Annotated in this window: 53 protein-coding genes and 1 pseudogene (2 of these 54 running past the window's edge); 20 read left to right on the top strand and 34 right to left on the bottom strand. The window is 68.4% G+C overall.

The annotated features are described in order from the left end of the window. Positions 1-734: the 5' portion of a glutamate synthase large subunit gene (gltB, locus tag TPAU_RS00550; RefSeq protein ID WP_013124816.1), read on the bottom strand. The gene continues 3,874 nt to the left of window position 1, outside the view; only the first 734 of its 4,608 coding nucleotides appear in the window; the start codon lies at positions 732-734; its stop codon lies beyond the left edge, outside the window. Between the two features lie 397 nt (positions 735-1,131). On the opposite strand from gltB, the gene TPAU_RS00545 reads away from it, so the two are divergent. The 3 genes from TPAU_RS00545 (at position 1,132) to TPAU_RS00535 (ending at position 3,604) form a co-directional block, all read left to right on the top strand. Then, entirely contained in the window at positions 1,132-1,725 is a 594-nt protein-coding gene (locus tag TPAU_RS00545) for a mycothiol-dependent nitroreductase Rv2466c family protein (protein WP_013124815.1), read from the top strand. A gap of 26 nt (positions 1,726-1,751) precedes the next feature. Beyond that, complete coding sequence (locus tag TPAU_RS00540) at positions 1,752-2,912, top strand: NAD(P)/FAD-dependent oxidoreductase (protein ID WP_013124814.1); 1,161 nt, start codon at positions 1,752-1,754, stop codon at positions 2,910-2,912. A gap of 101 nt (positions 2,913-3,013) precedes the next feature. Continuing rightward, positions 3,014-3,604: a M15 family metallopeptidase gene (locus TPAU_RS00535; RefSeq protein WP_013124813.1), complete on the top strand. Its 591-nt coding sequence runs from the start codon at positions 3,014-3,016 to the stop codon at positions 3,602-3,604. A gap of 64 nt (positions 3,605-3,668) precedes the next feature. On the opposite strand, the gene TPAU_RS00530 is transcribed toward TPAU_RS00535, so the two are convergent. Both TPAU_RS00530 and TPAU_RS00525 read right to left on the bottom strand, forming a co-directional pair. After that, on the bottom strand, positions 3,669-4,283 hold the full coding sequence (locus TPAU_RS00530; protein ID WP_013124812.1) for a hypothetical protein: 615 nt from the start codon (positions 4,281-4,283) through the stop codon (positions 3,669-3,671). A 196-nt stretch (positions 4,284-4,479) separates the two neighbouring features. Continuing rightward, positions 4,480-4,941: a GbsR/MarR family transcriptional regulator gene (locus TPAU_RS00525; RefSeq protein ID WP_218022121.1), complete on the bottom strand. Its 462-nt coding sequence runs from the start codon at positions 4,939-4,941 to the stop codon at positions 4,480-4,482. A 64-nt stretch (positions 4,942-5,005) separates the two neighbouring features. On the opposite strand from TPAU_RS00525, the gene TPAU_RS00520 reads away from it, so the two are divergent. Further along, the gene (locus TPAU_RS00520) at positions 5,006-5,905 is read left to right on the top strand and encodes an ABC transporter ATP-binding protein (protein WP_013124810.1); all 900 of its coding nucleotides are present in this window, start codon (positions 5,006-5,008) and stop codon (positions 5,903-5,905) included. After that, complete coding sequence (locus TPAU_RS00515; RefSeq protein ID WP_013124809.1) at positions 5,902-7,482, top strand: ABC transporter permease; 1,581 nt, start codon at positions 5,902-5,904, stop codon at positions 7,480-7,482. The genes TPAU_RS00520 and TPAU_RS00515 overlap by 4 nt, the downstream gene beginning before the upstream one ends. A 201-nt stretch (positions 7,483-7,683) precedes the next feature. Here the strand turns inward: TPAU_RS00515 and TPAU_RS00510 are convergent, their stop codons facing one another. The 7 genes from TPAU_RS00510 to TPAU_RS00480 all read right to left on the bottom strand — a co-directional run bounded on the left by TPAU_RS00510 (position 7,684) and on the right by TPAU_RS00480 (position 15,421). Further along, the gene (locus TPAU_RS00510; RefSeq protein WP_013124808.1) at positions 7,684-8,481 is read right to left on the bottom strand and encodes a glutamate racemase; all 798 of its coding nucleotides are present in this window, start codon (positions 8,479-8,481) and stop codon (positions 7,684-7,686) included. Positions 8,482-8,492: 11 nt separating this feature from the next. Beyond that, positions 8,493-9,845 (bottom strand): sensor histidine kinase, encoded by a 1,353-nt coding sequence (locus tag TPAU_RS00505; protein WP_013124807.1) that lies wholly within the window; start codon positions 9,843-9,845, stop codon positions 8,493-8,495. After that, on the bottom strand, positions 9,845-10,552 hold the full coding sequence (locus tag TPAU_RS00500) for a response regulator transcription factor (protein WP_013124806.1): 708 nt from the start codon (positions 10,550-10,552) through the stop codon (positions 9,845-9,847). Before TPAU_RS00500 ends, TPAU_RS00505 begins: the two co-directional genes overlap by 1 nt. Continuing rightward, positions 10,524-11,171, bottom strand: a complete 648-nt coding sequence (locus TPAU_RS21650; protein ID WP_013124805.1) for a hypothetical protein — start codon at positions 11,169-11,171, stop codon at positions 10,524-10,526. The genes TPAU_RS00500 and TPAU_RS21650 overlap by 29 nt, the downstream gene beginning before the upstream one ends. A 149-nt stretch (positions 11,172-11,320) precedes the next feature. After that, positions 11,321-13,501, bottom strand: coding sequence for a SulP family inorganic anion transporter (locus TPAU_RS00490; RefSeq protein ID WP_013124804.1), 2,181 nt, complete (start codon positions 13,499-13,501; stop codon positions 11,321-11,323). A gap of 94 nt (positions 13,502-13,595) precedes the next feature. Next, entirely contained in the window at positions 13,596-14,723 is a 1,128-nt protein-coding gene (locus tag TPAU_RS00485; protein WP_013124803.1) for a sensor histidine kinase, read from the bottom strand. Next, on the bottom strand, positions 14,723-15,421 hold the full coding sequence (locus TPAU_RS00480) for a response regulator transcription factor (RefSeq protein ID WP_013124802.1): 699 nt from the start codon (positions 15,419-15,421) through the stop codon (positions 14,723-14,725). The genes TPAU_RS00485 and TPAU_RS00480 overlap by 1 nt, the downstream gene beginning before the upstream one ends. 20 nt (positions 15,422-15,441) lie before the next feature. On the opposite strand from TPAU_RS00480, the gene TPAU_RS00475 reads away from it, so the two are divergent. Together TPAU_RS00475 and TPAU_RS00470 are read left to right on the top strand one after the other, a co-directional pair. Continuing rightward, entirely contained in the window at positions 15,442-16,365 is a 924-nt protein-coding gene (locus TPAU_RS00475) for a cytochrome c oxidase assembly protein (protein WP_013124801.1), read from the top strand. Between the two features lie 10 nt (positions 16,366-16,375). Then, complete coding sequence (locus TPAU_RS00470; RefSeq protein ID WP_013124800.1) at positions 16,376-17,071, top strand: DUF998 domain-containing protein; 696 nt, start codon at positions 16,376-16,378, stop codon at positions 17,069-17,071. Here TPAU_RS00470 and TPAU_RS00465 read toward each other — a convergent pair. After that, the gene (locus TPAU_RS00465; protein ID WP_013124799.1) at positions 17,007-17,336 is read right to left on the bottom strand and encodes an ArsR/SmtB family transcription factor; all 330 of its coding nucleotides are present in this window, start codon (positions 17,334-17,336) and stop codon (positions 17,007-17,009) included. The two genes, TPAU_RS00470 and TPAU_RS00465, sit on opposite strands and share 65 nt — an antisense overlap. A gap of 99 nt (positions 17,337-17,435) precedes the next feature. Here TPAU_RS00465 and TPAU_RS00460 point away from each other — a divergent pair, with 99 nt between their 5' ends. Then, positions 17,436-18,662 (top strand): MFS transporter, encoded by a 1,227-nt coding sequence (locus TPAU_RS00460; RefSeq protein ID WP_013124798.1) that lies wholly within the window; start codon positions 17,436-17,438, stop codon positions 18,660-18,662. Here TPAU_RS00460 and TPAU_RS00455 read toward each other — a convergent pair. The 4 genes from TPAU_RS00455 to TPAU_RS00440 are packed head-to-tail and all read right to left on the bottom strand — an operon-like array spanning position 18,659 to position 21,794. Further along, positions 18,659-20,020, bottom strand: coding sequence for a L,D-transpeptidase (locus tag TPAU_RS00455; protein WP_083773732.1), 1,362 nt, complete (start codon positions 20,018-20,020; stop codon positions 18,659-18,661). The genes TPAU_RS00460 and TPAU_RS00455 overlap by 4 nt on opposite strands. A gap of 21 nt (positions 20,021-20,041) precedes the next feature. Further along, positions 20,042-20,683: a 5,6-dimethylbenzimidazole synthase gene (bluB, locus tag TPAU_RS00450; protein WP_013124796.1), complete on the bottom strand. Its 642-nt coding sequence runs from the start codon at positions 20,681-20,683 to the stop codon at positions 20,042-20,044. Next, positions 20,683-21,180, bottom strand: coding sequence for a GNAT family N-acetyltransferase (locus tag TPAU_RS00445; RefSeq protein WP_013124795.1), 498 nt, complete (start codon positions 21,178-21,180; stop codon positions 20,683-20,685). The genes bluB and TPAU_RS00445 overlap by 1 nt, the downstream gene beginning before the upstream one ends. Continuing rightward, positions 21,177-21,794, bottom strand: a complete 618-nt coding sequence (locus TPAU_RS00440) for a TetR/AcrR family transcriptional regulator (RefSeq protein WP_041944197.1) — start codon at positions 21,792-21,794, stop codon at positions 21,177-21,179. Before TPAU_RS00440 ends, TPAU_RS00445 begins: the two co-directional genes overlap by 4 nt. Before the next feature lie 194 nt (positions 21,795-21,988). Here TPAU_RS00440 and TPAU_RS00435 point away from each other — a divergent pair, with 194 nt between their 5' ends. From TPAU_RS00435 to TPAU_RS00420, 4 genes are all read left to right on the top strand, one after another. Then, the gene (locus TPAU_RS00435) at positions 21,989-22,378 is read left to right on the top strand and encodes a DUF5313 domain-containing protein (protein ID WP_013124793.1); all 390 of its coding nucleotides are present in this window, start codon (positions 21,989-21,991) and stop codon (positions 22,376-22,378) included. Positions 22,379-22,388: 10 nt separating this feature from the next. After that, positions 22,389-22,991, top strand: coding sequence for an FMN-binding negative transcriptional regulator (locus tag TPAU_RS00430; protein WP_013124792.1), 603 nt, complete (start codon positions 22,389-22,391; stop codon positions 22,989-22,991). Positions 22,992-23,012: 21 nt separating this feature from the next. Continuing rightward, the gene (locus TPAU_RS00425; RefSeq protein WP_013124791.1) at positions 23,013-24,095 is read left to right on the top strand and encodes an alpha/beta hydrolase; all 1,083 of its coding nucleotides are present in this window, start codon (positions 23,013-23,015) and stop codon (positions 24,093-24,095) included. A 236-nt stretch (positions 24,096-24,331) separates the two neighbouring features. After that, positions 24,332-26,587, top strand: a complete 2,256-nt coding sequence (locus tag TPAU_RS00420) for a heavy metal translocating P-type ATPase (protein ID WP_013124790.1) — start codon at positions 24,332-24,334, stop codon at positions 26,585-26,587. Positions 26,588-26,602: 15 nt separating this feature from the next. On the opposite strand, the gene TPAU_RS00415 is transcribed toward TPAU_RS00420, so the two are convergent. Further along, on the bottom strand, positions 26,603-27,052 hold the full coding sequence (locus TPAU_RS00415; RefSeq protein ID WP_013124789.1) for a hypothetical protein: 450 nt from the start codon (positions 27,050-27,052) through the stop codon (positions 26,603-26,605). A gap of 193 nt (positions 27,053-27,245) precedes the next feature. Here TPAU_RS00415 and TPAU_RS00410 point away from each other — a divergent pair, with 193 nt between their 5' ends. Further along, positions 27,246-28,496, top strand: coding sequence for a glycoside hydrolase family 5 protein (locus tag TPAU_RS00410; protein WP_115329732.1), 1,251 nt, complete (start codon positions 27,246-27,248; stop codon positions 28,494-28,496). 249 nt (positions 28,497-28,745) lie between these two features. Then, positions 28,746-30,041, top strand: coding sequence for a glycoside hydrolase family 5 protein (locus TPAU_RS00405; RefSeq protein ID WP_041944195.1), 1,296 nt, complete (start codon positions 28,746-28,748; stop codon positions 30,039-30,041). 141 nt (positions 30,042-30,182) lie between these two features. On the opposite strand, the gene TPAU_RS00400 is transcribed toward TPAU_RS00405, so the two are convergent. After that, positions 30,183-31,385: a glycoside hydrolase family 5 protein gene (locus TPAU_RS00400; RefSeq protein WP_013124786.1), complete on the bottom strand. Its 1,203-nt coding sequence runs from the start codon at positions 31,383-31,385 to the stop codon at positions 30,183-30,185. A 423-nt stretch (positions 31,386-31,808) separates the two neighbouring features. Beyond that, on the bottom strand, positions 31,809-33,425 hold the full coding sequence (locus TPAU_RS00395; RefSeq protein ID WP_013124785.1) for a hypothetical protein: 1,617 nt from the start codon (positions 33,423-33,425) through the stop codon (positions 31,809-31,811). 321 nt (positions 33,426-33,746) lie between these two features. Between TPAU_RS00395 and opgC the strand changes: the two genes are divergently transcribed. Further along, positions 33,747-34,868 carry an OpgC domain-containing protein gene (gene opgC / locus TPAU_RS00390; protein WP_013124784.1) on the top strand — a complete coding sequence of 374 codons (1,122 nt, stop codon included), beginning with the start codon at positions 33,747-33,749 and terminating at the stop codon, positions 34,866-34,868. Between the two features lie 54 nt (positions 34,869-34,922). On the opposite strand, the gene TPAU_RS00385 is transcribed toward opgC, so the two are convergent. The 12 genes and pseudogenes from TPAU_RS00385 to TPAU_RS00330 all read right to left on the bottom strand — a co-directional run bounded on the left by TPAU_RS00385 (position 34,923) and on the right by TPAU_RS00330 (position 47,509). Continuing rightward, positions 34,923-36,764, bottom strand: coding sequence for a cytochrome c oxidase assembly protein (locus tag TPAU_RS00385; RefSeq protein ID WP_013124783.1), 1,842 nt, complete (start codon positions 36,762-36,764; stop codon positions 34,923-34,925). 2 nt (positions 36,765-36,766) lie between these two features. Then, positions 36,767-37,492 carry a hypothetical protein gene (locus tag TPAU_RS00380; protein WP_013124782.1) on the bottom strand — a complete coding sequence of 242 codons (726 nt, stop codon included), beginning with the start codon at positions 37,490-37,492 and terminating at the stop codon, positions 36,767-36,769. A 52-nt stretch (positions 37,493-37,544) separates the two neighbouring features. Continuing rightward, positions 37,545-38,018, bottom strand: a complete 474-nt coding sequence (locus tag TPAU_RS21645; protein WP_013124781.1) for a hypothetical protein — start codon at positions 38,016-38,018, stop codon at positions 37,545-37,547. Positions 38,019-38,082: 64 nt separating this feature from the next. Beyond that, positions 38,083-39,483, bottom strand: coding sequence for a glutamate-1-semialdehyde 2,1-aminomutase (locus TPAU_RS23330; RefSeq protein WP_425358573.1), 1,401 nt, complete (start codon positions 39,481-39,483; stop codon positions 38,083-38,085). A 51-nt stretch (positions 39,484-39,534) separates the two neighbouring features. Then, a pseudogene (locus TPAU_RS23325) lies at positions 39,535-40,536 on the bottom strand (class I SAM-dependent methyltransferase); the annotation flags it as partial. A gap of 2 nt (positions 40,537-40,538) precedes the next feature. Beyond that, the gene (locus TPAU_RS00360) at positions 40,539-41,555 is read right to left on the bottom strand and encodes an NAD-dependent epimerase/dehydratase family protein (protein WP_013124779.1); all 1,017 of its coding nucleotides are present in this window, start codon (positions 41,553-41,555) and stop codon (positions 40,539-40,541) included. Beyond that, the gene (locus tag TPAU_RS00355; RefSeq protein WP_013124778.1) at positions 41,552-42,205 is read right to left on the bottom strand and encodes a PIG-L deacetylase family protein; all 654 of its coding nucleotides are present in this window, start codon (positions 42,203-42,205) and stop codon (positions 41,552-41,554) included. The genes TPAU_RS00360 and TPAU_RS00355 overlap by 4 nt, the downstream gene beginning before the upstream one ends. Further along, positions 42,202-42,984, bottom strand: a complete 783-nt coding sequence (locus TPAU_RS00350; RefSeq protein WP_013124777.1) for a glycosyltransferase family protein — start codon at positions 42,982-42,984, stop codon at positions 42,202-42,204. The genes TPAU_RS00355 and TPAU_RS00350 overlap by 4 nt, the downstream gene beginning before the upstream one ends. 13 nt (positions 42,985-42,997) lie before the next feature. Further along, a complete protein-coding gene (locus TPAU_RS00345) occupies positions 42,998-44,239 on the bottom strand; it encodes a class I SAM-dependent methyltransferase (protein ID WP_013124776.1) in 1,242 nt (413 codons plus the stop codon). Between the two features lie 146 nt (positions 44,240-44,385). Continuing rightward, on the bottom strand, positions 44,386-45,792 hold the full coding sequence (locus tag TPAU_RS00340) for an O-antigen ligase family protein (RefSeq protein WP_115329730.1): 1,407 nt from the start codon (positions 45,790-45,792) through the stop codon (positions 44,386-44,388). Continuing rightward, the gene (locus TPAU_RS00335) at positions 45,789-46,538 is read right to left on the bottom strand and encodes a hypothetical protein (protein WP_013124774.1); all 750 of its coding nucleotides are present in this window, start codon (positions 46,536-46,538) and stop codon (positions 45,789-45,791) included. The genes TPAU_RS00340 and TPAU_RS00335 overlap by 4 nt, the downstream gene beginning before the upstream one ends. Beyond that, a complete protein-coding gene (locus TPAU_RS00330) occupies positions 46,535-47,509 on the bottom strand; it encodes a hypothetical protein (protein ID WP_013124773.1) in 975 nt (324 codons plus the stop codon). Before TPAU_RS00330 ends, TPAU_RS00335 begins: the two co-directional genes overlap by 4 nt. 277 nt (positions 47,510-47,786) lie before the next feature. Between TPAU_RS00330 and TPAU_RS00325 the strand changes: the two genes are divergently transcribed. Continuing rightward, complete coding sequence (locus tag TPAU_RS00325; RefSeq protein WP_049825730.1) at positions 47,787-48,611, top strand: WecB/TagA/CpsF family glycosyltransferase; 825 nt, start codon at positions 47,787-47,789, stop codon at positions 48,609-48,611. Here the strand turns inward: TPAU_RS00325 and TPAU_RS00320 are convergent. Beyond that, positions 48,571-49,626, bottom strand: coding sequence for a glycosyltransferase family 4 protein (locus TPAU_RS00320; RefSeq protein ID WP_245537821.1), 1,056 nt, complete (start codon positions 49,624-49,626; stop codon positions 48,571-48,573). The two genes, TPAU_RS00325 and TPAU_RS00320, sit on opposite strands and share 41 nt — an antisense overlap. A 41-nt stretch (positions 49,627-49,667) precedes the next feature. Here TPAU_RS00320 and TPAU_RS00315 point away from each other — a divergent pair, with 41 nt between their 5' ends. From TPAU_RS00315 to TPAU_RS00305, 3 genes are read left to right on the top strand one after another with little or no spacing between them, the layout of a single operon-like run. Beyond that, positions 49,668-51,239: an oligosaccharide flippase family protein gene (locus TPAU_RS00315; RefSeq protein ID WP_013124770.1), complete on the top strand. Its 1,572-nt coding sequence runs from the start codon at positions 49,668-49,670 to the stop codon at positions 51,237-51,239. Further along, complete coding sequence (locus tag TPAU_RS00310) at positions 51,236-53,206, top strand: glycosyltransferase (protein WP_013124769.1); 1,971 nt, start codon at positions 51,236-51,238, stop codon at positions 53,204-53,206. Before TPAU_RS00315 ends, TPAU_RS00310 begins: the two co-directional genes overlap by 4 nt. 11 nt (positions 53,207-53,217) lie before the next feature. Beyond that, positions 53,218-54,228, top strand: coding sequence for a glycosyltransferase (locus TPAU_RS00305; protein ID WP_041944542.1), 1,011 nt, complete (start codon positions 53,218-53,220; stop codon positions 54,226-54,228). Here TPAU_RS00305 and TPAU_RS00300 read toward each other — a convergent pair. Both TPAU_RS00300 and TPAU_RS00295 read right to left on the bottom strand, forming a co-directional pair. Further along, positions 54,206-55,306, bottom strand: a complete 1,101-nt coding sequence (locus TPAU_RS00300; RefSeq protein WP_013124767.1) for a glycosyltransferase family 4 protein — start codon at positions 55,304-55,306, stop codon at positions 54,206-54,208. The two genes, TPAU_RS00305 and TPAU_RS00300, sit on opposite strands and share 23 nt — an antisense overlap. Positions 55,307-55,340: 34 nt before the next feature. Continuing rightward, entirely contained in the window at positions 55,341-55,910 is a 570-nt protein-coding gene (locus TPAU_RS00295) for a dTDP-4-dehydrorhamnose 3,5-epimerase family protein (protein ID WP_041944194.1), read from the bottom strand. 140 nt (positions 55,911-56,050) lie between these two features. Here TPAU_RS00295 and TPAU_RS00290 point away from each other — a divergent pair, with 140 nt between their 5' ends. Next, positions 56,051-56,737 carry a DUF1361 domain-containing protein gene (locus TPAU_RS00290; RefSeq protein WP_013124765.1) on the top strand — a complete coding sequence of 229 codons (687 nt, stop codon included), beginning with the start codon at positions 56,051-56,053 and terminating at the stop codon, positions 56,735-56,737. Here TPAU_RS00290 and rfbA read toward each other — a convergent pair. Continuing rightward, positions 56,682-57,315: the 3' portion of a glucose-1-phosphate thymidylyltransferase RfbA gene (gene rfbA / locus TPAU_RS00285; protein WP_013124764.1), read on the bottom strand. It continues 239 nt past the right edge of the window; only the last 634 of its 873 coding nucleotides appear in the window; the start codon falls outside the window, past its right edge; the stop codon is at positions 56,682-56,684. The two genes, TPAU_RS00290 and rfbA, sit on opposite strands and share 56 nt — an antisense overlap.

Here is a 57,315-nt window from a genome sequence, read left to right as displayed (position 1 = left end):
AACGTGTTGGTGGAGAAGCGCGAGTGCACCAGGCCGAGAGCCGATTCCACCCGCTCGTCCTGCAGGTCCACGAAGAACCCACGCAGCTGCGGGGTGGTGAGCATGCCCTTGTAGACGAAGGTCTGACCGGACAGCGACGGGAAGTACACCGACTCCTCGCCCTGCGAACCCGCGCCGGCACCGTCGGTCCCGAGCTCGCGCTCGACGCGCTTGCGGATCACGAAACAGCGACGCTCAAGGTCGAGGCCCGACAGGGGCGCACCCTCCGCATCGGTCCCGGCGATGAACACCTGCCGCATGGTGGGCATGGCGTCACGGGCGAGCGCACCGAGCGAGCCGTCGTCGGTGGGCTGGTCGCGCCAGCCGAGGACGGTCATGCCCTCTTCGGCGACGATCCGCTCGACCCCCTCGGCGGCCTTGCCCGCCTCGGCGGCGGCCTGCGGAAGGAAGGCGATACCGGTCGCGTATGCACCCTGGTGCGGCAGGTCGAAGTCGACGACCTCGCGGAAGAAGCGATCGGGGACCTGGATCAGGATGCCCGCACCGTCGCCCGTGTTCGGCTCCGCGCCGGCGGCACCGCGGTGCTCGAGGTTGACCAGCGCCGTGATGGCCTTGTCGACGATGTCGCGGGACTTGCGGCCGTGCATGTCCACCACGAACGCGACGCCACACGCATCGTGCTCGTTCGCGGGGTGGTACAGCCCCTGCGGACCCGGGGGGACGAAACGGCTCATCGAATACCTGCCTTAGCGCAGCGCCTCACGGCGGAACGTGGATATGAAGGTTCGGTGACGACATGCGTCACCTCAGGCATCGTTGGCTGTACCCGCAACGATAGATTCCCGCTGGCCGATCACCAAATGAAAGGCCATCCTAACCGGCCTTGACCTCGGGTTTCGCTGATCGGATCGGTCGGCCGACCGCCCCTGGTACCCGACCACCCGACCGTCACCGGGCGTGGTCGACCGCGTGGCCGGGCATTGCTGCCGCCGTTCCCGGCTGCTACCGTGAACCGTATCCCCCTGGGGGGATACGAAATCGCGGGGACGCTCCCCGCCCGTCGTACGAACACGGAACCAATCCGCCTGCGGCCACGACGGTTCCAGCCGATACCAGCCACGGAGGTGGGCGATGGAGCACCGCACCCCGATCACGATCTGGCTCGACCCGGTGTGCCCGTACTCCTGGCAGACCGCCGCGTGGCTGCGCGAGACCGTCGACGATCCCGACGCGCTCCGCTGGGAACTGATGAGCCTGGCACTGCTCAACGAAGGCCGCGACCTGCCCGAACGGGCCCGCGCACGGATGCGGGACTCGGGCGCCGCGGGCCGGCTCTTCGCCGCGCTCGGGACGGAACTCGACGATGCGGCCCGATGGCGGGCACTGGCCGCATTCAGTGCCTGGTACCACCACGACGCACCAGCCCTCGACGCCGCGCCCGTGGCGCGGCTGCTCACCGATCTGGGCCTGCCCACCCGGTACGCCGACGCACTCGCAGACGCTTCCTGGGACGTCGCCGTCCGCGCGGAGCACGCCCGCAGCCAGGAAGCGGCGGGCGGCAGCGCCGGGAGCCCGCTGGTCCGCATCGGCGAGGCCACCTTCCACGGCCCGGTCCTGACCACCGTCCCCGAGCCGGAAGCCGCCGCGGCGCTGCTCGCCGGACTCCGCTCTCTCGCGGCCGTCGACGCGTTCACGTCGGTCCAGCGGCTGCGCCCCGACCAGTGAATACCCGAACAGACAGGTGAACAAGCATGGGTAACAAGCGAATCGTGATCGCCGGCGCCGGCATCGGCGGGCTGAGCGTGATCAAGGAGCTGCGCGAGTCCGGCGTCGCCCTGGACGGCGTGGAGATCACCCTGATCGACGAGAACTTCGAGCACTACCTCGGATTCACGCTGCCGTGGGTGATGCGCGGCTGGCGCACGGCCGACAGCATCCCGATCCGCCCGTCCGAGGCTGCCCTGAAGGACATCCGCGCAGTGCGGGCCACGATCGCCGGAGTCGACGGCCCGGGCAAGACGGTTCTTCTCGACAACGGGGACCGCGTGGGATTCGACGCCCTCGTGATGGCCCTGGGCGCCCGGAACGCCACAAACCGTGTCCCCGGACTGCAGGAGGCCGCCGATACCGGTGTAGCCGTCCACTACTACGCCACCGCGGATGCCGCACGCGCCCACCGCGCGCTCACTGACTTCCCGGGCGGACGGCTGGTCTTCCTGGTGGCCGCCATGCCCTTCCGGTGCCCGGTGGCGCCCTATGAAGGAGCCTTCCTCGCCGCCGATCTCCTCGCGGAGCGGGGTGTGCGCGAGGAGACCGAGATCGCGGTCTACACCCCCGAGCCGCAGCCCATGCCCTCCGCCGGACCGCACGTGGGACTCGAGCTGGCCGAACGCGTCCGGGCCGCCGGAATCGCCCTGCACCCACTGCACCAGGTGGAGCGAGTCGATCCCGCGACGAAGATCGTGCACTTCGCCGATGGCGCCAGCGTGCCATTCGATCTGCTGGTGTTCGTCCCGCCGCACGAGGCCGCGGTCCCGCTCGACGGGCCCGGCTGGATCCCTGTGGACCGCGAGTCGATGAGCACTGGCCAGGATGGGATCTGGGCGATCGGCGACCTCTCCGCCGTCACTTCGCCCACCGACCGGCCGCTCCCGAAGGCGGCGATCTTCGCCAAGAACGGTGCCGCCGCCGTGGCCCGCAACCTGCTGCAGTACCTCGGACTCGAGAGCGCCGGCGCCCACCTCTCAGGTCGTGGTTACTGCTACATCGACACCGGCGCGCACGAATCCGCCCGCGGCTCCGGCGACTTCTTCGCCGAACCGCACCCGGACGTCACCCTCACACCGGCGTCGGCGGCCCTCCACCAGGACAAGGTGCAGGAGGAGCGGGATTGGCGAGCCTACTGGGAATGATCCGCGCGTGATCGGGCCGAGCCCGGCGCCGTGACCCGATCGGGACGACGCCGGAGCGCAACGGTGACTCCCCGGCGACAGTGGGCCGCCACCGTGGGGGCATGTCGAACCACCGCAAGGCTCGCACCGCCGCGGCTGCCATCGCCGCACTGGCCGCGCTCGCACTCCTGTCAGCCTGCTCGCCGTCGCTGCCCGGCTCTGCGGCTCCCGGCGACCCCACCCCGTCAGGCCGTCCGACGGCCGCACCGTCCGGTCCGATCGGCGCGGCCGACGGCGCCCTCACCGAGGGTGTCCCGGTCACCACCGACACGCCCGCCATCACCAATCTGTCTCCCGCACTGCGGCAGGCCCTGCAGGGCGCTGCCCGCGCCGCGAAGGCGGAGCGCGACATCGACGTACTCGTGACCTCGGGGTGGCGCACTGCCCGGTACCAGCAGTCGCTGTTCGACGATGCGGTCCGGCGATACGGGTCGACCGCCGAAGCGGAACGTGTGGTGGCCGGCACCACGTCCGAGCACGTCGCCGGAGACGCCGTCGACATCGGTCCGACCGACGCCGCCGATTGGATGACCCGGTTCGGTGAGGACTACGGGCTGTGCCGGGTGTACGCCAACGAGATGTGGCACTTCGAAGCGAAGAGCGGCGCGCAATGCGCGCCGATGGTCTCCGACGCCTCGCGCCGTTCACGCTGAGCAGAACGTCCCTCGGCCCGGGCATTCCCGGACCGAGGGACGGCAAGCGCTGCTGCTCTTCGGATTACGCCGGCGAGCAGAAGCTGAGCACGGGCGCCACCGCCGCGAGGCAGAACACCCCGGCGGAATTGTTCGCGAGGTACTGCGTCTGGTTCGGGTTCGCGCGCTCCGTCCAGTCCAGAGCACCCTTCGTGCGGAAGGGCTGGACCGAGTAGTCCGCCAGCTTCAGATTGAAGGTGGTGCCCACCGAAACCTGGATCTTCCCGAGCGTCACCGGGATCGAGCCACCCGGCTGGATATCGTTCTTCAGCGTGATCACCTTGTCCCGGCCGTTGGCGGTGAGCAGGGTGACCGAATAGCCCTCGGTGTCGCCCAGAGCGACGTTGCCGAAGTTGTTGGAGCTCAACACGAACTGGGTACCTGCCGGCAGGACCTGCGCGCGCTGCGCCTGGCCCGCGTTCGGATCGGCCCGATCGGCGACGTTGCGGATGGTGAAACCGTTGTCCTTGCCGATCGCCGACGCCTGCGCGGTCACCTCCACGAGATCAACGCTGTTGGCACCGCCGGACGGATACGGCTTGGGGGATGCGGATGCCGTTGCGGCACCGGAGAATCCGAGGGCGATCGTGGCGGCGACCCCGACGAGGGCCGCGACGGACTTCGTAACCTGAGTGTTCACGGTAGAGCCTTTCGTTGGACTTCACTGTCGAACGTTCGAGACGGGAAGGACGTGACCCCGTCCGGCGCTAATTCTGCGTTTGCAAACTAACGAAGTGAAGAAACATTCGATGGCTATTAGATGTTGTTATTGCAAACAAACTTCACTTTCCGAAGCTTCCGTGCTATCCGCAGCGAACCTCAGCCCCGCGTGCTGCTCAGTGCCCGTGCCGTTCGAGCCTGGTCAGCCGCCAGCGCTCCATCAGATCGGGCAGCTCGGTAAGGACGAATGCGAAGAAGTCGCGCATCACCGCCACCCGCTCGGCCGCCGGCCCACCGTCGGGGAGCTCTTCGAGCCCCTCGTCGGCCACCGTGAGCCACCGCTCCAGGATCGGATTACGCGAGGTGAGCGCCTCGTACCAGATGTCATCACCCAGCTCGATCAGGCTGTGCCGCGAACCGGGAACATGGGACTTGCGGATCATGCCGGCCTGTTCGAGGTAACCGACCGCGCCCGAGACCGCCCCGGCCGAGACCCTGAGCTGTTTCGCGATCTGCGACGGTGTGAGCGCGCCATCGGGCGAGGCCAACACGGCCGAGAAGACGCGGGCGGCCATTCTCTGCATACCCGCCTCCACCAGGGCGGCAGCCATGTTCTCGACGAAGTTCGGCGCGTCCACGCACACAGGATATACAGTCTTCACACACTTCACAAACTTCTGAAACGGGTATAGCGTCCTCGGTATGACCAACGAAGTCATCCGCGCCGAGGGCCTGACCAAGGTTTTCGGTAGCGCTCACGCTCTCACCGCGCTCGATCTGCACGTCCTGCCAGGACAAGTGCACGCCTTCCTCGGGCCGAACGGCGCGGGTAAGTCGACCACCATCCGAATCCTGCTGGGCCTGCTGAAGAAGACCAGCGGCACCGTCGAACTACTCGGCGGAGACCCGTGGCGCCAGGCCCCCGAACTGCACCGGCGGCTGGCCTACGTACCGGGCGATGTGACGCTGTGGCCCAACCTGTCCGGTGGCGAGATCATCGACCTCCTCGGTCGCCTGCGCGGCGGCATCGACGAGGTGCGCCGCGACGAACTCCTGGAGCGCTTCGCCCTCGATCCCGGAAAGAAGGCCCGCACGTACAGCAAGGGCAACCGGCAGAAGGTGGCACTGGTCTCGGCCTTCGCGGCCCGCGCCGAACTGCTCATCCTCGATGAGCCCACCTCCGGCCTGGACCCGCTCATGGAGGAGGTGTTCACGCAGTGCCTCGAGGAGGAGAAGGCCCGCGGCGCCTCGATCCTGCTCTCCAGCCACATCCTGTCCGAGGTCGACCGGGTCGCCGACGCCGTCACGATCATCAAGGACGGCGCGACCGTCGAGACCGGCACCCTGGCCTCGCTGCGGCACCTGTCCCGCACCCGGGTCGAGGCCACCGTGTCGCGACCCACGGACCTGTCCGCGACCGCGGGCGTACACGACCTGCGAACCGACGGCGATCGCCTCTCGTTCAGCGTGGACACCGCAGACCTCGGCCGGGTGCTCGGCGAACTCGCCGCCGCCTCCCCCACCTCGCTCACCAGCCGCCCGCCCACACTCGAAGAGCTCTTCCTGCGGCACTACGACACCGCCGAACGGGGCACGCGATGACGGGGCTCGGTGCCACTCTGCGGCTGGTGGTCCGGCGTGACCGGGTTCAACTGGTGGTGTGGCTGCTGCTGTACGTGGCGATGGCCGCATCGGCCTACTCCACCGCCAAGGTCAATTACGGCGATCAGGCCGCGCTCGAGTCCGCGGCCCGCGCGGCGAGCGAGAACCCCTCTCTGGTCGCGATGTTCGGCCCCGTCTATTCGGCCACCGTCGGTGCTGTCGGCATGATCAAGATGGTCGTGATGATGGCGGCCGCTCTGGGCCTGCTCACCGGCCTGCTGGTGATCCGGCACACCCGCGCCGACGAGGAGTCCGGTCGCCGGGAGATGTTGGGCGCCTCCGCGATCGATCGGATCGCGCCGCCACTGGCCGCACTGATCGAGTCGGTCGGGCTGAGTCTGGCCATCGGCGCGGTGAGCGCGCTCGTCCTGATCGGGATGGGCGCCGACGCACCGGGCAGTGTCGCCTTCGGGGCACTGTGGGCGCTGACCGGCATCGTCTTCGCCGGGTTCGCGCTGCTGTGCGCACAACTGACCGAAGGCGCCCGGGCCGCGCGCGGGTTGTTCGCCGTCGGCCTCGGTGGTGCGTACCTGCTGCGCGCCGTGGGCGATGTGTCTGTGCTCCGTATCGATGGCACGCTGCCCGCGGAACCCGGCTGGGAGTCCTGGCTTTCGCCGCTCGGCTGGTCACAGCAGATCCGGCCCTTCGCCGACGACCGGTGGTGGCCCGCACTCCCCCTGGTGGTACTCACCGTGGTGTTCGCCGCCGCGGCGCTGCGGATCGCCGCGCGCCGCGACCTCGGCGCCGGACTGATCCCCGTGGGCCGCGGCCGGAGCCACGCCGGACCGCTGCTCGGTTCCGTGGAGGCGCTCACCTGGCGGCTGCACCGCGGCCAGGTGATCGGATGGACCGTGGGCATGCTCGCCGTGGGCGCGGCGTTCGGCGGGATGGGCTCGGCGATCGACTCGCTCGCCGGGAACGAGGGCACCCGGGAGATGCTGGAACGACTGGGGGGTTCCGGCTCGAACCTGCTCGACATCTTCTTCGGCGCGGAGTTCTCGGTGATGGGCATGGCGACCGCCGCGCTCGGCATCTCGATCGTCAACACCGCCTGTTCCGAGGAGCTCTCGGGCCGCGCCGAATACCTCCTATCGGCACCCGTGCTGCGGCTGCGCTGGTACGTCTCACACCTGACGGTGGCAGTGATCGCGACCTTCGTCGCGACCCTCGCCCTGGGCATCGGAGTCTCACTCACGGCCGGCCGCGAGCTGATCGGACCGGCCCTCGGCGCCCTGCCTGCGGTCTGGGTGATCACCGCGATCGCCGCCCTGGCGGGTGCGATTCACGCCCAATGGTCGGCGGTCGGATGGGTGGCCCTGGCGCTGTGCGTGGTGATGATGGTGGCCGACGTGTTACGGCTGCCCGACTGGGTGTCGACGTTGTCGCCGTTCACCCACGTGGCCACTCAGCCCGGTGCCGCGCTGGTGACCGGGGCGACCGTGACATTGGTGGCGATCTCCGCGGTGGGCCTGATCGCCGCCGCCACCGCCGAATCCCGGCGCGATCTGGCCGCCTAGCGACGCAATTCGCGTGTGCCTTCGAAGCTGCAGCAGCGCACGCTGCCGTGGAGTCGCACCTGAGAGAAACCGGAAGACGCCCGGAGGTCAAAAGCCCTGCAAATGACTACTGACCGCAGCGAGCGAGTCAGCTGCGGTCAGTGCACTCTCAGGATAACAGGAGAGTTGCGATCATGCATATATCTCATCGCGATCTTTTTGTCATGCCTTGATCTCGCCGCGATCGCAGCGGTCCAACAGATCGCGCCCCGCGGGATAGGCCGCGAGGACCGGCGGCATCGCGCCCGGCCGGCCGGACTCCAGCACGGCGACCACCGCGCCGAGGCGCTGCGGGCCGCCCGGGTCCACACCCAGTCGGCGCAGCACCTGACGCGCCACCGGCTCGGGCGAGTCGAAGACCGTGAGATCGACGCCGGTGCGTGCCCGCAGCGCCGCGACGATCTGCTCGCGAACCAACCCGTAATGCGTGCAGCCGAGCACCACCGATTCGATATCGGGGGGCGTGGCATCGGCTGCCGCGGCGACGGCGTCCGCGACCCGGTCGAGATCGCCGGAGTCGATGGCCTCGGCCAGGCCATAGCAGGGAATACGATGCGCCAGAGACGGATCGGCGAAGGCGTCGATCAACGATGTCTGGTAGTCACTGACCGTGGCAGCCGCGGTGGCCCACACCGCGAAGGGCCGCCCCGTCGCCCCCGCCGGGCGGATCGCGGGCACCACCCCGATCACCGGCACGGCGGGTTCGAACCGGGCCCGCGCCGCCTCCAGGGCGTACATCGACCCGGTGTTGCAGGCGACCACGATGGCGTCCACCCGGTATCGCGCGGCGGCCCCCGCCATCGCCACGATGCATTCGGATATCCGCTCCGGTGGCAGCAGGCCGTAGGGCATGTTGTCGGGATCGCGGGCCAGCACCAGCTCGGTGTCCGGGCGCAGCCGGGACAGGGCGTCGGCGTAATTGACCATGCCGAAACCGGAGTCGATCACCGCCACGCGCATGGTCTCAGAGTTTAGCCGCGGAACCAGGCCCGGAAGACGGTGGTGGCGCCGTCGCGCCGGTAGTCGACATCGCCGCCGAGCAGCCTGGCGTTATCCCGGGCGATCGCCAGGCCCAGGCCCGCACCGCCGCCTGCGCCGCGCGAGCGCGCCGCCTGCGCCTTGTGCAAGCGGTCGAAGATCAGGTCCTCGTGCCCCTCGGGCACTCCGCCACCGTGGTCGCGCACCTCGACCACGGCTCCGCCATCACCCTGCTGCGCCCAGCGGTGCATCGACACCGTCACCGGAGGCGCGCCGTGGCGCAGAGCGTTCCCCACCAGATTCGTCACCACGGCCACCACTCGGCGCCGGTCCGCGTTCACCCACAGCTCGCCCGGCCCGTCGATCCGCACGCCCGACCATCCGCGTGCGTCCAGCGCCTCCCGCACCGTGGCGACCAGGTCGAATTCTTCGGCCCGCACCTGCGCCACACCCGCGTCGAGGCGAGTGATCTCGAGCAGATCGTCGAGTAGCTGGGCCAGGCCGTCGACCTCGGAGGCCACCATGCGCGCCGCGCGCGCCAGATCCGGATGACCCGACGACTCGGCGGCCATCGCATCCGCTTCCTCCCGCAGGACCTCGGCGGCCGGCACCAGCGCGGCCAGCGGACTGCGGAGCTCGTGCGAGACGTCACTGGCGAACCGCCGGGAGCGCTCGTCCTGGCGGCGCAGCACATCGAGGGATTCGTTCTGCCGGTCGAGCATGCCGTTGAAATTCACCGAGAGCTCGCGCAATTCGGCCAGCGAGGTCTCGGGGAGCCGCGCGGTGGAGTCGCCCGCCGCCACGGCGGACGCCACATCCTGGACCCGCCGCAGGGGCCGGGTCACGGCGCGCGCCACCAGCACCCCCGCTAGTCCGCCGAGCAGTGCCCCGCCCAGGGTGGCGAGCGCGACGAAGGTCATCAGCTGCCGCAGCCGTTGCTGCACGCCCTCCAAGGGCTGCACCGAATAGATCAGATACGGATGTTTGCTGGAACTGTGCCCGACCAGCAGGCGGCCGTCGGCGAGTCGCTGGAATCGGTAGATGCTGGGCGTCGCCCGCAGATCCGCCGACATCGAGGACGGCACGGTGCCGGGCGGCACCGTCCCCGGCTGCACCACCCCTCCGTCGGAGGTCGTCACCAGATAGTCGCCGAGGAGGTTCTCCATCGTCGGCTGATCGTCGAACCGTTCCATATCGTGTCGGAACGCGGTCAGCACGGCCTGTTGCGCGTCTTCGTAGACCCAGTCGCGCACGACGTAGGCCACCGAGGCCCCGGTCACCGCAGCCGTGAACGAGGTGACCAGCACGATGATCACCAGCAGCCGCGCCCGCAGGCTCCCGGCCATCAGCCCGCCCGGAACCGGTAGCCGAAGCCGCGGACCGTCTCGATGCAGCTGGGCTCACCGGGCGGATCGACCTTGGGCCGCAGCCGCAGGATCGCATTGTCGACCAGTCGCGAATCCCCGAGGAAGTCCTGGTTCCACACCAGTGTCAGCAACTGCTCGCGGCTGAGCACCTGACCGGGGTGATCGGCGAAGACGTACATCAGGCGCTTCTCCGTGGGCGTCAGTGGCAGCGGCGCCCCGTCGCGCAGCACCTCCGCCGCGGCTCGGTCCACGACCAGACCGGTCCCGGGTACGGCCACCGCCGGCACGGCCGGCTCGGCCACCACCGTCTCGGGTGCGGCACCGGCGGGCGCGGATCGCCGCAGTGCGGCCTTGATCCGGGCATCGAGGACGCGCGGGCTCACCGGCTTGACGACGTAATCGTCGGCCCCGGACTCCAATCCCGCGACGGTGTCGATATCGTCCGCCCGCGCGGTGAGCATGAGGATGGGCACCTGACTGGTGCGGCGGATCCGGCGACACACCGCGAATCCGTCCTCGCCGGGCAAGCCCACGTCCAGGATCACCGCATCGGCCGCGCTGACGTGGTCGTCGAGATCGTCCGGCGCACTCGGCAGGTGCGCCACCTGATAGTCCAGCCGCTGCAACGACAGGGTCAGGGCGTCGACGATCGCAGGATCATCCTCGATGAGCAGCAGTGCGACCACCGACCGGCCTCCTCAGGATCGTCTCGGCGCTCCACGCGGCACCGTACGCCCGGACCGCGCCGGCGGCGCATGCCGCGACCAACCACGCGCCGAGGACATCGCCCGGGCGGTGCCACTGCAGAGCGATCACGGTGACCGAGGCCACCGCACCGACGCCCAGCGCGTAGCTGAGGACGATCGACCGGAGGGCCGACGGGGCGGTGATGAACGCGACGGCGGCGAGCGCGGCGAAGACGGCGACCGTGTTCGAGGGGAAGGAGTTGATCATCGGGCCGACCCCGAACGACGGCCGCTCCAGCAGTGCCTTGAGGACGTACGCGCCGCCCAGCGTCAGCAGCAGGACGGCGGCCGCCTCGACGGCGGTGCGCACGGACCGGCTCGCCGCAACGAGCACGGCGGTGGTGGCGAAGCCCACCAGCAGCAGCGGCATCTGCATATCGCCGAACCAGCCGGAGGTGGGGAACTCGACGCCGAAGGCGGCGGACACGCGGAGCATCACCTCGTGGTCGACGTATTGCCCGGTCGCCGTGCCGACCAGCACGAGGTACAGCGCGGCGAGCGCCAGAAAGGAACCGGCGGCGACACTGGCCGCGGCCCAGAGACGGGGATTCATGAGCATGACCTCAGCCTCCGGCGCGGAAGTCCCGCGTCGGCCGCCTCCGCGCCTCATCCGTGTCACAGTTCTGTCACAGTAGTCGTTCCGCAGATCGGAACGGGGTGCGCGGCGCCACCGGGGTGAGGGACCCGTGGCGCCGCGCCGGCCTGCCGTCAGACGTGGGTGAGGGTGTCCGCCTCGACGACCGCCGTGTCGGTGACCCGCAGAACCCGCCCGGTGCCGATGTCGAAGAACAGGCCGACAACGTCGATCCGTCCCTCGGCCACGGCCTCGCGCAGCAGCGGGTGGTTGCGCAGGTTCTCCAGCTGCACCGCGATGTTGACCACCGCGAGCTGATCAACGGGGCCGAAGCCCGCGGCCTCGGCCGCACGCCGCACCGGATGCCCTTCGCGGTAGGCCTCGACCGAGGCGTCCGCGTGCTCGATCCACTGCTCGATGCTCGGCGGGACGGCCGGGCGGTCGAGCGCGACTCCCATCGCGCCACAGCCCGAGTGGCCGCACACGATCACCTGATTCACATCGAGGTTGTCGACCGCGTAGGTCAGGGCGGCCTCCAGCGAACCGTCGACCCCACCCGCGGGGACCAGATTGCCCACGTTGCGCACGGTGAACAGATCGCCCGGCCCGCTGGCCGTGATCACGTTCGGTACGACCCGCGAATCGGCGCAGGTCAAGAAGAGTGCCTCCGGCCGCTGACCATCGATCAGCCCGTCGAAATCGTCGCTGAGCAGCGACGCGTGCCGGCGGTGGTACCGCGCGATGCCGTCGGCCAGCCCACCGCGGGCGTGCGCCCGCCAGGGCAGGAGGCCGCGCTCGGCCGAACGCTCCGTGGTCCGCCGCGGGGAGGTATCACCGGCCGCGTGGATCTGCGCCACACCGAGGTCGTCGATGGTCACCGTGCCGCCGCCAGCGCGGTAGCGACGCACCCATTCGGTGATCTCCTCCGCCGAGGCATGGTCGAGGAAGTCGACGGTGAGCTCGATGGCCACATCGCCGCCGGGCGGCACCGAGGCGAGCACGCGCGACAGGCGCGGCAGCGAGAAGAAGCTGAGCGAGCCGTCGATCGCGACGTGCCAGCGGCCCGCGCTGTCCTGCGAGGCCTCGATCGAGGCGCGGGCGACCCGCCACAGCACCAGCAGGATGGCCACGACCAAGCCTGCGAGCACTCCCTCGAGCAGGTTCAGGAACAGCACGCCGAGGATGGTGACCGCGTACACCGCGATGTCGCCGGTGCGCCGAGCGGTGCGGATGTGCGCCGTCTTGACCAGCTGCACACCGATCACGATGAGCAGGCCGGCCAGCGCGGAGGTGGGGATCTTCTCCACCAGGCCGGACAGCGCGACCGAGAACAGCAGCAGCCACACGCCGTGCAGGACGGCCGACCAGCGAGTCCGCGCCCCCGAGGTCACGTTCGTCGCGCTGCGGACGATGACACCGGTCACGGGCAGCCCGCCGAGCAGACCGGAGAGCGAGTTGGCCGCACCCTGACCGATCAGCTCACGATCGAGGTTGGACTTGGCACCGTCGTGCATCTTATCGACGGCGACCGCGGAGAGCAGGCTCTCGACGCTGGCGATGAGGGCGACGGTGAGCACACCCAGAGCCACCGCGGCCCACTGTCCGGTGGGCAGCTGCGGCAGCCCGATCGCGTCGATGATGGAGCCGTTCAACTTGATCCGCTCGACGTTCATGGGCACCACGAGCGAGAAGACGGTGGCGGCCACGATCGCGACCAGGGCACCCGGGACGCGCCGCCACTTCGGTGGGAGCTTCGGCCACAGGAGCATCACGGCGATCACGATGGCGCCGACCGCGAAATCGGGCCAGTGCATCGAGCCGATGCGGGCCGGCAGGTCGATCAGGTTCTGCAGCACCGAGCTTCGCGAGGTACCACCGAACAGCACGTGGGTCTGCTGGATCACGATGGTGACACCGATGCCCGCGAGCATGGCGTGCACCACCACCGGCGAAATGGCCAGTGCGGCACGGGCGATCCGGCTCATGCCGAGTCCGATCTGGACCAGGCCGGCCGCCACGGTGATCGCGGCGGTCACCTTCCAGCCGAACTTGTTGATCAGCTCCGCGACCACCACGGTCAATCCGGCTGCAGGACCGCTGACCAGCAGCGGCGAGCCTCCCATGAGGCCGCCGACGATGCCACCGATGACACCGGCGATGAGACCCGCCATGAGCGGTGCCCCCGATGCGAGCGCGATGCCCAGTGATAGCGGAAGCGCTACCAAGAACACCACGATCGAGGCCGGTACGTCGAAACGCACCACCTCTCTTAACTTCTCCTGCACGACGACTCCCTCACGGATCGAACTGTTCATTACCAGATCCACTGTGCGGGCGACATGTGTCCGCACCGCCGCACTGCCGTGAAGGTTCGGTGAAGTGGCTCAGACCACTACTTCCGTACCGAAATCATCGGGCGGGCAGAGTCATTGCGAAGGTTGCGCCTGATCCCACCCCTGCGGACTCCGCCCACAGGTGGCCGTCGTGCGCGGCCACGATGCTCCGGCAGATGGTGAGCCCGACACCGCTTCCACCGCTGTCGCGGTCGCGCGCCACATCGGTCCGGTAGAAGCGTTCGAAGACCCACGGCAGGTGCTCGGCATCGATACCGTCGCCATGATCGATCACGCTGATCTTCACCCGCCGGTGCGAGGCGACCTCGGCGACCACCTCGACCGACGTGCCCGGAGGGCTGTGCCGCAGCGCATTCGCCAACAGATTGGCGAGCACCTGCTGCAGGCGCTGCCGATCGGCCCGGATCATCGTCCTCCCCAGGCGGACCCGAGATGAGAGCGCGACATCCTTATCCGCGTACGCCTTGCGAGCCGCCGCGACTGACGATTCCACGAGTTCGCGCACGTCCACCTCCGACGGGCGCAGATCCAGGGCACCCTCGTCGGCGTGGGAGACCGCGAGTACGTCCTCCGTGAGCCGGGCGAGGCGGTTGGTCTGCTCGCGGAGCATGGTGACCGTCTCTTCGTCGGCGCTCACCACACCGTCCTGCATCCCCTCGAGATATCCGTCGAGAACGCTGACCGGGGTGCGGATCTCGTGCGCGAGATCGGTGAGGAGCCGACGCCGCGAGCGGTCGGTGGATTCGAGCTTGGTCGCCATCTCGTTGAAGGCCGACACCAACTCCCCCGCTTCGGGCCCGAGCGAGACCGGGGCCACCCGCACATCCGGCCGTCCGTCGGCGACTTGTTGCGCCGCCGTGGCCAACCGCTCCACCGAGCGATTGAGCCGGCGCGCGATCACCAGGCTCAGGCCGATGGAGACCACTACGGCGCTGCCGAAGCCGAGGACCACCGCGAGGAGGTTCGCAGGCGTCCAGGAGTCGCGGGTGTGCTGCTGCGGATCGGGCAACCGGATGCCTGCGAAGTGCCCTTCGAGCACCATGGGCCAGAGCACGAAGTCGACCAGGGCGGTGACGGCGAGCGTCACCAGCGACACCAGGACCAAGAGGCCCGCCATCCGAGTCCCGATCCCCTGCCGTGCGAGACGCTCCCGGATCGGCTCGACGAGCGAATCCAGGAGCATCACCCCTGTCCCATTCGGTATCCCACTCCGCGCACCGTCCGGACGTAGCGGGGATCGCCCGCATCGTCGCCGAGCTTGCGCCGCACGCGGCCGACGTGCACGTCCACCAGGCGCTCGTCGCCGACCCAGCCGGCACCCCAGACCGCCTCGATCAGCTGGCTACGGGAGAAGGCGACGTTGGGGCTGCGCGCGAGCACTGCCAGAACGTCGAACTCGGTGGCGGTGAGGTCGATCTCCTTCTCGCCGATCCGCACCTCGCGGCCGAGCAGATCGATCGCCAGATCGCCGTACGTGCGGTCGGTGCCGGCACCGTCAGGCATGCGACGCGGACGGCGCAGCATGGCCCGGACCCGGGCCACCACCTCGCGGGGGCTGAAGGGTTTGACCAGGTAGTCGTCGGCACCGACGGAGAGCCCGACGATCTTGTCGGTCTCATCGCCGCGGGCGGTGAGCATGAGGACGTAGGCGTCGGAGAAGCGCCGCAGTGAGCGGCACACCTCGAGTCCGTCGATGCGCGGCAGACCGATGTCGAGGATGATCACGGCCGGGTCGAGTTCGCGGGCGAGCTGTAGCCCGCGCTCGCCGTCCATGGCCACCGTGACGTCGAAGCCTTCGCGGGTCAGGTAGTCCCGGACCAGGCGTCCGAGGGCAGGTTCGTCCTCGATCACGAGGACACTTTCAGTGTTCATGTCATTCATTGTAATATGCGCATGTGCATATGCCTCCACCTCCGGCGGCGCCGCCCACCATCCTGGGGATGCTCGGCTGGCAGCCGCCGTCCTTACCGCTGCTTCCACTCGTGGCCGCGATCGCGGTGGTCGTGTACCTGATCGGCGTGAAGCGCGTCCGGGCGCAGGGCCGGCACTGGCCGGTCGCCCGGGTGATCAGCTTCCTGCTGGGATGCCTGGCGCTGGCCGCGGTCACCGGCCTGAAGATCGAGGCGTACTCGTGGCACCTGTTCAGCGCATTCATGTTCCAGCAGCTCACCCTGTCGATCCTGATCCCGCCGCTGCTGGTGGGCGGCGCTCCCGGGGTGCTACTGCTGCGCGCTACTCCACACCGCGGACTGGGCAAGGTGGTGCTCGGTGCGGCACTCGGCCTGCTGCGCAGCCGCGCGCCGCGAATCCTGCTGCACTCCGGCTTCACCATCCCGCTGTTCCTCATCAGCTACTACGGGGTGTACCTCACCGGGATCATCGACGCGGTCGGCGGCAACTGGTTCGGTCACACCGGGCTGCAGGTGTTCTTCCTGGGCGCCGGGCTGCTGTTCATCCTGCCGATCATGTCGGTGGGCCCGCTACCCGGTCGCGATTCCTGGCTGATGCGATTCTTCGACATCTTCATCGAGATGCCGCTCCACGTGTTCATCGGCGTCACGCTGATGATGGCCACCACACCGATGATCACGATGTTCGCGTTCCCGCCGCCCGAATGGGGTATCGACCCGGTCCGTGATCAGACCATCGCCGGCGCTCTGGCCTGGTCGTACGGCGAGCCGGTGGCGATGGTGACCGTCTGCATCTTCGCGCTGCGCTGGCGCCGCGCCGAGAAGCAGGACTCCGAGCGCGCCGGCGCCGATGTCCGCGAGGACGACGAGCGCGCCGCGTACAACGCGTACCTCGAGCAGCTCAGGGGCCGGTAACCTGGTCGGCATGCAGCGCGCCCGCTTGGTGATCATCGCCGGCGCGATCTTCTACTCGGCATGGATCTTCGCTCCCACCATGGGCTCCCGGCTCAACGGATTGCGGTCCTATGTGAGCGAGGTGGCGGCCACCGGCCAGCCGTACGCGCACTTCTTCCGCGGCACCGACCTGTTGGCCGGCACGTGCTTCGTGGTCGGCGCCGCGCTGTGGTGGCGAGCCGCCCGCCCGTCCTCGCGGTTCGCGTGGGGCTGGATGGCCGGGATGATCATGCTCGGCGTCGGCACGATCTCGGACGCCCTCCTGCCGCTGTCCTGCACACCCACCTCCGACGCCGCATGCGCCTTCCGCGAGGCCAACGGCGAGGTGCCCTTCACCCACCTCGCGCACGCCTACTCGTCGGGAATCGCCGGGACCGGCGGCGCGGTGGCCGTGCTGGCCTGGGCGGCGTGGCTGCTGCGCGGCGGGAACGACGGTGCGCTGCGCACGGCCCGGCCGCTCACCGTGGCCGCCTTCGGCGCGGGGATGACCTACCTGATCACCACGGTGTGGACACTCGCCGCGATGGCGATCACCGACCCGGAGCTCTACCTGGGCCTCGCGCAGCGGCTCCAGATCGCCGGTATCACGTCGTGGTTGGTGCTCATCGCCCTGCCGGTGGGGAAACGTTCTGCACCGCCCGATCCGCCGCGTCCAGCACCGAGCTGAGCAGGCCCGGATACACCAGTTCCACATCGTCGAGCCGCAACTGCTGGCGCACCTGCGCGCCCTCGTCGGCACGGCGGGTGACCCCGGCCTCGCGCAGCACCTTGAAGTGGTGGCTCGCAGTGGCCTTGGTGACCCCGTCGTACAGCTCCGCGCACGCCAGCGGCCGCTGCTCACGATGCAGGCGCCGCACCATCTCCAGGCGTACCGGATCGGCGAGCGCGGCGAGCACGGTCTGCAAGGGAGCCACGGGGGTATCGGGCATCATTCTCGTTCCCTGAGATAACGGTTTGATCGAGATCGAACCTGACTGTACGCTCGGCAGAGTTCGACGTCCATCGAACCAGGCTACCGGAGGGGACCGCCGATGAGCATCACCGAGCAACCGCGCACCACCACCGCCCGGCCGCACCCTCAGGCCTGGTCGTTCGCGCTCCTGCTCACCCTGCTCGCACTCGCTCTGGGCGTCTCCGGGTTACCGTCACCCCTCTACCCCCTCTACCAACAGCAGTGGCACCTCTCGGCGCTGTCGACCACGCTCGTCTTCGCCGTCTACGCCATCGGCGCGCTCGGCGCGGCGCTCACGGTGGGGCCCGTCTCCGACGCCATCGGCCGCAAGCCGGTGCTCCTCGTCGCCGTGGCGACCATCCTCGTGGGACTGGTGATCTTCCTCTTCGCCGGCGCCGAGTGGCAGCTCATCCTCGCGCGGTTCCTGCACGGCGCGGCCATCGGTTCGATCACCGTGGTCGCCGGCGCCGCACTCCTGGACGTGCGTCCCACCGAAGGCGCCCGTAACGGGATGCTGTCCGGCGTCTTCCTCAACGTCGGAATCGCAGCCACCGCGCTCGGCGCCGCCGCGGTCGCGCAGTACGCGCCCAGCCCGCTGCGCACCCCGTTCATCGCCATGGGCGTGGTGGTACTGGCCGTGCTCGCCGGCGTGATCTCACTGGTCGAACCGCACGCCGCTCGAACCGGCGGCCGGGTGCGGTTCTCCCGCCCACGGGTCCCCGGCGAGATCACGTCCGACTTCTGGTTCTCCGGCATCGGCATCGTCACCGCGTGGTCGGTACTCGGCGTCTTCCTGAGCCTGTATCCGGCACTGGTACAGCACGTCACGGGGCACCGCTCGGTCCTGTTCACCGGGATGCTGGTGGCGGTCATGGCCGTCGCCTCGGCGATCGCCCAGTACCTCGGCGGCCGTTACCCCGCGCGGCCCACGGCGATCGTCGGCGACCTGGGCCTGGTGCTCTCGCTCGGCGTCGCGGTGCTGGCGCTGCGCTCCGGCGCGACCTGGCTGATCCTGGCCGACACCGTCGCGCTGGGCGCCACCTTCGGACTGGCCTTCGGTGGCTCGCTGCGCCACCTGGCGTCGGTCGCTCCGGCGCACGCGCGTGGCCAGGTGATGAGCGCCTACTACCTGCTGGGCTACCTCGCGATGGGTGTGCCCACCGTGATCGCCGGCTACCTCGCCACCGAGTACGGCACCGCCGCGATCTTCCCGTGGTTCGCCGCCGCGGTGGCCGCGGGGTGCCTGATCGCCGCCGCGATCGGCGTCCGCAGCGGCCGCGCCGCCGCCCCGGCGCCCGCCGCCTAGTTCCCGGGAGCGGGAGACTGCGGTGGCCCGGACGCGGGCGGCTGCGCCGGATCCGGAGCCTGCGTCGTCGCCCCGGGGCCGGGTGCGGGCTCGTCGACCTGGGCGCCGCCGGCCACCCAGGTGGCCCAGGGCACCGACCAGTCACCGTTCTGCCACTGCTCCAGCGGTGCGCCACCGGTGTTGCGGACCTCGACCACATCGCCCGGCTGGCTGATCCCGAAGAACCACTGCGCGTTCGCCGGGCTCAGGTTGAGGCAGCCGTGCGATTCGTTGCGCACCCCCTGGGCGGCGATGTTGTCCAGCGCGTGCAGGTAGATGCCGTCGTTGCTGATCCGGGTGGCCCAGCCGATGGTCTGCTTGTAGCCGAGCCGCGAATTGATCGGCAGGCCGTACGTGGAGGAGTCCATGACCACCGGGTTGGCCTTGTCCAGCACCGTGTAGATGCCGCGCTGCGTCCAGAAGTGCAATGTGGTGCCGTTGACTACCTCGGTGCCGCCCTGCCCCATCGACGTGGGCATCGAGCGCACCATCTGGCCGCCCACGAACACCTGCACCTGCTTGGTGTTGTCGTCGGCGATCGAGACGTGGGACTCACCGATGCTGAACGTGATGGCGATGTCCTTCTCGCCCCACAGGCCGGGGCTCACCTGCTTGCCGAAGACCTTGGCCTCGATCGCGACCTTGGTACCGGAGGGGTAGTAGTCCTTGGGCCGCCACGCGACGGTCTTATCCGTGGTCCAGCTCCATGCGCCCTCCACCGGCGGGGTGGTGGTCACCGTGAGCAGCTTCTGGGCCATCGCCCGATCCTTGATCGGCTCGTCGAAGTGCACCACCGCGACCTGGCCGACGCCGTACACGGCACCGTCGTTGAGTGAGTTGCCGCCGGTGTTCTCGAAGTACGGCAGCGTCTTGTTGGTCTCATCGACCACCACGGTGCTGAACGTGGTCTTGTGCTCGCGCTGCTGCCCCAGGGTCTGGTACTTCGCCACCAGCGTGTACACGCCGTTGTAGGCGAGCGGTGCCGCGGGCTTCCAGGACAGCATGTCGGTCGAGAGTGTGCCCTCGACGACCGCGCCCTTGTCGTCGGTGAGCGTGACCGAGCCCAGCGTGGCCTTGGCGATCGAGACCGAGACCGGCGCGATCGGGCTGACGTCCTTGGCGCCGTCGGCAGGGGTGACGGTGACCTCGGCCGGATCCTTGGGCGGCGTGGACGGCGCGGCACCCTTCCCACCGGTATCGCCGATGGTGCAGGCCCCGGCGACCAGCGGCACCGCCGCGGCGGCTCCGATGAGCACCGTCCGTCGCCCGACGAGCCGCTGACCGCCGCTCCGAGCACGTTTGAATCGCGTCACGTACATCCCCTCATCGTCGACCGCAGTCTAACGATCCTCTGTGACGACCTCCGTGCGGAAACGCTCGCGGTGCACCGCCTCGGACAGCGGGCGCCGATCCCGCCATCCGAATCGTTCCAGGTCAGGGACCTCCTGGAAGCATGTGACGGGTCCCACACATAACCACGCCACAATATGAACATGTTCCGGTACGGCGACCAGATCCCGCAGTGCGGACTCCTGATAGAAGGACACCCACCCCACGCCGACGCCCTCGGAGGTGGCCGCCAGCCAGAGGTTCTGGATGGCCAGCGCAACCGAGAGATGCCCGGTCTCATCGATCGTGTGCCGACCGAGGATGTTCTTCCCGCCACGCGTCGGGTCATAGGTGACCACGACACCGGTGCGCGAACTCTCGATGCCCTCGATCACGATCGGATTGAACGTCTCCCGACGATCCGCCGGCAACGACCGTGCGAAATCCTCCCGGCACCGACCGACGTGATCCGCGAACGCCGCGAGTGTGGCCGGATCCTGCACCACCACGAAGTCCCAGGGCTGGGTATTGCCCACGCTCGGCGCACTGTGCGCGGCCCGCAGCAGCCGGGTGAGGCGCTCCTCGTCGATCAGCTCGCCGCTGAACTCGTTGCGCACGTCGCGGCGCGCACGGATCGCCTCGAAGACGTCCATCAGGACCCGTCGAACTGGCTCGCGAGGGTGCCGAGCGCGTCGCCCGTCAGGCGCTGTGTGGTCCAGTCCTCCATCGGGACGGCGCCGAGCGCCCGGTAGAAGCCGATCGCGGGCGTGTTCCACTCGACGACCGTCCATTCCAGGCGCGGGTATCCGCGATCCTGGCAGAGCTTGGCGAGCGAGGCGATCAGCTGCTTACCGTGGCCGCCGCCGCGCGAAGTGGAACGCACGTACAGGTCTTCGAGCCAGATGCCGTAGCCCCCGGTCCAGGTCGAGAAGGTGCGGAAGAACACGGCCATGCCGACGGCTACCTCGGCGCCGTCTTCGCCCGGCTCGGTGGCCAAATGCGCGAACACCGCGGGGTGCTCGCCGAACAACGCCTCGTGCAGCTGGTCCTCGGTGGCCACGGCCGCGTCGGGCGCCTTGTTGTAGGCCGCGAGCTCGGAGATCATCTTCAGCAGCTCGGGCACATCGGCGGGGGTCGCGGGCCGGATCATGAGGCTCCCTCGGTGGCGGCCGCGGCGGTCTGCGCGGCGATGGCGGGCATCAGGCACTCGCGGACCACCCGGCCCGCGGCGTACGGATCGTCGAAGCTGATCAGGCCGTCGGGCGCGAGCAGCACCGAATGACCTACGCGCGCGAAGATCTCGGCGATAGGCTTCGGGTCGAACTCCGGTAGGTCTCCCTTGTCCTGGAAGCCCTCGATGATGTTGGCCGCGAAGGTGCGGCCGATCTCGATGAGCATCGCGCCGCCCTGCGCGATCATCGGCAGGCCGACCACCACGTTGCCGTCGCCGATACCGCGGATCAAGGGCCGGCGGTGGGCCTCGCGGAGGAAGGCCACGAATCCCTCGGTCAGCGCTTCCTCGACCGTGGGCAAGCCCGCGATCTGCTGCTCGATGGTCTTGAGCAGTTGCTCGGCCTCGTACCGGATCGCCTGCTGGACCAGGTTGTCCTTGCGGTTGAAGCGGCGGTAGACGGTGGCCACGCCGATGCCGGCGAGGTTCGCCACATGCTCCATCGTGGTACGCGAGATACCGACGCTGCCGATGCTCGCCACCGCCGCAGACAGGATGCTCTGCGCGGTCTGATCGTTTCTGCCGGGACTCACAACGTCCGATTCTAGGCTGGTGGTGGCCCCGGAAACGTTCATGATGGCAAGAACCGCCCGGAATTATGGTTCGTTCATGCCCCATCCACGGTCGGCCGCACGCGGAACCCGCCCGGGTGAAGGGGCCATCACCTCGGGTTTCCGCGGCGCCCGCGGCTCGAGCCCGACAGGTGCGTGGTGAGAGTATGGGCGGTATGACCGAGAGCCCGACCAAGCCGAACCCGGTGCAGTACCTGCTGTACTCCTACGGGAAGACGCTCCCGGCCTCGATGCGGGACTGGGTGGCGCACGATCTCGCGGGCGCCGGGGCCGGCGCGCGTACCGTGATCCGGTTCTCGATCCCGTGTGTGCTGATGCTGGTCCCGTTCTGGTTCGTCGATGCGGACTTCCTGGTCAAGGCCACGATGACCCTGCCGATCTTCATCCCGTTCGTGTACTTCTCGATCGCATTGAACAAGATCTACCGTCGGGCACGGCTGCGCTGGCACGGCCTCGACCCCGATCTGGTGGATCAGCGGGCCCGGATCCGGGAGGCCGATCTGCATCGCGAGTACCTGGAGAAGTACGGTCCCCGCGACCGTTGAGGGAGCACTGATGTACGTCGCCGCACCCGACCGTTCCGACGACGAGCGAGCCCGCGCCATGGTGGCCGCCGCCGGCATCGGCACCGTGTTCTCGGCCTCGGGCGGGCTGCACGCGAGCACGCTACCGCTGCTGTGGGAGGGCGATACCGTGATCGCTCACCTCGCCACGGCGAACCGCCACTGGCGCGGGCTCGATGGCGCCGAGGTCCTCATCGTGGTGACGGGGCCGGATGCCTACGTCTCGCCCGGGTGGTACCCGTCCAAGGCCGCGCACGGTCGCGCCGTGCCCACGTGGAACTACAGCGAGGTACAGCTTCGCGGCCGCGCGAGCATCCACGAGGACGCAGCGGCGTGCCGCGCTATCGTCGCCCGGCTCACCGCCCGGCACGAACGGAACCGGCCCGAGCCCTGGGGCCTGGACGACGCCCCGCCCGCATACATCGAGCAACAGCTCAAGGCGATCGTCGGCCTCACGGTCGAGGTGACGGCCGTGGCGGCCAAACAGAAATGGAGTCGCGGCCGCAGCGCCGAGGACATCGCCGGCGTGCAGACAGCGCTCGACAGCGCCGACCCGCGGGCCGGCGCCGAGATGCGCCGTGCGCGCGGATTGTGACGTACGTCCTACTATCGGAGCATGGCACTCAGAGATCTCGTGCAGAAGGTCGCGCTCGCCGTTCCCAGCCCGGTGGTCGCCGGCGGGGCACGCGCCCTGTTTGGCCTTCCGGTTCACCTCAAGCGACGCATCGTCGGTCCGGCGCCGCGGGTCGACGGCAATGAGATGGACGTCGACTCCCAGCTGACCCTGCTCCTGCTCAAGGCGCAAGGAATCACCGGTATCGGTGGCACCGATGTCGCGACGGCTCGCGTGCGGATGCGCCGCCTCGGACAGGCCGTGGGCGCGGGAACGGCACCGGACGTGGCCACGCGGGGTCTCCTGGTCGACGGCGCCGCGGGCACCCTGCCCGCACGGCTGTACACCCCGAAGGACCTCCCTGCCGGATCGCCACTCGTGGTGTTCTTCCACGGCGGAGGTTTCGTCCTGGGCGATCTGGAATCCCACGACGCACCCTGCCGGTACATCGCCGACCGGGTCGGGGCGCGCGTGCTGTCCGTGGACTACCGGCTCGCTCCCGAGGCGGTCTTCCCCGCCGCGGCCGACGACGCCGTCGCGGCCACGGCCTGGGCGATCGAGCACGCCGATCAGCTCGGTGCGGATCCGGTCCGCGTCGCCGTCTCCGGAGACAGCGCGGGCGGCAATCTGGCGGCGGTCGCCTGCCGCGAACTGTCGCTGCGGGGCGGCCCGCAACCGCGTGTCGCGCTCCTGTTCTACCCGGTGACGGGGGCCGATCCGGGCAACCGCAGCCGCGACACCTTCGCCACGGGGTACTTCCTGACGAAGGCTGACATCGAGTGGACCCGCGAGCGGTACCTCCCCGAGCCGGGGCAGGACGAGGATCCGAAGTTCCACGTGCTGCACGCCGACAACCTCGGTGGCGTGGGCCGCACGCACGTCGTGGTGGCCGGATTCGACCCCCTGCGCGACGAGGGCGCGGCCTACGCACAGCGCTTGCGTGAGGCCGGAGTGGACGCCACGACACAACTCGCGCCCGGCGCGTTGCACGGATTCCTGAATTCGGTCGGCGTGAGCGCCGACGCACGCGTCGATGTGGACACCGCCCTTGACGTGCTACGGAACGAGCTCGTCGCGAAATCTTGACAACATTTGTAGGCACATTGCACTGCCATGCGAACACGCATGTCACGAAAGGTGGCGGGCGTACGCGTACACCACGTATCGTAGGTTCTGCGGCCGTCATATGACGTCTCCCCCCACGTCGACGGCTGCGTGTTTGAGCCTTGATACCGGCTCCCCCTCCTCCCCCCATTCCGGGAGCCGGTATCAAGGCCTTTCACGTTTCCGGACCGATTTCGCGCCGCGTGGATACTGGAGGGGTGACGGATCTCCAATCGGCCGCGCCTCCCGCTTCCGCGGACGAGTCCGCGGACGCCACGGCTGAGGCGCAGCGCACCTTCCTCGATGTCGGCGGCATGACCTGCGCGGCGTGCGTGGGCCGGGTGGAGCGCAAGCTCAACAAGCTCGACGGGGTGCGGGCGGTAGTGAATCTGGCCACCCGCACCGCAACGGTCGAACATGCGCCGACGGTCACCGTCGAGCAGCTGACCGGCACCGTCGAGGCGGCGGGGTACACCGCGGCACCGAAGTCCCCGAACCCGCGCCGCGCAATGCTGGCGGAGGAGCGCGAGCGGCGCGACGTGCTGCGCCGCCTCGTCGTCTCACTGGTGCTGTTCGTGCCGGCCGCCGATCTGTCGATCGTGCTCGCCATCATCCCGTCGACCCGGTTCCCCGGCTGGCAGTGGGTGCTGCTCGCACTGAGCCTGCCCGTGGTCACGTGGGGCGCCTGGCCGCTGCACAAGAAGGCCTGGCAGGGCGCGCGGCACGGTGCGGCGACGATGGACACCCTGGTCTCGGTGGGCATCATCTCCGCTACCGCGTGGTCGGTGGTCACCGTGCTCACACCCGGCCGGCAGCGGCCCGACCCGCACGGTCTGTGGAACGCGATCGTGCAATCCGACCCGATCTACCTCGAGGTCGCGATGGGCGTCACGGTGTTCGTACTCGCCGGCCGGTACTTCGAGGCCTCCGCACGCGCCAAGGCGGCTTCGGCGCTGCGCGACCTCTCGACCCGCGGCGCCCGCGACGTGTCCGTGCTGGTGCGCGACGGTTCCGAGCTGCGGATCCCGATCGGCGAGCTGCGCGAGGACCAGGTGTTCGTGGTTCGGCCCGGCGAGACGATCGCCACGGACGGCGTGGTGGAGTCCGGCAGCGCGTTCGTCGACAATTCGGCGATGACGGGCGAGTCCCGCCCGGTCCCGGCCGGACCGGGCGACCGAGTGGTGGGCGGCACCGTGTGCCAGGACGGCCGACTGACGGTGCGCGCCATCGCCGTCGGCGAGGACACCACGTTCGCGGCGATGCTGCGTCTGGTGGAGGACGCGCAGGCCACGAAGGCGCGGATGCAGCGCCTGGCCGATCGCGTCTCGGCGGTGTTCGTGCCGTGCGTGTTCGCCATCGCCGCCCTGACTTTCGCGGGCTGGATGCTGTTCGGCGGGTCGATCGACGATGCCGTGAAGGCCGCGATCGCCGTGCTGGTGATCGCCTGTCCGTGCGCCCTGGGCCTCGCGACCCCGGTGGCGTTCATGGTGGCCTCGGGCCGGGGTGCGCAGCTCGGCGTGTACGTACGCGGCCATCAGGCATTGGAGGCCACCGAGAGCATCGACACGGTGGTCTTCGATAAGACCGGCACGGTGACCACGGGCCTGCTGGAAGTGGCGGCGATCGCCGTGGCGGACGGATTCACCGAGGCCCAGGTGCTGCGCCTCGCAGGTGCTGTCGAGACCGCCTCCGAGCACGCCGTCGCGCGGGCGGTCGTGGCGCGGGCGGGCGCCGATCTGCCTGCGGTGGAGGATTTCCGGGCCGTACCCGGCCTCGGCGCCACGGGTACGGTGGACGGGCGGACGGTGCGGGTGGGCAATCCGCGGTTCGTCTCGCCCGGTGTGCTGGCGCCCGCGGTCGATGCGGCGGCCGAGGCGGGTCGCACCGTGGCCGTGGTGGAGGTCGACGGGGCTGTGGCCGCCGTCATGGAGATAGCCGACACGATCAAACCCGATGCGCGGGCGGCGATCACGCGGCTGCACGAGGCCGGCATCACCACCGTCCTCCTCACCGGCGACAATGCCGCCGCGGCCGCGAAAGTGGCTGCGGCCGTGGGCATCGACGACATCCGTTCGGATGTGCTGCCCGAGGGGAAGGTGGCAGAGATCCGGGCGCTGCAGGCCGAGGGCCGCCGGGTTGCCATGGTGGGCGACGGCGTGAACGACGGTCCCGCGCTGGCCGCAGCAGATCTCGGGTTGGCAATGGGTACCGGTACCGACGTGGCCCAAGGTGCCGCCGATGTGGTGCTGATGCGCGAGGAGCTGTCCGCCGTTCCCGATGCGCTCGGCCTGGCCCGCGCCACACTGAAGACGATCAAGACGAACCTGGTGTGGGCCTTCGGCTACAACGTCGCGGCGATTCCGATCGCGGCCGCCGGACTACTGAATCCCCTCATCAGCGCCGCGGCGATGAGCTTCAGCTCCTTCTTCGTGGTGTGGAACAGCCTGCGCCTACGTCGATTCGGCTCCCGCTAGCGGCGGCGTTCGACGTCAGAGGGTCGCCTCAGCGGTGCACGTCTGCCAGCTAGTCATGTGATTCCCCTCCGGGAGGTTGAGCCCGATCTGGAACTCGACACGGCCGGTACCTGTCGCCAGCGCGCCGAAAGTCTTCCGCGTCGGCGCGGGGCCCGTGGCATCGTAGCCATCACTCACGGCTCCGGACGCCCCGGTATCGAGGTTCTTCCACACCACTCGCAACATCATGCGTTGCCAACTCTTTTGAATGACGACATCGATCGCTACGGATGAAACGCCGGTGTCCCCGGACGCCGTCGCAGTGGCGCTGGAGTTGTTGAAAGTACCCGTGTATCCGGACGTGAACGGAATGACGCACAGCGGTGCGGGCGTCGGATCGGCACCGGCAACCGCGGGTCCCATGGGGACGGCGATCAACGTCAATGCGAACACCGAGCAGGACCACGTGCGAACAGAGACTTTCATTGGATCTCCGATCAAGGAAGGACAGCCCGGCGTCACCTCCGAGCCTGTTTGTGATTGCACACTACCGCGCTCGGCGTCGCACCGATTCCGCTTCGACGCACAGACTGTTGGATGTTACTGGTGATGTAGATGGTGCTAGATTTGCGATCTGTTGGCGCTCTCGTGAGGCGCCGTTGACGAACGGGGCACGGCGATGAACTCTTCGACCGGTGGTGCAGAATTCGCCGTATCGGCACGTCGAATCAGACGCGCGAGCCACCGCGCCGCGGTGGTTTTCGTTGTTGCCGTGCTGGTCGCCGCCATGTCCGCGATTGCCATCGGGCCTGCGCGAGCGGCGGTCCCCGTCGGCGATGGGCAACGCGGGATCAACGTCACCACGATGGAGATTCAGGCGGTGACCATATTTGACCACCCCACCATCACCAACACCGGCGAACCTCAATCGTCGTACAACTATCTCGCGAGCCTCGGCCACAAGCTGATCCGCCTGCCCATCAGTTGGAACTTTCTCCAGCCCAATCTCGACACCGGCAACCGAACATTTCACGCCGCGTACTGGACCGCGATCAAGGCAGAAGTTGCCAAGATCAAGGCAGCAGGCCTGAAAACCGTGCTCGACCTCCATAACGGCTGCGAATGGACGAAGCCAAAGACGACAGCACCCGTGAAAGTCTGCGGCGCGGGACTCACGCTCGCCGACACGAACGACGTATGGCTCCAATTGTCCAATCAATTCAAGAATGAACCCAGCGTGGTGGCGTACGACCTCTTCAACGAACCGGTGCGATTCAATCACCCGACTCGCAGCGAACTCCAGAATGCCGCCGACCAGCCGTACACGTCGTACAAGGCGGCCGTGAACTCGATCGTCGCCGCTCTGCGTGCCAACAACGACAGCAAGAAGATCTGGGTCGAATCGCTGTGCTGCCATAGAGAACACGACCTCGCCAGCACCGATCCCAACGGCGGGTGGGTCATCGATCCGCTGAACAAGATCGTGTACTCCCAGCACATGTACCCCGTGAGCGATAGCTCCAAGGGCGAAGTGTTCGATATGGCCAAGATCGATCCCAACTACGAACAACCTCAAGGCGACTTCTGGGCGGACTGGGGCTACGTCCGAGGTTTTCTCTCGCGGCTCGACAGGTTCGCCGGGTGGTGCGATCGCAGCAACGTCCAGTGCTCCATCGGCGAGGTCGGCTGGTACGGCGACGGGCAGTCGCCAGACAGCGCCGCGTTGTGGAACCAGCTCGGCGATGAGTGGTACAACAAGGCCAATTACCACGGATTCGCGGTGACGTACTACGGAGCGAGTTCGACATCGCCGGGCAGCCTATGGGCCTACGACTCCGCCACCCCCGCATGGCATCCTGCACCCGGATTCAGCCGCAAGCAACCGCAGGCGCTGATCCTGGAGAAGCCGTCACATCTCTCACGGCCCTAGTCGAACAGATCGACGTTCCACTCATCCTCCCTACTCGGCACGATCACATAACGGGAGTAACGATGTACCTCTCAGACCGTCCACGACTGACCGCGATACCGGCGGCGATCCTGCTTGGCACCGCGTTGCTAGCGGCGCCTCCGATCGCGCGGCAACCGTCTGGGGCGAGCATTCCGTTCAGGTGAGACCAATGGTGCGCATAGTACTGACGATGACGAATCGTCGACGCTGCGGCCGCACCCTTCGGAAATGAGGCGGTTGACCGCCCAGGAACTCGATATGGAGACCATCATGAAAGCACGGTTCGCCGCGTTCGCGGCTTCCTTCGTCATCGCAGCCTCATTGCTTTCCGCACCGCCGTCCGCGTCGGCGAACGGCTCCTATGGGTTCGGCCAACGCGGCGTGAACACCAACATGCTATTCGTCCAATCACAGACCGCATACGACTGGCCGGACGAATCGCCATCGAAATTCGGTGAGCCGCAGAGTACATACGACTACCTTGCGGCGAAAGGGCACAAGTACGTCCGCATCGGGTTCAACTGGGACGTGATGCAGCGTGGAATCACTGCCACTAATACCGGGGCACCATTGGACGCGAAATACGTAGCGAAGGTCTCATCGGAGATCGCCAAGGCGAAGAAGGCCAGCCTGAAGGTAGTACTCGTGCTGGGCAATCCATGCACGTGGGAGGACCGCACCGGTGCTACGAATTGGGAGGAACCCACTCCCAGCAGAGTCCTGTTGTGCGGTAAAGGACTGACCGACGCCCACCTCGCCAACCTCTGGCGGCGAATCTCGACACTCTACAAGAGCGAGCCGGCCGTCGCCGTGTACGACCTGGTCAACGAGCCCGTCTCCTATCAGCATCCCATCCGGACAGACATGCAGGATCCGGGGACCTGGCCGGCTCCGTACAGCGCCTACAAGTCCGCGATCAACGCCTCGATCAAAGCCATTCGTGACAACGGCGACGACAAGTATGTCTGGGTACAGTCGTTGTGCTGCACCCTCAACCACGACTTCGCCAGCACCGACCCGAACGGGCCCTGGGCCGTCGATCCGCTCAATCGCATCGAGTATTCGCAGCACATGTATCCCGTCAGCGACCCCAATACGGCCTCGAAATTCGAAGAGAAGAAGCTCGATCCGAACTACGATTCGGCACCCGGACAATTCTGGTCCGATCGCGGGTACACCACCGGGTTCCTGTGGCGACTGGATACTTTCGGTGGTTGGTGCAGCCAGTTCTCCGTGAAGTGCTCGATCGGCGAAGTCGGCTGGCACAACGAAATATCAGAGCCCGAAACCGCTGCGCGATGGAACGACCTCGGCGACGAGTTCTATAACAAGGCCAACTACTACGGCTTCGACGTCCTGTCATTCGGCGTCACGACCGGGCTTCAGGGCGCCCTCAGCACGCACGGGACCAACCCCGTCGGACAGCCCCCGAACCTCCAGGGATGGCAATTCCCGGCGCCCGGCATTACCCGCAGCTTCTCCCAGGCCACCGTCATCGAGAAACCGCAGCACCTCTCGAAGTGACAGCGCGGGAACCGCGACCACCGGATGTTGCCCATCTCTCCACCCCTGGACGGGGATTGACACCGCAATCGGTTACGACGCAATGCCGGCTCACCCACGCCCACCAGGCCGACCCGAACCGTCTGCGGGCATGCCACACAGTCAGGGCTTCGACAGGTGCGACTGCTTCTCGATCACGGACGCCTGCGACTGCTTCTGCGTCATTCCGCGCGCGGGGAACCAGGAGGAGGGGCCAGGCGCGTCGTACACCCACAAGGGGCTCACGCTGGCGGATGACGCGCCGTAGTAGGTGACGGCCAGACCGTAGTAGTCGGCGATGTTGTACCACTCATCGCCGAGCTCGTTCCACCGTGACACGCTGTCTTTAGCCTGTCCCCGGCTGTACCACCCCACTTCCCCGATCGAGCATTGCTCTCCGGTGCGTTTACACCACGAGCCGAATCCGTCGAGGCGGCGGAGGAATCCGCGCACATAACCACGGTTGGACCACGGCTTGCCTTTGGGCTCCTCGTAGTTCGGATCCAACTTCGCAGGGTTGAACTCCTCCCCCAGGCCGGCATCGGCATCGAATCCGACCGGATACATATGCAGGGAGTAGACGATGCGTTTGATCGGATCGACGACCCAGCCTCCGTCCGGATCGGTGTTGTTGATGTCGAGCCCAATGGAACAGCACAGCGATTCGACCCAGATCTCCTTGCGATCACCTTGCGCCCGCAGCGCGGCGACGATGGCGTTCACGTGCGCCTGATAGACGGAATAGGCCTGCTTACCGGCCTCGTTCGGAATGCTCGGCGGGGTGAACTTGGTCGGCTCGTTGAACAGGTCGTAGGCCACCACGGCCGGTTCGTTCTTGAACTCCTCGGAAATTGTGCGCCACACCCCGGTGGTCACATCGAGCGACAGTCCGGCGCCGCAGACGAGCGGCGGCTCCGACGACCCCGGCTTAGTCCACTCGCAGCCGTTGTGGAGGTCGAGTACCGCTTTGAGGCCGGCCTTCTTGATCTTTCCGATCTCAGCTTTGATCGCACGCCAGTAGGCCGAATAGAATCTCTCATCGCCCTTATCCAGGTTCGGCTGCAGGAAGTTCCAATCGATCGGGAGCCGGATCAGCCTATGCCCGACCGCCGCCAGCGCATCGTAGCTAGCCTGGGGCTCACCCGTATCGGTCAGATCGGGGTAGCCGGAGATCGTGATGGCCTGGGAAAGAAGTGTGGTGACGTTGATGCCGCGTTGCCCGTCGGTGCTGTCGTCGACCGCGCGACGTGTGGGTAGCGCGGCGGACGTCACCACCAGAACGATCACGACGAACAGAGGGATCAGCCGTCGGAAGATGCGGCTCATCCGGCTCCTTGTGACGCACGACACCTGGAGGACAAGGTGCCTCGATCGTGCGCGTCGAGCGACTCCGCTAGTCCACTCGGCAGACTTCGTCTGGCGAGATTCGGCGCAGGGAAACTCTGCCGCGGCAACATCTCCGACGGATCGTGGAAGGAGTTCTGGCCGTCCGCGCCGGAGGTGACGACGATCCCGCTCCGTGCGACCGCGGCAGCGACCGCGGTAGCGATGGTTCCAGCCGCGCTGGGCATCATCCGGCGCCTGCGCGCACCCGGAATGTTGATATCGCAATCGGTCACCGCAAAATGCTAGCCCGCTCCGTTCGCCCTGCGGAAGTCACAGGAAACGAAAACCCAGCGCGGGGCGGCCCGGCTTCATGTCCGGGTTTCGTGTTCGGTGGGGGTCGCGCGCTTCCCGTCGCCGATCGCGCTAGCCGCGCTCAAGGCGATAGATGATCTGATCGCCCGATCTGCCCACCTCTACTAGCTGCGATCTGCGCTCGTCCAGCTGTTTACGCACGGTACCGTTCCCCGTCGGCGCCTCCGCTTGCGGAGGCGGATCGAAAGTCCACGAGGACACGAACACGTCCGTGCCGGGTGTGCCGAGCGCCGCGGTCAATTCGTCCACATCGTCCGATGATGCATCGATCGGCGGCACATCGGTGAGCAAGGCGAGGTCCCCCCGGCAGAGGTACGGGCAGTCGGTGACGATCACGTCGCCCTCCGCCACGAGCCCGCGGAACCCTCCGTTCTGCATCGCCCAATAGTCGTTACTCGTCTGCGAGTACGGCACCACCGCGCCGAGCAGATTCGCGACGAACAGCGCGCCGACCAGAACGAAGCTCGCTGCTACCGCCCTGGTCCGCTCCGACAGCAGAACGGCGAGCGCGATAGCGAGCGCCGGCATGACCGCGATCCAGAACTCGAGATTGCCCGGCTCCCAGATCATGATCACGATGACGTTGACCAACAGGTAGACGGCGGCGAAGATCATGAAAGTCGTTTTCGCAGCGAACTTCTCTTCTCCATCGCGTCGTGCTGACCGTCGCACGAGGCGTACCAGCAGCCACGCCATGGCAGCCAAAGCCGCAGCCATCGCGAGCAGGATCGCAAGGAAGGCCACGGTGTTGATCCCGTGCTCGGCCAGGTGGCGCTCTTCGACGAGCGACTTTCCCGCAAACACCCTGGACATCAGATCGGACGAGCGGGGCGAGCGAAACAGGAAGTTCATCGCGAATACCGCTCTGCCGAATCCGACCAGCATCATCAGCGGAGTCTTCGCAGAGATCGCCTCCCACATACCGTTACTCGCATGCCCTCGAGCCCACGAAACGATGTCCACGGGCGAGCTCAATCCGATCGCAAGCCGGCCCACTACGCAATAGGTGACGGCGATCAGGAGCCAGGATGACGCGAGGAAGACTCCGAGCCCGAACAGCAGCCGTGCCGACGTCCTTTCGGAGCTGCGGCGCCACACTATGACGAAGGTGATCGCGATGACCGGAAGGAGGAAAACGTACTGCTGATGCAGGAGTGCCGCCATCGCGGCAACCGCGCCCAGTCCCGATAGCCTCGCGAAGGTCCGAGATCGCGATGATGCGTCCGCCGCGATCACGTCGAGCATCAGCATGACCGACCACAGGAGGAACGGGATGGGCAGGAGGTAGGTATCCGCCTCGAGACTGTAGACCCAGAATCCGAAGGAGAACGCGACCCAGCCGGTTGCTGCGAGGGAAAGCGGGAGGGACGCCCCGACGCGGAGCGCGATCCGGTAGACCAGCCATACGGAGACCAGGCTGGCGCTGACCGAGAGGACCTGCATCGGGACGACCGCGTCGCCGGCGTATCCGAGCGCCTCCCACAGTCGGAAGTTGACCCAGTTCACCGGCCCGTACAACAAGTGGTTCGAATGGAAGAGGTCGTCACCATTAGTGACGTTCAGGATGTATTGGGCGGCGTCCTCTGCCTCGCTGTGACTACGGGCGAGGGTCATGGAATCCAGAAATGCCAACGCGGCCAACGGAATCGCGATCCAGAGCTTGTGCATCCCGGTCGGCGTCGCCGCGCCTAATTCGACCGGTTTTCCACCCCACGCAACATTAACCCTGTTTGACACTGCAAAATGCTAGCGCTCGCGAGTTGGCGGCCAAGCTCGATTGGAGCCTTTCAGCTTCGAGAACTCGCGAGCGGCTCGGGCGGACATCGTTATGCTTCACCCATAGACAACATTGCTATGCGATATCACAGCGATGCCTCTGGTTGGCGATGCAGCATATTTGCAGCTCAGCGTATGTTTCGACAGTGAGTTCGTCGACGGGCATCGGCTCGCACGATAACCGCGACGTGAATACTCTGTACACTTTCGCCCGTGACGAAGAGGTTGACCGCCGTGGACGCTGCCCGCGGACTCGCGGTGTTCAGCATGATCACGGGTCACTTCGATGAGGGTGCATTCCTGTCGTGGCCCACCCACGAGATTCCCTACTTCGACGGTGCCTCCGCGTTCGTCCTGCTGTCCGGTCTGATCCTTGGCGTGGTCCACCGCCGATGGGTCGATCGCGATGGAGGATGCAGTACGTCGCGCGAGCGGTTGGCCCGACGCATCACCGTGATCTACGTATGTCAGGTCCTGCTGTCCGGCCTCGCCGCGATCGTCTCCCTCGTCTGGCCTCCTGCAACTCACCTCGGGCTCCGGCCGATCCACGAGACGAGCCACCCCGTACTCGATATCGTCACTTTGCGCTATCTCCCCGCAGGCGGCGACGTTCTCGCGCTCTATTTCGTTCTGATGTGCGCCGCGCTGATCCTCATCCCGGTACTGCGCAAAGGCTGGTGGAAGCCGATCCTCGTGTTCTCGCTGGCGTTGTACATATGGGCGATGCTCCAGCCACCCGCGTGGTTCCTGTTGCCCAATGAGAACGCCGCGGGCGCCACCGCGGACTGGTGCGCGTGGCAGGCGCTGTTCGTGCCCGCGCTCGTGGTCGGGTGGAAGTGGCACGATTGGCGGGTCAGCGAGGTGATGGTGAAATCGCGCGTCGTCGTCGTTCTCCTGCTCGGCACTGCCGCCGTGTTCGTCGGCGGCCGCGCGGTCAGCCGAACGCCCGCGGCCGACATGCTCGGCGCAAAGATCGAGTTCGGCCCGGCCCGAGTCATCGCCGCATGGGTCGTCCTGCCCGCGGTGATCGCGGTTGTGACACTGTTGCTGCGCTACCCGTGGTTTCGCCGGGCGTCGCATCCGTTCGTGGTGGTCGGCACCCGCTCACTCGATTCGTATGTCCTGCAGGCACTGCTCCTGATGACACTGCCCGTGGTGGTGATACAGCCGTGGGGACCGGGTCCCGCCACCGGGATCACACTCGCGGTGCTCGTACTGTGCTGGGCGTGGGCCGAGTTCCGCACGTGGGCGGGCTGGGCGAAGCTGCACCGGATCCCGAGCCGATTCGCTCACCGCTCCCGTCGCCACCGATCGCTCGTCGGTTTCGAGCGGTAGCGCGGCCGAGTCGAGTCCGCAGCCGACGTCCGGCCGAATTCCGAGCTACCGGATTCACAGCAGCTCGGGCTCGGAATCCTCACCGCGGTTCTGCCACGCCCAGTGCAGCACCAGGCCGAGCGTCACCAGCGCGATCGCGGCCTCGTCGACCGCCCAGGCGGCGACCCCGCCCACGAACTGGTCGCGCTGGAGATCCGTCATCCAGGACAGGTCCAGGTAGTAGTACAGGCGGGAGCCGACCAGGCCGTCCATCGTCATCACGATCAGCGCGAACACCATCGAGATCGGCATCATCGCCAGCAGCATGCCGATGCGACCGATGAAGGGCAGCTCCTTCGGTACCGGGTCGATCTGGAAGACGCGCCAGTAGAACAGGAACCCGGTGAACAACAGCGCCAGGTTGATGCCGAGATGGCCCCAGTGATAACGGCCGATCCGGTCGAACAGCGGGGTGAAGTACAGGCCGTAGAGCATGAGCGCGAACATCAGGAGCTGGACGGCTGGCCGCATCAGCACCACGAACGACTTCGACTCCAGGAACAGCTCCAGCCACCGCTTCGGCGCCCCGGTGAGAGTGTCGCGCAGCAGTGTGATCGGCGCACCCAGCAGCAGGAACACGGGGACGAGCGAGGTCATCAGCATGTGCGAGACCATGTGCACACTGAACATGGCCTTCGAATAGGTGCTCACGCCCGAGCTGGTGAGCACGAGCAGCGCGAAGCAGCCGAACAGGAAGCATGCGGTGCGGTACCAGGGCCAGGACGTGGTGCGCCGCACCAGCAGCAGGTACCCGACGGCGAACGCGGCCACGATCAGCACGAAGTTGAGGTCGAAGCGCCACAGGGTGGCCAGGCGGAGGGCGTTCGGCGGATCGGGCAGGTCGTAGCCCATGAATACTTCGCCGACGGTGAATCGCTTGCGCAGGAACGGCGGCGGGGTCAACAGCGAGGCAGCCAGCGCGGTGCCGATGGAGGCGGTGAGCAGCCCGGCTGCCGGCGCACGAGCGCGCAGGTACTGGGCCAAGGCAGCCGCCGCGATGAGCACGGCGGTGGCGATGTACAGCCAGCCGTACCAGGTGACCCACAGGTCCGAACCGGGCGCGTAGACCACCGCGAGGACGGCACCGTTCGCGAGCACGAGCGTCGCGAACGCGGGTGCGGTCCATCGCTTCTCGGGGCGTTCGGGGAGCCGGACGGACGACCACAGACCGCCCAGCCAGAGTGCGCCCGCGAGCGCGATCGTGATGAGTGCCGCCGTCGAATAATCGTGCTTGGGACCCTGCGCCTCATTGGCGGTCACGACGGTGGCGAGCAGGCCGATGCCCGCCGGGAGCAGGATCCACAGGTGCGCCACCCAGGTCAGGCAGTTGCGCATCGCGATGATCACGATCACCGCGCAGATCAGGGAGACGATCCAGCCCTTCGCCGCCTCGGAAGCCGAGACCAGCGCGAACAGCCCGCCCACCCGGTAGGTGGCCACCAAGTCCTGGCCGGCGCTGTCGGACGCGGCCAGCAGGATCATCGGCGCCGAGACGACCGCCCAGACGGCGGCGTACCGGCGGGCGTGCAACTGGGTGACGTAGCCCCGCAGGCCGAGCTCACCGCCGTCTTGCGGTTTGGTCCGGAACACGGCGTAGCCGAGGGCGCCGAATGTCAGCGCTGCGGCGACCGTGCCCGCGAGCCGGCCGATCGATGCGCCGTACGCGGTGAGCGCGCCGGGGTAGCTGTCGCCGTTGATGTCGTAGCGGATCTCGCCCTCGCTCGTCACGAGCCAGAGGACGACGGCGAGCGCCACCGCCGCCCCGACGCCGAGCGCCACCGCACCGGTCCGCGGCGTATGGCCGGGGCGGTCCGAGGGAGTCGGCGACGGGCGCTCGGGGGCGACCGCCTCAGCCATCGCTACTTCGCGTCCTTGACCTTGTTCACCGACTTGCTGAAGAACGAGTCGAACTCGCCCCGATCGGGATCGCCGCCGAGCTTGGTGCCCTGCACGGCCACGGTGTAGCCGCGCAGCGAGGCGACACCGAAGAGCACCTTCTGCTGCACCGGGAAGGAGTCGGTGCCCTTGGTCCGGGTGCCGTCGATGACGATCTCGAAGGTGGCCTTCTGCTTGTCCGAGGCCACCTCCTTCGTCTTCGCGCGCACCTTGACGACGCCGCCCTTGGGATCGTTGGCCTCGATGGTGACATCGGAGCACAGCTTGAGCAGACCCACCTTGAGGGTGTCCACATCGGCGGCCTTGGGAACCAGCGATTCACTCAGCGATTTGCGGTCCTGATCGTGCACGCCGGCGACGGTGTTGGCGTCGGTGCCCCCGCCGTTCTTCGCCGCGGTGAGCACGTTCTTGCACTCCGGCGGGTTCACCTTGGCCGAGGCCACGAGAGTCAGCGGATCGGCCCCGAGCTCGTTGGCGAGGCGCTGCTGCGGCGAGGGCACCACCCAGTAGCCGCCCGGGAAGTCCTTCTGCTCGAGCAGCAGCTCGGAAGCGGGGGTGGTGGGTGTGGTCTGCGCATCGGGCTCGGCGGCGGCGATGCCGCCGGTGAGACCGACGATCAGGGCACCGGTGGCGGCCACGGCCGCCGCCCGGCGCACAGCGGGCTTGTGGAAGTCAGTCGTCGCGTTCATCGCTTCACCTATCTGTTCTGATCGCCCGGGCGTTAGCACCGAGTGATCGTGGTCACCCTGCGGCTCGTGAGGTTCCGCGGTTGCGGAGCGCGATCACGCCGAGCGCGGCGACGGCCACCACGATCTCGGCCGCCGCGAAGACGATCATCAAGGTCATCCACGGCTCCATCGAAGCCATGCCGCCCATCTCCATGCCACCCATGTCCATACCGGCCATAGCGTGATCCATCGACATCCCCGAGCCGTGGCCCATCGCCGACATGAGCACGGGATGCAGCGCGATCATGATCACGCCCATCGCCGCGGTCCGCACCCAGGCGCTCACCGTCGGGTTGCGGAACAGGCACACGGAGCAGTGCGCGCAGCCGATGAGCATCGCGGCCACGATGATCGACACCACCCAGCTCTTATCGCCGAGCATCGGGAGGTGCACCAGCGACGTGGCCAGCGCGACGGCGGCGCCCACCCATCCCCAGATCCGCAGGGATCGCGAGGAGGTGGTGGCGTCGGCCGGCGCGTGGTTCACGCGCCCGATCCTACCTGCGGCGACGCCCCGGCCGAAACCGTACGTCGTGTGCCGCGGACGGCGGTCAGGCGTCGGGCAAGCGGCGGGGGGCGGCGGAGCGGCGCAGCGCGGGAGCCACCGGACGCCCGCGCAGATGCCCCTCGACGGTGCCGTCGACGACGGCCCGACCGTAGGCGACGAGGGCTTCCTCGATCGCGTCGACGGTGTGATCGACATCGGCCTCGGTGTGCGCGGCGGAGTTCACCAGGGACTGAGCCAGCACCCCGTTCTCGAGCAATCCCTGCAGGAACAGGGTGCGATAGGCCTGTGACGGTGCACCCTCGGCGTCGCGGGTGACGAACACCTGACACGAAGGCCGTCCGATCACCTGGACGTAGTCGGCGAGCCCGGCCCCCGCGATCACCTCGGTGGCCGCCCGCTCGAGCCGGCGGCCGGCGGCCTCCATGGCGCCGATCGGATCGGACTCGGCGTACTCGGCGACCACAGCGCGGAAGGCCGCCAGACCGGCGGTTTCCGGGCCGTGCGTGGTGGACAGGAGGAAGACGCGGTCGCGATCGGTGTTCAGCCCGCCCAGTTCCATGTACTCGCGCCGGCCGGCGAGCGCGGCCATAGGCAATCCATTGCCCATGGCCTTACCCCAACAGGACAGATCGGGAATCACACCGTACAGCCCCTGCGCACCGTGCTCGGACCACCGGAATCCGGTGATCATCTCGTCGAAGACCAACAGGGCTCCGTTCCGGTCGCACAGCGTCCGGACGCGTTCGAGGAAACCGTCCACGGGCTCGGCCGTGGCGGTCGCCGCCTCCAGGAAGACGCAGGCGATGCGGCCGGGGTTCTCGTCGAACAGGCGCTGCAGGGAACCGGGATCGTTGTACTGGAATCGCAGAGTCTTCGCGGGTACCTCGGCGGGGATGCCCGCGTTCATGGCAGTGGTACCGATGAACCAGTCGTCGACGGAGAAGAACGGGTGATCGCACGCGGCCACCAGGTCGCGCCCGGTGGCGGCCCGGGCCAGCCGTACCGCGGCGGTCGTGGCATCGGAACCGTTCTTGGCGAACTTGACCATATCGGCGCCGGGCACCAGGGCGAGGAAGTCCTCGGCGGCGTCCACCTCCAGTGCGGTGGGACGGCTGAAGTTGGTGCCGTGGGCGATCGCGTCGGTGACCGCGGCCACGACGCGCGGATGCGCATGGCCCAGGGTGACGGCCCGCAGCCCCATTCCGTATTCGACGTACTCGTTACCGTCGACGTCCTGCACGCGCGCACCGAGGCCGCCGGTCAGGATCGGTGCCATGTTCTCGGGGTACTGGTCGGAGGCGCGCGCGTAGGTGTGGGCGCCGCCGGGCACGAGCTGGTGCAGACGCGCCTGTAGTCGGTTCGATTCGGTGAAATCGCGCGGGGGCGGGCCGTCGTCGGGCTCGAGCGCGACCGGTGATGTGACGACCGTGCTCGGGTCGACCACCAGTCGGTCGGAGAGTGCCGGATAGCCCGCGACCAGCTCGTCGCGCAGGTCGGGCAGGGTGAGCAACACCGGGCCGGTGCCTGCCGCCACGACCTCGGGCGCGACGATGGGGATGTCGGTGCCGGGCATGCGACGGCCCTGTTTACCGGGACTGGCATCGGCGACGGCGGACAGCACGGCACGGTTCAGACCGGCGAGCGCGAACAACGCCACCGCCCGCGAGGCGGCTCCGTAGGCGGCCGGCCGCCGGCCGGCGGCCGTCTCGTCGTGCGCCCAGGCCCGGAGCGCGGCCGCCTGCCGGAGCGCTGCCCGGCCGAGGGTGCCCACCACCGCGGGGTCACGCAGCCCGGCGCGCTCCTCCTCGTCGAGCAGGCGGAACACGGTGTCGTCCGGTGCCACACTGCCTTCAACGACGGCGAGCATCACGGTCCCGCCATACAGATCGAACTCCCAGGCACCGGCGACGCTGAGACCGGCACCTGCCAGGAGCCCGCTCAGCGCATGCAGGGAGTAGTACGCGAAGTGCCCGTGCCGCAGCGCGTTCCATTGCTCCCCGGCGACGATGGCGCCCAATGCGTGGTATTGGAGCAGGAGCACCCCACCCGGTGCCAGTGCGGCGGCGCGGCGCGCGAACGCCGCCTTCTGATCGGGCTCGTGCATCACGCCGAAACAGTCCACCACCACATCCGCGGGGCCTTCGGTGGGCTGAAGACCGCGCTCGGCGAGCAGCGGCAGCCAGGTGCCACCGTGCGGACTGCCGAACTCACGCACCGTCTTTCCATTGAGCCAGCCGGCGGACGCAGCGCGGGCCACGGCATCGGCGGCCTGATCTTTGAGAGCCTGCGGTTCCACTCCGCGCGGCTCGTCGGTCACCGTGTCGTCGGCGGCGAGCTGCGCTAGGCCGCAAGCTCCGCACAGATCCATCGCCAACGGGTGCGCCGATTCCTCCTGTGTGACAGGGGACTCCGCGGGCGGAAAGTGGTCGGCGGCGGGCACCGCGCCCAGATCGAGCACCCGGTGAAGATCGCCGCTCCCGCAGCCCCGGCATGCCATGGCTAGACCGGGCGCATCGTGTCGTCGAGCGTACCGGCCTCCTGGCGCGACTTGAGGTGCGCGAGACGGGTGTAGCGCTCGAAGAAGGCCTCCGAGGTCAGCCCCCGGGCCGTGTACTCGCGGTACAGTTCTGCCGCACCATCGGCCACGGTCCACTGCGCTTCGAAACCGAGTCCGTCTCGGGCACGGGAGAAGTCGACCCGGTACGAACGCGGATCGGCCCCGGACTCGCCGGTGATGTTGAGCGTGGACCCGGGCACGGCGTCGATCACCGACTGCGCGATCTCGGCGACCGTGACGTTGTTGACCTCGGTGCCGATGTTGTACGCCTGGCACGAGATCTTCTCCACCGGCGCGGTCAGACAGGTGGCGAACGCGCGTGCGATGTCCTGGGCGTGCACCAGTGGTCGCCACGGGGTGCCGTCGGAGAGCACCTTCACCTCGCCGGTGAGGGTGGCGTAGCCGACCAGGTTGTTGAGCACGATGTCCGCGCGCAGCCGCGGGGAGAATCCGAAGGCGGTGGCGTTGCGCAGGAAGACGGGCGCGAATCCGGAGTCGGCGATCGCCGCAGCATCGTCCTCGACCCGCACCTTGCTCTCGGCGTACGGGGTGAGCGGACGGAGCGGAGCATCTTCGTCGACCAGACCGTCGCCCGCGGCGCCGTATACCGAACACGTGGAGGCATAGAGGAATCGCGCGACACCGGCCTGCTTTGCCAGGCGGGCCAGCCGCGACGACGCATGGTGGTTGATGTCATAGGTGATCTGCGGATCGAGGGCTCCGAGCGGATCGTTCGACAGCGCGGCGAGGTGGATCACGGCGTCGAAACCGGCGAGCTGCTCCTCGGTCACGTCACGCAGGTCGACGGCGATGTCCGGCGGCTCCGGCGGCGTCGCACCCAGCGTGCAGTCGGCGAACAGGCCGGAATCGAGGCCCACCACATCGTGACCCTCCGCCTGCAGCAGAGGCACCATGACCGTGCCCAGATACCCCTGGTGGCCGGTAACCAGAACCTTCATCGAAATCCTCCGAACTCCACGATCGCCTTCTCCAGCATGAATCCCTCGGCATAGGGTGCGCGACATTGGATCCCGCGCAGTCGGGCCAGGCCGAGGAAGGACTCGTCATCGAACCAGTCGTGCGCCGTCTGCGACGGGTAGCACTCGGTGAGCAGCCGCGCTTTGGTCATCGCGGCGTACACGGTGAGCGGATTGAACACCGTCGGACGCGGTGTATCGGTCTCCCACTTGAGGATCTCGTACCCGAGCGTCAGATGGTCGCGGAACTCCGTCGGCACCATCTCGGCCAGCTGCCGATGATCCTGGTGCGCATCGCCGCGGTGCGGCGCGAACACCACATCCGGGTCGGTCGAACGACGGAACTCGCTGAGCGCCTGCTTCTCCCGCTCCCAGTACGCGGGCGACCTACCGTCCGGCAGATCCAAGACCGTGATTCGCAGGTCGGCGCCGGGAGCGAACGCCGCCAGCGCGGCGCGTTCCTCGGCCTCGCGCGGGGTCCCGCCGCCGCTACCGACGAAAGCGCGCACGCGGACACCCGGATTCGCCTCGGCGATCTGCAGCAGCGTACCGCCCATACCGATCGCGATATCGTCGCAGTGGGCACCGAGCACCGCGACCTCGCGCACCGCCCCGGGCGAGAGTCCGATCACGAGTGGCCGTTCTCCCACAGCATCCACGGGCGATGTCCCTGGGCGTAGCCGGCGTCGAGCTCGGCGCGCTCCTTGAAGGTGTCCGCCGGTTTCCAGAAGCCGCGATGGCGGTAGCCGATCAGCCGGTTCTCCTTCAGCAGCGCTCCGCACGCGTCGGCCACCAGATCGCCGCCCTCCGGGAGATGGTCGAAAACTTCCTGGGTGAGCACGAAGTAGCCGCCGTTCTCCCAGATCGGGAACTCGGAGACCGGGGTGATACCGGTGACCTTGTCGTCACCGTCCACATCGACGCAGTGGAAGGAGGACTGCGGCGGCACCAACAGCATCGATGCCGCGGCGCCCTCGGCCTTGACCTTGTCGATGATGGTGTTCATCGGGGCGTCGCTGAGGACGTCGGCGTAGTTCGCGAGGAAGTACTCGTCGCCGTCGAGGAACGGCCGCGCGCGCCGCAGACGTTCGCCGATCGCCGATTCGAGGCCGGTGTCGACGAAGTTGATGGTCCAGTCCGACAGGTCGGTGGACAGCAACTCCACCTCGCCGCCGCGGATGACGAAGTCGTTCGACGCCGTCTCGCGGTAGTTGAGGAAGTAGTCCTTGATGTGCCCTGCGCCGTAGCCCAGGCACAGGATGAACTCGGTGTGGCCGAAGTGCGCGTAGTAGCGCATCACGTGCCAGATCAGGGGCCGCGGACCGACCATTTGCATCGGCTTGGGCACCGTATCGTCGGCACCGCCCCGCATTCGCATGCCGTACCCGCCGCAGAACAGAACGACCTTCATGGTGTGCTCCTTCTCAGCCGACGCGCGCGGGCAGGTCGGCGGAATGCAGGGTGGGAAGGGGATAGACGAGTTCGGCGCCCCATTCGGCGACGTGAGCGAGCTGGGCGGTGATCTCGGCTTCGAGGTTCCACGGCAGGACGACGATCACGTCCGGCCGGTCCTCGTCGATCCGCTCCGGCGCGTGGATCGGGATGCGGCTGCCCGGGGTGTACCGGCCGTGCTTGTACGGGTTCCGGTCGACGGTGTACTCGAGCAGGTCGGCGCGCACGCCGCAGTAGTTGAGCAGGGTGTTGCCCTTGCCGGGAGCGCCGTAGCCCACCACGCGCTTGCCCTCGGCCTTGCGGTCGAGCAGGAAGCGCAGCAGGTCCTGCCGGGTGGCGTCGGCGCGCGCCTGCAGGCCGGTGTAGCCGGAGACTTCGTGCAGCCCGGCCTCGGCCTCGAGCGCGAGCACCTCGGCGACGCGCGGCGACGGGGTGGCGCCGGCCTCGACGGGGCGGGCCCACACCCGGATGGATCCGCCGTGGGTGGGGATGAGCTCCACGTCGACCACGTCGAGCCCGGCGGTGGCCAGGGCGCGCTGCGCCGAGTACACGGTGTAGTAGCTGAAGTGCTCGTGGTAGATGGTGTCGAACTGGCCCAGCTGCACGAGGTTCAGCGCGTGGTGCACCTCGATGCTGAGCCAACCGTCGTCGGCGAGCAGGGTCCGCAGCGAGCGGGTGAAGCCGAGCACATCGGGAACGTGTGCGTAGACGTTGTTGGCGGCGATCAGATCGGCTCTGCCGTGTTCGGCCACCACCTGAGCAGCGGTCTCCTCGTTGAGGAAGGCGGTGAGCGTGGGCACGCCCTTGTCGCGGGCCGCCGCGCCGACGTTCACCGAGGGCTCGATGCCCAGGCAGGGGATGCCGCGGGCGACGGCGTGCTGCAGCAGGTAGCCGTCGTTGCTGGCCACCTCCACCAGGAAGCTGTCGGGGCCGAGTTCGAGCCGGTCGGCCGCCTCATCGACGAAGCGCTTCGCGTGCGCCACCCAGCTGTCGCTGAATGAGGAGAAGTAGGCGTACTCGGAGAACGTCTCCTCCGGCAGGATCAACGCCGGGATCTGCAACAGCAGGCAGTCCTCGCACAACCGTAGGTGCAATGGGTAGGTCGGTTCCGGCAGGTCCAGCTCATCGGCCTGGAGGAACTTCTCGCACGGCGGGGTGGCACCGAGGTCCACCACACTGCGCAGGCGATCGGAACCACACACACTGCAGGTCATTGACGGTCCAGCTCTTCCGCTCGATGATGAGTGCGATCTCGATGTCTGCCGCATCTCGGTTACGTGCAAAATGCTATCGCACACAGTGTGATGGGCAAACTCGGATGCCCCCCGTGACCCGTGCGATTCCGGCCGCCGCGCGATGATCAGGGCGGTGGCGCGGCGAGCTCGCCCTCGCGAACCCGCGACAGCCGATAGACGACGCCGGCGAGGGCCAGCAGGATCCAGGTCAAGTACCAAATCTGCCCGAAGCCAGAGGTGTCGAGAATCAGGCAGATGACGATCAGCGCCGCCGCGGATCCGCTGATGCCGCCGGCTAGCTCGGCCAGCGCATCATCCTTCGACTGCGAAGCGCGCACGGCGAGATACAGGGTGACAACGAGTGCCATGCACAAGCTCAGCAGGCCAAAGATTCCCGCTTCCATCAGCCTGGACAGGTATTGGTTGTCGAGCACGGGCTGTTTCAGGGTCGGGTATGCGCCGACGCCCTGGCCCAACCAGAAGTTGTCGGCGAGATTCTCCGCCACGAAGTTCCGCCCGACCTCCCGGGACTGCAACGACGGATCCTTCGATGAGCCGGCGAAGGTCTCAATCAGGGCTGTCACCAACGTCAATTGGCCGACCACACCGACGACCACCACGGCCGTAGCGGTTCCGAGAATCGCCGCGAGCCGCTGCACCGGCCAGCGCCAGCACATCACCGCGATCGCAGCGAGGCCACCCGCAACTGCCGACCGGGATACGGTTGCCAGATCGGCGGTCAGAATGATCACAGTGCATGCCAGCCACAGGCGAACCACTCTCGGGTCCGCCGCCCGCCTCTTTGCGTTGAAGTACAGAGCCAACGCGAGCGGCGCGAGCACCGTGAGAACCGCGCCGAGTTCCAGCGGATGCCCGGCACTACCCTGCGGCCGAGTGACGCCGGCGCGATCAAGGCTCTCGATGAGGACGTAATCGCTCCCCTTGGTAAGCCCGGGAATCCGGAACTGCGCCGCAATGTCGATGCCTGTACTCGAGTCCAACAACGCGAACAGCGCGCTCACCGTGCCGCCGAGCACGAGCCCACCGAGCATCACGCGCAGGGCGTGTTGGGTGCGGAGCACGGTGAGAGTCAGCAGTACAGTGCCGGCAAGCATCAGGTCCGTAAGGACATACCGATCGACAGCGCTCTGCGAGATCGGCAGAATTCCGCGAGCAGCTGCCGCGGCATACGAGATGAACGACGCGCAGACGTAACCCAGCACGGCGGCGATCACCGCCCAATCTCGCACCAGACGGGTGTGACCGGTGAGTACCGTCGCGAACCAGAGAAGGGCGCCGCCCATGAACAGTGTCTGGGCGAGGCTGTAGCCGAACGTACCGGGGACCGTAAGAACCTGTCGCATACTGAGCAGGAAGAAGCCGGCGACGCCGAGGAACAGCGCTCCCGGCGCAGCGATCCGGTTCAGCCCCAATCGCTCCACGCCCTCGCGGGATACTTCGAATCCGCGCCCGAGAACACCCAGCCTGCCGGAACGACGGCGACCTGCCCGAGGCGACATCACGCCGTTCACGCGGCCGTCCGTTCGTGCACGGCATCCCGCAGTGAGCCATTTCCGCCAGCGGTGCGTCGCGCGCGCGTATCCGCGCGCGAGGCATGCAAAGCGAGAATCGCGGCAACGCCCAGCATCGCCGCAATCGCATACCCCAGCGCCGCACGAAAAGCGTTCCCGAAGACGGGAACTCCGGGGTCCGGTTCCACGACGACGCGGAGATCGGCATACGTGCGGTCGCGTAGCCCAGCATCACGCTGCAACGAGACCAGTCGTTCCCGCATCAGCGCGATCAGGCCCATGGCCGCCTCACGCGCTACCCATTTGTTCGGCGCTCGCACCGACAGGGTGATCTGCGCGGACAACTTCGTACTCTGCTCCGTCGCTCCCATGAAGCCGCGCACGGCGTATTCCGGGGAGGCACCGGCTTTCGCGACGACGGCCCGGCCTTCAGGCCCGAGAGCGATGCTCGCGAGCACATTGGCGAACTGCGCGGTGTCGTTGATCCGGTAGAACGGATTGTCCCGCGGCACTGGGCTGCCGGCGCCCGGCGGGATCACGAGCACCGTGCCCGACGTCTCGTACTGCTGGGTGGTGGTCTTCGAGCCGATCATCGCGCCGACGACTGCGACGACGACGAACAGGATCAACGTCAGCCACCTGCGGAGCAGTACCCGACGGCGCCCCGACGGCGCTCTGCTCTCGTTCTCGAAGGCAGCGCCGTGATCACGGACCGCGCCGGGCCGGTCCTGCGTCGCGGCGGTCACGCCCGAGGCCGGGCCGGATCGTCACGGTTCGCCGGCCGGGCCCACCGCACCTGCGGCGGCACCCGTCGCGACGATCGCACCGGCGTGCGATCGTCGCCTGGCGGCTCGGGGAGCGGCTCCTCCGCTGTCGCCCAATCCTCGCTGAGCGCGCGCTGAGGCCGGAGGGGCCGTTCGGTCGGGGCTATCTGGCGCGGGCGAGGTGGGCGCGGCGGCGCCTCGGTGATGGGGAACGTCGCCTGCGCTCCGGCCTCTTCATCCGCCACCGCGTTCTCGCCGACACTGTCGCCATCCTGCGGGCCCGAGGTACTGACGGGGACCGGCGCCACCTCACCGTGGGCCGGTCGTCGGCGAATCAGCTGTTTCGCGGAGACCGCGACCAGGATCAGGACGGTCACCAATCCCATCGCGCCCATCGCGTACGACGCTGCATCGCGGGCCGACGCCGCAGGGATTTCGGCGCCCAGCGGAGGCTCCACTGAGACGCGCAGGTCGGCGAAGGTCCCGGGCACCGTCACACCGGCGTCGACCTGGAGGCGCCGCAGTTTGTCCCGCATGACCGTGATCAACTCGCGAGCGCCGCGCTGCGCGGTCTCGGCGTCGGGACCGCTGACCACGAAGGTGATCTGCGGGGAGAGCTGGGTCGATCGGGAGGAGTCGCCCGCCATCGTCGAGACGGTGTAGCCGGTCTGCGCCCCGGTCGCGGCCACGCGCTCCTGCGCCTCCGGCGCCTGTGCGGCCAAGGCCACCACGTTCGCCAGCTGCGCGATCCCCTCGCCCAGGTTGGCGAAGGGGTTCTTTCCCGGATCGGTGGCCCCGGCCCCGGGGGGGATCACGAGAACCGAGCCCGTGCTCTCGTAGTGCGTCGTGGCCGAATTCCAGCCCACGACTCCTGCTCCCGTGCCGACCACCAACAACAAGATGAGCACGACGGGCTTGAGAAGGACGGTACGGACGAACCCTGCTACATTCACGATCCGTTACTTCCTTTGCTCAAACACAGGTCTTGCCCTGCCTACCGTGCGCCGCTTGCGTGGTGCAACTGCAACCATTCACGCTCTATTATGGGGTAATGCACGAGGATCTTCGCAATCGCGACAGCGGCACATCGCCGTCATTCGTTGCGATCACGCAGGTAGACGAAGGTTCATACACGATGAATTTGCTTTCTCCCGCCCGGAGGCGAGCGCTATTGGCTCCGCTCCGGAACAAGCGACAGCCGCTCGCTCCCTCCGGCGGTACTCCGATCCCGTGCAGCGCTGCACCGCGGGAGTACACGCGGTGACCGCACTCACCCAGCGGATGTTGGTCGCCGGCACCGTGATCACCCGGTTGTCGCACGCCGAGGCCCTCGACCTGGTCGAACGACGGGCCGCGGCTCCCGGTCGACGGCCTCTGGGCCTATGCTCGGCCAACCTCGACCACTTCCACCACTTCCGCCCCGGCCGCAACCACCTGGGTTCGGCAGTCGATTGGGTCACCCTCGCCGACGGAGCGCCCGTCGTGCGCCGTGGGGAGCGGCTCACCGGGGAGCGCTGGCCGCGCGTGACCGGCGCCGATCTCCTGCCCGATGTCATCGCAGTGTGCGCGGAGCACGGCTTCCGGATCGGGTTCGTCGGAGGCACGCCCGAGGCGCATCGGGCGCTCGACGCCACGCTACGCAGCACCCACCCGGGGTTGGCCATCGCCGGCTACTGGGCGCCCGAGCGGGACGAGCTCGAAGACCCCGCCGCCAACGCCCGGCTCGTCGCCGAGCTGCGCACCGCCGGAGTGACCGTACTCGTGGTGGGGCTGGGTAAGCCGCGCCAAGAGCAATGGATCGATACGTGGGGCGCGGAAACCGGCGCAGGAGTCCTGCTGCCGTTCGGTGCCGCCGCTGACTTCATCGCCGGCACCGTCGACCGCGCACCCGAGGCCTGGCAACGGGCCGACCTCGAGTGGCTGTACCGGCTCAAGCAGGAGCCGCGTCGGCTGGCGCGCCGCTATCTGATCCAAGGCCCGCCGGCACTGCTGCGCTTGCGCGGAGCCCGATTGGTCACATCCGACGCAACATCCGCGCGAGGTGATCGACCATGATCGCCGAGGTGAATTGCTCGCGGGCGCGCTTGGCCGCCGCTCGCCCCATCTCGATCCGCATACCGTCGTCGCTGAGCAGCGACTCGATCGCCCCGGCCATCGCGGCGCAGTCGCCGGCCGGAACCGTGAGGCCGGTGACGCCGTGCTCGACGTAGTCGTCGACGCCGGGGTTATCCGTCACCACGATCGGGCGTCCGCTGGCCATCGCTTCCAGCACCACGGTCAGTCCGGACCCGGTCACCGTGGGATGCAGCGCGACCGCCACGACGCTCGCGCGGCGGTACAGTTCACGGATGCGCCCGTTGAGCCGTTCGGTATGCACGGTGACGAGCCCGTCCGGCGCGTCGAAGGGCAACGCGGACGCCAGTTCCAGGCGAGTCTCGGGGCGGTTCCGGCGTACGGCGGCGACGGCACCGATCAGAGTCGCGTGATCGCGGAACCGGTCCTCACCCGCGCTCATCACCAGTCCGGGGGTCTCGGGCAGGGGCTGCTCACCGTAGAACTCGGTATCGATGCCCAGCGGAACGAATTGCAGCCGGGACGCGGGCACACCCCATTCGGCGCCGATCACGGGCAGCACCGCCGAACATTGCGCCCACACCGCACCCGCCCGCGGCAGCGCACGCGCGGCGAGCGCTCCGTGTACACCTCCCGCCACGGCACGGCGATTCAACCATCCGATCCCTGCGGCGACGGGGGTGCGGCCGGTCAGCAGGGCGGGTACCGCGGTGCGTTCGTCGTAGGCGAGGACGGCATCCGCTTCTCCGATGCGCCCGCCCGACGTGAAGGCCTCGACGAACTCGTAGCCTCCGGTGCGGTGACGCACGGAACGAGCCACCCGTGCGGCCGCGCGGCCGACCCGGCCGGCACCGAAGTCCGCCGATGCGAACCGCACGCTCATATCGTGTCGGTCCAGCCGATGGAGGCCGTACGGTGACCGATCCGGGACCTCTCCCGCGGCGTGACGACGGGCCCAGTCCTGCTCCGACAGACCCCCGGCCAGCGGCACCGTCACCCGCACCTGAACCTCCGCTCGACCTCATCCCGGAATCGGGAGTGCCCGACTATTCGATTGCAACAGAGGTTAGCGGTAGTGAGTCCGGTACCGCGCAGGGACGGGCCTCATCGGGCCGTATCGCCCGCGCCTTCGGTGTGCAGATGGTGGCACGCGTCGTCGGGCTGATGGCTTCGATCGTCACGATGGCACTCACCAGTCGCCATCTCGGTCTCACCTCGTACGGCCACCTCCAGGCGGCGATCGCTTTCGTCGGGTTGTGGACCAGCTTCACCGAGTTGGGCATCGGCGCCGTGATCGTGCGGCGGGTGACGTCGGGACTGGCGGACCTGTCGCAGCTGGTCCGGGTGAGCGTGGGACTGTCCATCGCCTACTGCGTCCCGCTCGGGGCGCTGACCCTGTTCATGGGGTGGGGGATCTACTCCAGCCAGGGCAGCGAGGTGGTGGCGATGATCGCCATCGTCGCCGTCAGCCTGATCCTCACCACTCTGAGCAGCTGTTTTCAACCGATCTTCATGACCAACGTGCAGTTCGGCGCGGTGGCGGCGTCGGACGTGGTCGGGCGCGTGCTCTCGCTGGCCGGAACCGTCTGGTTGATCTCGATCGACGCACCGCTCGTGTGGTTCGCCGCTGTGCAGATCGTGCCGCCGCTGGTGGCCCTCGTGATCCAGGCGATCGCGGCACGCCGGCTGGTGGAGATCTCCCCCGTGTTCTCCGTCGGCGAGAGCTGGCATCTGATCCGGGAGAGCCTGCCGCAGACCGGCGTGTTGATCATCGCCGCGTTGTACTGGCGCTCGGACGCCTTCCTGCTCAGTATTCTCAGCACGCCGCAGCAACTCGGTGCCTACAGCCTGGCCTACGGCATCGCCTTCAACGCCACGGTGATCTCGGCGACGTACCTCGCATCGGCGCTGTCGACCATGACCAACCTGTGGGCTACCGACCGCGACGAGTTCGCGCGATTCACGGTGCGCAGCATGCAGGCGATGCTCTTCCTCGGTACTCCGATGGTGGCGATCGGCCTGACTCTCGCACCCGGGATCATCCACCTGATCAGCGACTCCGAGTTCGTCGAGATCGGGAGCGTGGCACTGGGTCTGCTGTTCATCGCCGTGGCGCTGCGCTTCGTCAACGCCGTGCTCAGTCAGGCGCTGTTCGCGGCCCACGACCAGGTCTTCCTCCTGCGCCTGAACGTGGTGAACCTGATCGGCAACATCGTGCTGAACGTCATCCTCATCCCACCCTTCGGCGCGGCGGGCGCAGGTATCGCGCTGATCGCCAGCGAAACCGTCGGGCTCCTGGTCGCGACGTGGCGACTGACCCGTCGCAGCCCCTACCGCACCCCCTGGCGGTTCTGCCTGCACCTGCTCGTCCCGCTCGGCGCGACGGTCGGCGTATGCCTGGCACTCGACGACGTTCTGCCGGTGCTCGTCACGGCGATGATCGCGGGCGTGGTCTTCCTGGCGGTGAATCTGGCACTCGGGCCCGTGCACGCTTCCGCCATTCGCGAGCTGCTGGCGCGGGGTGGCGAACCCGACGCCCGTGACGACGAATCCAGCAAGGCCCCGCCGACCTCATCAGAGCCGACCTCGTCAGAAGGGAACACCCGGTGACCCGCGACGCCGAACGCGCCTACCTCCCGGGTGGCCTCCAGTCCGGCCCACCGCCGGCCGCCCCGACGCCCCGCACCCCGGCGGTGTTGATCGTGGCCTACCGCAACCCCGCCGATCTGCGGGCATGCCTGCGGTCCGTCGGCGAGCACCTGCCGGACCTTCCGGTGCTGGTGTGGGACAACTCCGTTCCCGCCGAACCCGAGATGGCGAGTCTCGCCGCGGAGTTCCCGGACGTCCGCTGGTACTCGACCGGCGAGAACCTGGGATTCGCGGCGGGCGTCAACCGGTTGGCCGAAGCGGCACCCGATCACGATCTCCTGCTTCTCAATCCGGACGCCGTGCTCCGCGACGACCTCGCCCGGACCCGGGCCGCGCTCGGCACGGCCGGCGTGGCGGCCGCCGCGCCCGGTGTCCGCGACCCGGACGACCACGACGGTCTGCGCCGGCCGTGGGACGTGGCGCACCGGCCACGCGGCCTGGTTCGGAGCCTGGTCTCCCATGCCGGTTACGCCGAGCGACTGCGCGGCACACCGCTCTCGGATCTGTACTCGACACGACCCGATTCGGTATCCGGCTATCTGACCGGTGCGTGCCTGGCGATCTCCCGCGACGCCTGGAACGCGCTCGGACCGTTCGACGAGGAGTACTTCCTCTACGGCGAGGAGTCCGACTGGCAGACGCGGGCCACCGATGCAGGCTGGCGCCTGGTACTGACCGAGGATCCGGGAGTCGATCACACCGGCCACGGCACCGTCCGCAACGACCGTTCGGCAAGCAGGCGCTCCGCAGACCTGTTGCGCGCCAATGTCGCTCTGAACCTCGAACACGCAGCCGGGCCGCGCGTGGCCGGCGCCTTCCTGGTGGGGCATTCCGCGCTCGACCGGGTGCAACGATCGAAACGGCGCCCACGCACGCGGGCGACGACACCGTCGATCGTGATCACCACCAACCGCCTGGTGTTCGGCGGTGCCGAGCGTCAGCACGTGGTCCTCGCCTCCGAACTGGCCCGCCGCGGGCACGACGTGACGATCGCGTGTATGCAGCGATTCGGGCCACTGGTGCGCGAGATACCGCACGGAGTGCGGGTGGTGCGCCAACCGTGGTGGGCACCCGCGCTCGAACTGCCCGCGGGGCCACAGATCCTGATCAGCGGCGACACCAACACGGAGACCGGTTTCGCGACCCTGTGGCGAGCCGCCGGACGGAACCGGAAGTGGTTGGTGGCCGCGCATATTCCACCCGCGCTCGACGGACCCACCTACTCCACCGGACTGGCGGCCGCGATGCGCCGGGCGGATGGTTTCATCGCCCTCTCCGATCGCCATTGGACCGAGGCGACCGCCCATCAGGACTTGGGGTCGCGCCACTTCACCGCACCTAACGGTGTGGCCTCGGCGGCCTCGCTCGGCGGCGTCCCACCACGCCCCGCGGTCGGCGATCCGCCGCGCCTGGCGATGTTGTCCCGGATCGTCGAACACAAGAACCCGCACCTTCTGGTGGAGGCGCTCGCCGGCCTGCGCGAGATGCCCTGGGAGTTGTCGATCTACGGCGACGGTCCCGACCGCGCGCGCCTGGAAGAACTCACCCCGGACGATCTGCGTGACCGGGTGCACTGGCGCGGCTGGTCGCCCGGCCCCGATCACGCGCTCGCCGAGGCGGATCTGTTGTGCGTCCCGAGCCGGTCCGAGGCCTTCCCGCTGGTGATCCTCGAAGCGATGGCGCGCAAGGTGCCGGTGGTCGCATCGTCGGTGTGCGCAGTGCCGGACATGCTCGACCACGGCCGGGCCGGGGCGCTGGTCGACGACGTCTCGGTTACCGGGTGGCGCGATGCGCTCGCGGCCCTGCTCGAACGCCCTGAGGAATGGGCGGCACTCGGGGAGAACGGATTCGACCGGATGCGAGAGCGGTACACGATCGAGGCGATGGCCGACGCGTACGAGGCCGCTTTCGCCGGGGTCGCACCGTGAGCGGCCGGCGCCTGCTGTGGCTCTCCCCGTGGATGCGTCCACTGGCCCGGGTCTACTGCGAGGCGCTTGAGGACCGGGGCTGGGAGGTAGTGCTGGTTACCTCCGACCAGCACCCCGAATCCGATGCCGCCCGGCCGTACGAGTGGGTGCTGAATCCACGGCCGAAGACACCCTCCACCTGGGCGCCGTTCGCCCGCCGCCTGCGCGACGCGCGTCGGTTCGCCCCGCACGTCGTGGTCACCGAGCTGGTGCGTGACCCGCGGTGGATCGCCCTCGCCGGCAGCGCCCCCCGCGTCCGGCTCGTGCACGACGACCGCCCGCACGACGCCGCGGAGGAGGTACCCCGATGGGAACGCGCGCTGTTCGATCGCTGGAACGGGTCCGCAGCGGCCACGGTGGCGTTCAGCGAGTACGTGCGGGCCGAGATCGGCGCGGACGCTCTGGCACCGCTGACCAGTGATCTCGCCGAAATGCTCGTGCCGCCGATGGTTCCGGCCACGGAGCGACGCGATTTCGTGGCCGTAGGCCGGCTCAACGGCTACAAGAACCTGGACGTCACGCTCGACGCCTGGGAACGGCACGCCACCGGGCCCGGTTGGCGTGGAGACGAACTCGTATTGATCGGCGACGGTGATGCCCCGCTGCGGGCGGCGCCGCACGTGCGCCGGGTGCCGGGCGCGTATTCCTACGCCGATGTGATCGGCCCCCTCGCTGCCGCGAAGGGATCGGTGGCGCACTACCGCCGGGCCACGCAGAGCGGGGTCCAAGTGCTGGCGATGCAGCTCGGGGTGACCCCCATCGTCTCCGACCGGGGTGCGCTGCCCGAGTTCCAGCCGCCGGGCGAAGCGGCCATCGGGGTGGACGACGTCGCGGGTCTTGCGGCCGCGTTCGACGCGCTCGCCGATCCGGAGGCCGCGGCACGCCGGGGCGCCGTCGCTCGGGCGCACTACCTCGCGAGGTACGGCGCCGACGAATCCGCCGCACGGCTCGAGGAGATGCTCAGCCGCGTCGCACGGATCTGACGCCGGCCAGCTCGGACCACACGGATTCCAGTCGCCAATACCAGATTTCGAGGTCGAACTCCTGCGCTCGCTCGCGGGCGGCGGTGGCGAGCGCCGCCGTCGCCGCCCGGTCGTCGACCAGCGCGGTGAGCGCCGCGGCGAGCGCCGCCGGATCGCCGGGCGGCACCAGGAGACCGTCGATGCCGTCGGAGACGGCGTCGGGGATGCCGCCCACGGGCGTGGTCAGCGGCGCCAGGCCCGCGGCCATCGCCTCCAACAGTGCCATGGGCAGGCCCTCGTGATGGCTGGGCAGCGCGAAGACGTGGCTCGCGGCCAGCAGCCGATCCCGTCCGGCGGCGTCGATCCACCCGGTCACCGTCACCGCCTCGCCCAATCCGGCGGCGGCGACGGCCGCCCGGACCTCGTCGACCTCGCCGTCGCCGGCGAGGGTGAGGTGCAGCCGGTTCAGCGTGTCGGGCGGCAGCGCGGCGAGGGCGCTGACGAGACCGTAGGTCCCTTTGCGTTCACCGAGCCTACCGAGCGAGACCACCTGCAGCACTGTGGTTTCGGCGGGATCGGGAGCGGCGGTCGCCGCAGCGGGAACCGGATTGTGCAGCACCTGGACGCGGTCGGCCGGCAGGTGGAGCGCGGCGCGGTACTCCGCGGCGAGCCCGGTGCTCAGGACCAGCCACCGGTCGGCGGGGAGCGCGGCGCGCACCACGGCCCGCGCGGGTGCGGGAAGGCCGGCCAACCAGCCGCCGAAATCGAAGCTGTGGCCGTGTATCACCGCGGGGACACCGCGGAGGCGAGCCGCCCACAGCGGGAGCGCCTTACGGATCACACTGCCGCCGTGCGAGAGGTGCACGTGCAGCACGTCGACCCGCCCGGCCAGCACCAGTACCGCCGCGCGGAGCATGCCGACGACGCCGACGCGGATCCGCTCGACCGGGCCGGCGTCGACGAAGGTGGGTACCACGGTGATCGCGGCATGGGGATGCGCGGCCATGTGACCCATCACGGTCGCCATACCGCCGCGGCTGTGCGGCCCCGGTGGGGCGGGACCCACGAGAAGGACGCGCAGCGGCTCGGACACGATCATCACCTGAGGCACCGGCGACTGGCGGGACGCACCCTCATCGCCCCCCGAACACCTCGCGCAGCGAGGGTGCCGCCTCGTCCTTCGCCGATCGGACGTAGGTGAGCGGTGTCCCGTCGCGCCCCTCGGTGGGCCAGTCGATCGCGAGATCGGGGTCGAAGGCGTCGAGTTCACGATCCACGTCCGGTGCGTACTCCACCGAGCACAGGTACATCACCGTCGATCGGTCCTCCAGCGACAGGATCGCGTGGCCCAGGCCGGCGGGCAGGTACACGGCGCGGCGGTCCACATCGTCGAGCAATACCGTGTCCCAGGTACCGAAGGTCGGGGAATCGCGGCGCAGGTCCACCACGACGTCGAGGAAGGCGCCGCGCACGCAGGTCACGTACTTCGCCTGCCCCGGCGGGGTGAGCGTGTAGTGCACGCCGCGCAGTACTCCCGCGGCCGAGACCGAGCAGTTCGCCTGCTGCAGCTCCGGCATGGGCGCACCGGTGGCCTCTTCGAACTCAGAGGCCTTGAACCACTCCAGGAACCGGCCCCGGTCGTCTCCGAACTGCTGCGGCGTGAACTCGAACGCACCCGGAACCGTCAACCCTCGTGCCCGCATAGCCATCCGTCACACCCTTTCGTCGTTGCAATCCTACCGAGGGACCGTCACCGCCCGGAGCCACCGTGTTCCGGTGTCGGATGCTGCGCTGTCCGCGCGCGACCCTCCCGGCATGACGCCGCAGCGGGCACACTGGTTCGATGACCACGGCCCGAGGCGTCCTGTTGGTGGCGTCCCTGCTCGCAACCACCGCGCTGACCGTCGCGCTCGGGGTGACCGACGCGCAGGCACCGATGTCCTACCCCACCCGATTCCTGGTGTGGAACCTCTTCCTGGCCTGGATCCCGATGCTCTGTGCGCTCGGCTTCGCCACGGTCCGCGCCCGCGGCGCGCTGGTGCCGCTCGGGGTCGGCTGGCTCGCCTTCCTGCCCAACTCGCCGTATCTGGTGACCGACCTGGTGCACCTCGGTGAGGGCGCGAACATGTGGCGGCACGTGCTGCAGTACGGGTTCGCGGCCTGGACCGGCATCCTGCTCGGCGTGGTCTCGCTGCTGCTGGTGCACCGCCGGCTGGAGCGGGAGTTCGGAGCGCGCTGGGGATGGCTCGCGGTCGCGGTCTCGGTGGGCCTGTGCGCCATCGGTGTGGTGATCGGACGGTTCCAGCGCTGGAACTCGTGGGACCTGGTGACCCGGCCCGACGACGTGGTCGCCGCCACCCTGGGGTGGATCGGATCGCCCTTCTCGCACGTCGAATCGACCGGCGTCGCGCTCGCGGTAGCGGCCTTCTACGGGCTCGCGTACCTCACCGTCTGGTCGCTGACCCCCGCCGTGATCAGCCCCGTTCCGCGGCCAGAAGATTCAGCAGATACGCCCCGTACCCGGATTTGACCAGCGGTTCCGCGCGGGTGCGCAGTTCCTCGTCGGTGAGGAAACCGCGGCGCCAGGCCACCTCTTCCGGGACGCCGATCCGCAGGCCCTGCCGCTGCTCGATGGTGCGCACGTACGTACCGGCGTCGAGCAACGAGTCGACGGTGCCGGTGTCCAGCCATGCGGTGCCGCGCGGCAGCACCTGCACCTGGAGTGTGCCGCGTCGCAGGTACTCCAGGTTGACGTCGGTGATCTCCAGCTCGCCGCGCGCCGAGGGTCGCAGGCCCGCGGCGATCTCCACCACGTCGTTGTCGTAGAAGTACAGGCCCGGCACCGCGTAGTTCGACCGCGGTCGTTCGGGCTTCTCCACCAGGGAGAGCGCCTTCCCGGCGGCATCGAATTCGATCACGCCGTACCGCTCGGGATCGGAGACCCGGTACGCGAACACCGCGCCACCGTCGATCTCGGAGAACCTCTGGAGCTGCGAACCGAGACCGGGACCGTAGAAGATGTTGTCGCCGAGCACGAGTGCGGCGCGGTCGCCACCGATGTGCTGGCGCCCGATACGGAAGGCGCTCGCGAGACCATCGGGTTCGGGC

It is taken from the genome of Tsukamurella paurometabola DSM 20162 (assembly GCF_000092225.1).
Lineage (GTDB): Bacteria > Actinomycetota > Actinomycetes > Mycobacteriales > Mycobacteriaceae > Tsukamurella > Tsukamurella paurometabola.
The sequence above is the reverse complement of the archived record's forward strand: the minus strand, read 5'-3'. Positions and strand labels throughout refer to the sequence as shown.

Excerpts from the sequence above, each read along its gene's own strand:
- TPAU_RS00545 (WP_013124815.1), top strand. The coding sequence starts at position 1,132 with ATGGAGCACCGCACCCCGATCACGATCTGGCTCGACCCGGTGTGCCCG.
- TPAU_RS00540 (WP_013124814.1), top strand. The coding sequence starts at position 1,752 with ATGGGTAACAAGCGAATCGTGATCGCCGGCGCCGGCATCGGCGGGCTG.
- TPAU_RS00535 (WP_013124813.1), top strand. The coding sequence starts at position 3,014 with ATGTCGAACCACCGCAAGGCTCGCACCGCCGCGGCTGCCATCGCCGCA.
- TPAU_RS00520 (WP_013124810.1), top strand. The coding sequence starts at position 5,006 with ATGACCAACGAAGTCATCCGCGCCGAGGGCCTGACCAAGGTTTTCGGT.
- TPAU_RS00515 (WP_013124809.1), top strand. The coding sequence starts at position 5,902 with ATGACGGGGCTCGGTGCCACTCTGCGGCTGGTGGTCCGGCGTGACCGG.
- TPAU_RS00510 (WP_013124808.1), bottom strand. The coding sequence starts at position 8,481 with ATGCGCGTGGCGGTGATCGACTCCGGTTTCGGCATGGTCAATTACGCC.
- TPAU_RS00505 (WP_013124807.1), bottom strand. The coding sequence starts at position 9,845 with ATGGCCGGGAGCCTGCGGGCGCGGCTGCTGGTGATCATCGTGCTGGTC.
- TPAU_RS21650 (WP_013124805.1), bottom strand. The coding sequence starts at position 11,171 with ATGCTCATGAATCCCCGTCTCTGGGCCGCGGCCAGTGTCGCCGCCGGT.
- TPAU_RS00490 (WP_013124804.1), bottom strand. The coding sequence starts at position 13,501 with ATGAACAGTTCGATCCGTGAGGGAGTCGTCGTGCAGGAGAAGTTAAGA.
- TPAU_RS00485 (WP_013124803.1), bottom strand. The coding sequence starts at position 14,723 with ATGCTCCTGGATTCGCTCGTCGAGCCGATCCGGGAGCGTCTCGCACGG.
- TPAU_RS00480 (WP_013124802.1), bottom strand. The coding sequence starts at position 15,421 with ATGAATGACATGAACACTGAAAGTGTCCTCGTGATCGAGGACGAACCT.
- TPAU_RS00475 (WP_013124801.1), top strand. The coding sequence starts at position 15,442 with ATGCCTCCACCTCCGGCGGCGCCGCCCACCATCCTGGGGATGCTCGGC.
- TPAU_RS00470 (WP_013124800.1), top strand. The coding sequence starts at position 16,376 with ATGCAGCGCGCCCGCTTGGTGATCATCGCCGGCGCGATCTTCTACTCG.
- TPAU_RS00465 (WP_013124799.1), bottom strand. The coding sequence starts at position 17,336 with ATGATGCCCGATACCCCCGTGGCTCCCTTGCAGACCGTGCTCGCCGCG.
- TPAU_RS00460 (WP_013124798.1), top strand. The coding sequence starts at position 17,436 with ATGAGCATCACCGAGCAACCGCGCACCACCACCGCCCGGCCGCACCCT.
- TPAU_RS00455 (WP_083773732.1), bottom strand. The coding sequence starts at position 20,020 with ATGTACGTGACGCGATTCAAACGTGCTCGGAGCGGCGGTCAGCGGCTC.
- bluB (WP_013124796.1), bottom strand. The coding sequence starts at position 20,683 with ATGGACGTCTTCGAGGCGATCCGTGCGCGCCGCGACGTGCGCAACGAG.
- TPAU_RS00445 (WP_013124795.1), bottom strand. The coding sequence starts at position 21,180 with ATGATCCGGCCCGCGACCCCCGCCGATGTGCCCGAGCTGCTGAAGATG.
- TPAU_RS00435 (WP_013124793.1), top strand. The coding sequence starts at position 21,989 with ATGACCGAGAGCCCGACCAAGCCGAACCCGGTGCAGTACCTGCTGTAC.
- TPAU_RS00430 (WP_013124792.1), top strand. The coding sequence starts at position 22,389 with ATGTACGTCGCCGCACCCGACCGTTCCGACGACGAGCGAGCCCGCGCC.
- TPAU_RS00425 (WP_013124791.1), top strand. The coding sequence starts at position 23,013 with ATGGCACTCAGAGATCTCGTGCAGAAGGTCGCGCTCGCCGTTCCCAGC.
- TPAU_RS00415 (WP_013124789.1), bottom strand. The coding sequence starts at position 27,052 with ATGAAAGTCTCTGTTCGCACGTGGTCCTGCTCGGTGTTCGCATTGACG.
- TPAU_RS00410 (WP_115329732.1), top strand. The coding sequence starts at position 27,246 with ATGAACTCTTCGACCGGTGGTGCAGAATTCGCCGTATCGGCACGTCGA.
- TPAU_RS00405 (WP_041944195.1), top strand. The coding sequence starts at position 28,746 with ATGAGGCGGTTGACCGCCCAGGAACTCGATATGGAGACCATCATGAAA.
- TPAU_RS00400 (WP_013124786.1), bottom strand. The coding sequence starts at position 31,385 with ATGAGCCGCATCTTCCGACGGCTGATCCCTCTGTTCGTCGTGATCGTT.
- TPAU_RS00395 (WP_013124785.1), bottom strand. The coding sequence starts at position 33,425 with ATGCACAAGCTCTGGATCGCGATTCCGTTGGCCGCGTTGGCATTTCTG.
- TPAU_RS00385 (WP_013124783.1), bottom strand. The coding sequence starts at position 36,764 with ATGGCTGAGGCGGTCGCCCCCGAGCGCCCGTCGCCGACTCCCTCGGAC.
- TPAU_RS00380 (WP_013124782.1), bottom strand. The coding sequence starts at position 37,492 with ATGAACGCGACGACTGACTTCCACAAGCCCGCTGTGCGCCGGGCGGCG.
- TPAU_RS00360 (WP_013124779.1), bottom strand. The coding sequence starts at position 41,555 with ATGAAGGTTCTGGTTACCGGCCACCAGGGGTATCTGGGCACGGTCATG.
- TPAU_RS00350 (WP_013124777.1), bottom strand. The coding sequence starts at position 42,984 with ATGAAGGTCGTTCTGTTCTGCGGCGGGTACGGCATGCGAATGCGGGGC.
- TPAU_RS00345 (WP_013124776.1), bottom strand. The coding sequence starts at position 44,239 with ATGACCTGCAGTGTGTGTGGTTCCGATCGCCTGCGCAGTGTGGTGGAC.
- TPAU_RS00300 (WP_013124767.1), bottom strand. The coding sequence starts at position 55,306 with ATGATCGTGTCCGAGCCGCTGCGCGTCCTTCTCGTGGGTCCCGCCCCA.
- TPAU_RS00295 (WP_041944194.1), bottom strand. The coding sequence starts at position 55,910 with ATGCGGGCACGAGGGTTGACGGTTCCGGGTGCGTTCGAGTTCACGCCG.
- TPAU_RS00290 (WP_013124765.1), top strand. The coding sequence starts at position 56,051 with ATGACCACGGCCCGAGGCGTCCTGTTGGTGGCGTCCCTGCTCGCAACC.